Origin of the sequence: Stanieria cyanosphaera PCC 7437, from assembly GCF_000317575.1 — a bacterium.
GTDB classification, from domain to species: Bacteria; Cyanobacteriota; Cyanobacteriia; order Cyanobacteriales; family Xenococcaceae; genus Stanieria; species Stanieria cyanosphaera.
Genome location: NC_019748.1, coordinates 2,005,258 through 2,062,928 on the forward strand (window position 1 = coordinate 2,005,258; position 57,671 = coordinate 2,062,928).

Annotated in this window: 42 protein-coding genes (1 of these 42 running past the window's edge); 18 read left to right on the top strand and 24 right to left on the bottom strand. The window is 36.3% G+C overall.

Going from position 1 to position 57,671, the window contains the following annotated elements:
* The 5 genes from STA7437_RS08745 to STA7437_RS08760 form a co-directional block, all read left to right on the top strand.
* Positions 1-404: the 3' end of a pentapeptide repeat-containing protein gene (locus STA7437_RS08745; RefSeq protein ID WP_015193022.1), read on the top strand. 1,579 nt of this gene lie to the left of the window's left edge; the window shows 404 of its 1,983 coding nt (coding positions 1,580-1,983); its start codon lies beyond the left edge, outside the window; the stop codon is at positions 402-404.
* 170 nt (positions 405-574) lie between these two features.
* Complete coding sequence (ftsH4, locus tag STA7437_RS08750; protein WP_015193023.1) at positions 575-2,455, top strand: ATP-dependent zinc metalloprotease FtsH4; 1,881 nt, start codon at positions 575-577, stop codon at positions 2,453-2,455.
* Positions 2,456-2,671: 216 nt separating this feature from the next.
* Positions 2,672-3,028: a RidA family protein gene (locus tag STA7437_RS08755; protein ID WP_051036041.1), complete on the top strand. Its 357-nt coding sequence runs from the start codon at positions 2,672-2,674 to the stop codon at positions 3,026-3,028.
* A gap of 290 nt (positions 3,029-3,318) precedes the next feature.
* Positions 3,319-3,489, top strand: coding sequence for a hypothetical protein (locus STA7437_RS26535; RefSeq protein WP_015193025.1), 171 nt, complete (start codon positions 3,319-3,321; stop codon positions 3,487-3,489).
* Positions 3,479-3,829 (top strand): type II toxin-antitoxin system PemK/MazF family toxin, encoded by a 351-nt coding sequence (locus STA7437_RS08760; protein ID WP_015193026.1) that lies wholly within the window; start codon positions 3,479-3,481, stop codon positions 3,827-3,829. The genes STA7437_RS26535 and STA7437_RS08760 overlap by 11 nt, the downstream gene beginning before the upstream one ends.
* A gap of 492 nt (positions 3,830-4,321) precedes the next feature.
* Here the strand turns inward: STA7437_RS08760 and STA7437_RS08765 are convergent, their stop codons facing one another.
* The 6 genes from STA7437_RS08765 to STA7437_RS08790 all read right to left on the bottom strand — a co-directional run bounded on the left by STA7437_RS08765 (position 4,322) and on the right by STA7437_RS08790 (position 15,117).
* A complete protein-coding gene (locus STA7437_RS08765; protein ID WP_015193027.1) occupies positions 4,322-7,045 on the bottom strand; it encodes a CHAT domain-containing protein in 2,724 nt (907 codons plus the stop codon).
* Positions 7,046-7,075: 30 nt separating this feature from the next.
* Entirely contained in the window at positions 7,076-8,857 is a 1,782-nt protein-coding gene (locus tag STA7437_RS08770) for a ShlB/FhaC/HecB family hemolysin secretion/activation protein (RefSeq protein WP_015193028.1), read from the bottom strand.
* 505 nt (positions 8,858-9,362) lie between these two features.
* Positions 9,363-11,657 carry a 1,4-alpha-glucan branching enzyme gene (glgB, locus tag STA7437_RS08775; RefSeq protein ID WP_015193029.1) on the bottom strand — a complete coding sequence of 765 codons (2,295 nt, stop codon included), beginning with the start codon at positions 11,655-11,657 and terminating at the stop codon, positions 9,363-9,365.
* 181 nt (positions 11,658-11,838) lie between these two features.
* A complete protein-coding gene (locus tag STA7437_RS08780; protein WP_015193030.1) occupies positions 11,839-12,129 on the bottom strand; it encodes a hypothetical protein in 291 nt (96 codons plus the stop codon).
* A 432-nt stretch (positions 12,130-12,561) separates the two neighbouring features.
* The gene (gene chrA / locus STA7437_RS08785; protein ID WP_015193031.1) at positions 12,562-13,791 is read right to left on the bottom strand and encodes a chromate efflux transporter; all 1,230 of its coding nucleotides are present in this window, start codon (positions 13,789-13,791) and stop codon (positions 12,562-12,564) included.
* Between the two features lie 315 nt (positions 13,792-14,106).
* Positions 14,107-15,117: a sulfotransferase family protein gene (locus STA7437_RS08790; RefSeq protein ID WP_015193032.1), complete on the bottom strand. Its 1,011-nt coding sequence runs from the start codon at positions 15,115-15,117 to the stop codon at positions 14,107-14,109.
* 660 nt (positions 15,118-15,777) lie between these two features.
* Here STA7437_RS08790 and STA7437_RS08795 point away from each other — a divergent pair.
* Positions 15,778-19,350, top strand: a complete 3,573-nt coding sequence (locus STA7437_RS08795) for a WD40 repeat domain-containing protein (protein WP_015193033.1) — start codon at positions 15,778-15,780, stop codon at positions 19,348-19,350.
* A 71-nt stretch (positions 19,351-19,421) separates the two neighbouring features.
* Here STA7437_RS08795 and STA7437_RS08800 read toward each other — a convergent pair whose 3' ends face one another.
* The 3 genes from STA7437_RS08800 to STA7437_RS08815 form a co-directional block, all read right to left on the bottom strand.
* A complete protein-coding gene (locus tag STA7437_RS08800) occupies positions 19,422-20,180 on the bottom strand; it encodes an aspartyl/asparaginyl beta-hydroxylase domain-containing protein (RefSeq protein ID WP_015193034.1) in 759 nt (252 codons plus the stop codon).
* Between the two features lie 24 nt (positions 20,181-20,204).
* Positions 20,205-20,699, bottom strand: coding sequence for a hypothetical protein (locus tag STA7437_RS08805; protein WP_015193035.1), 495 nt, complete (start codon positions 20,697-20,699; stop codon positions 20,205-20,207).
* Positions 20,700-21,020: 321 nt separating this feature from the next.
* Positions 21,021-21,569 carry a YqeG family HAD IIIA-type phosphatase gene (locus STA7437_RS08815; protein ID WP_015193036.1) on the bottom strand — a complete coding sequence of 183 codons (549 nt, stop codon included), beginning with the start codon at positions 21,567-21,569 and terminating at the stop codon, positions 21,021-21,023.
* 292 nt (positions 21,570-21,861) lie between these two features.
* Between STA7437_RS08815 and hemH the strand changes: the two genes are divergently transcribed.
* Positions 21,862-23,025, top strand: a complete 1,164-nt coding sequence (hemH, locus tag STA7437_RS08820; protein WP_015193037.1) for a ferrochelatase — start codon at positions 21,862-21,864, stop codon at positions 23,023-23,025.
* Between the two features lie 61 nt (positions 23,026-23,086).
* Here hemH and STA7437_RS08825 read toward each other — a convergent pair whose 3' ends face one another.
* A complete protein-coding gene (locus STA7437_RS08825; RefSeq protein ID WP_015193038.1) occupies positions 23,087-23,659 on the bottom strand; it encodes a DUF4126 domain-containing protein in 573 nt (190 codons plus the stop codon).
* 164 nt (positions 23,660-23,823) lie between these two features.
* Between STA7437_RS08825 and grxC the strand changes: the two genes are divergently transcribed.
* Positions 23,824-24,138 carry a glutaredoxin 3 gene (gene grxC / locus STA7437_RS08830; RefSeq protein WP_015193039.1) on the top strand — a complete coding sequence of 105 codons (315 nt, stop codon included), beginning with the start codon at positions 23,824-23,826 and terminating at the stop codon, positions 24,136-24,138.
* Between the two features lie 36 nt (positions 24,139-24,174).
* On the opposite strand, the gene nagA is transcribed toward grxC, so the two are convergent.
* Positions 24,175-25,338, bottom strand: coding sequence for an N-acetylglucosamine-6-phosphate deacetylase (gene nagA, locus STA7437_RS08835; protein WP_015193040.1), 1,164 nt, complete (start codon positions 25,336-25,338; stop codon positions 24,175-24,177).
* Between the two features lie 299 nt (positions 25,339-25,637).
* On the opposite strand from nagA, the gene purE reads away from it, so the two are divergent.
* On the top strand, positions 25,638-26,129 hold the full coding sequence (gene purE, locus STA7437_RS08840) for a 5-(carboxyamino)imidazole ribonucleotide mutase (protein ID WP_041619897.1): 492 nt from the start codon (positions 25,638-25,640) through the stop codon (positions 26,127-26,129).
* A gap of 262 nt (positions 26,130-26,391) precedes the next feature.
* On the opposite strand, the gene STA7437_RS08845 is transcribed toward purE, so the two are convergent.
* Positions 26,392-27,699 carry a tetratricopeptide repeat protein gene (locus STA7437_RS08845; RefSeq protein ID WP_015193042.1) on the bottom strand — a complete coding sequence of 436 codons (1,308 nt, stop codon included), beginning with the start codon at positions 27,697-27,699 and terminating at the stop codon, positions 26,392-26,394.
* 359 nt (positions 27,700-28,058) lie between these two features.
* Between STA7437_RS08845 and murJ the strand changes: the two genes are divergently transcribed.
* The 3 genes from murJ to STA7437_RS08860 all read left to right on the top strand — a co-directional run bounded on the left by murJ (position 28,059) and on the right by STA7437_RS08860 (position 31,455).
* The gene (gene murJ, locus STA7437_RS08850) at positions 28,059-29,657 is read left to right on the top strand and encodes a murein biosynthesis integral membrane protein MurJ (RefSeq protein ID WP_015193043.1); all 1,599 of its coding nucleotides are present in this window, start codon (positions 28,059-28,061) and stop codon (positions 29,655-29,657) included.
* 177 nt (positions 29,658-29,834) lie between these two features.
* Complete coding sequence (locus STA7437_RS08855) at positions 29,835-30,629, top strand: DUF3598 family protein (RefSeq protein ID WP_015193044.1); 795 nt, start codon at positions 29,835-29,837, stop codon at positions 30,627-30,629.
* Positions 30,630-30,792: 163 nt separating this feature from the next.
* Positions 30,793-31,455: an HAD family hydrolase gene (locus STA7437_RS08860; RefSeq protein WP_015193045.1), complete on the top strand. Its 663-nt coding sequence runs from the start codon at positions 30,793-30,795 to the stop codon at positions 31,453-31,455.
* A gap of 285 nt (positions 31,456-31,740) precedes the next feature.
* Here the strand turns inward: STA7437_RS08860 and STA7437_RS08865 are convergent, their stop codons facing one another.
* The 5 genes from STA7437_RS08865 to STA7437_RS08880 all read right to left on the bottom strand — a co-directional run bounded on the left by STA7437_RS08865 (position 31,741) and on the right by STA7437_RS08880 (position 35,974).
* The gene (locus tag STA7437_RS08865; protein ID WP_015193046.1) at positions 31,741-32,802 is read right to left on the bottom strand and encodes a GspE/PulE/PilB domain-containing protein; all 1,062 of its coding nucleotides are present in this window, start codon (positions 32,800-32,802) and stop codon (positions 31,741-31,743) included.
* Between the two features lie 112 nt (positions 32,803-32,914).
* Entirely contained in the window at positions 32,915-34,663 is a 1,749-nt protein-coding gene (locus STA7437_RS08870) for an ABC transporter ATP-binding protein (protein WP_015193047.1), read from the bottom strand.
* 226 nt (positions 34,664-34,889) lie between these two features.
* On the bottom strand, positions 34,890-35,036 hold the full coding sequence (locus STA7437_RS26540; protein ID WP_171815448.1) for a hypothetical protein: 147 nt from the start codon (positions 35,034-35,036) through the stop codon (positions 34,890-34,892).
* A 57-nt stretch (positions 35,037-35,093) separates the two neighbouring features.
* A complete protein-coding gene (locus STA7437_RS08875; RefSeq protein ID WP_015193048.1) occupies positions 35,094-35,510 on the bottom strand; it encodes a DUF29 domain-containing protein in 417 nt (138 codons plus the stop codon).
* A gap of 197 nt (positions 35,511-35,707) precedes the next feature.
* A complete protein-coding gene (locus STA7437_RS08880; protein ID WP_015193049.1) occupies positions 35,708-35,974 on the bottom strand; it encodes a helix-turn-helix domain-containing protein in 267 nt (88 codons plus the stop codon).
* A gap of 391 nt (positions 35,975-36,365) precedes the next feature.
* Here STA7437_RS08880 and leuS point away from each other — a divergent pair, with 391 nt between their 5' ends.
* Both leuS and STA7437_RS08890 read left to right on the top strand, forming a co-directional pair.
* A complete protein-coding gene (gene leuS / locus STA7437_RS08885; RefSeq protein ID WP_015193050.1) occupies positions 36,366-38,924 on the top strand; it encodes a leucine--tRNA ligase in 2,559 nt (852 codons plus the stop codon).
* Between the two features lie 396 nt (positions 38,925-39,320).
* Complete coding sequence (locus STA7437_RS08890; protein WP_015193051.1) at positions 39,321-40,388, top strand: hypothetical protein; 1,068 nt, start codon at positions 39,321-39,323, stop codon at positions 40,386-40,388.
* A 63-nt stretch (positions 40,389-40,451) separates the two neighbouring features.
* Here the strand turns inward: STA7437_RS08890 and thrB are convergent, their stop codons facing one another.
* Positions 40,452-41,360 (bottom strand): homoserine kinase, encoded by a 909-nt coding sequence (thrB, locus tag STA7437_RS08895; protein ID WP_015193052.1) that lies wholly within the window; start codon positions 41,358-41,360, stop codon positions 40,452-40,454.
* A gap of 383 nt (positions 41,361-41,743) precedes the next feature.
* Here thrB and glpX point away from each other — a divergent pair, with 383 nt between their 5' ends.
* From glpX to STA7437_RS08910, 3 genes are all read left to right on the top strand, one after another.
* Entirely contained in the window at positions 41,744-42,784 is a 1,041-nt protein-coding gene (glpX, locus tag STA7437_RS08900) for a class II fructose-bisphosphatase (protein WP_015193053.1), read from the top strand.
* A gap of 166 nt (positions 42,785-42,950) precedes the next feature.
* Positions 42,951-44,237: a glutamyl-tRNA reductase gene (locus tag STA7437_RS08905; RefSeq protein WP_015193054.1), complete on the top strand. Its 1,287-nt coding sequence runs from the start codon at positions 42,951-42,953 to the stop codon at positions 44,235-44,237.
* A 173-nt stretch (positions 44,238-44,410) separates the two neighbouring features.
* Positions 44,411-45,634, top strand: coding sequence for a pyridoxal phosphate-dependent aminotransferase (locus tag STA7437_RS08910; protein WP_015193055.1), 1,224 nt, complete (start codon positions 44,411-44,413; stop codon positions 45,632-45,634).
* On the opposite strand, the gene STA7437_RS08915 is transcribed toward STA7437_RS08910, so the two are convergent.
* From STA7437_RS08915 to STA7437_RS08930, 4 genes are all read right to left on the bottom strand, one after another.
* The gene (locus tag STA7437_RS08915; RefSeq protein ID WP_015193056.1) at positions 45,635-47,488 is read right to left on the bottom strand and encodes a peptidoglycan D,D-transpeptidase FtsI family protein; all 1,854 of its coding nucleotides are present in this window, start codon (positions 47,486-47,488) and stop codon (positions 45,635-45,637) included. It lies immediately after the preceding gene.
* Positions 47,489-47,737: 249 nt separating this feature from the next.
* Positions 47,738-48,268 (bottom strand): hypothetical protein, encoded by a 531-nt coding sequence (locus STA7437_RS24810; RefSeq protein ID WP_015193057.1) that lies wholly within the window; start codon positions 48,266-48,268, stop codon positions 47,738-47,740.
* A gap of 162 nt (positions 48,269-48,430) precedes the next feature.
* Positions 48,431-50,098 (bottom strand): bifunctional 3,4-dihydroxy-2-butanone-4-phosphate synthase/GTP cyclohydrolase II, encoded by a 1,668-nt coding sequence (gene ribBA / locus STA7437_RS08925; RefSeq protein ID WP_015193058.1) that lies wholly within the window; start codon positions 50,096-50,098, stop codon positions 48,431-48,433.
* A 230-nt stretch (positions 50,099-50,328) separates the two neighbouring features.
* The gene (locus tag STA7437_RS08930; RefSeq protein WP_015193059.1) at positions 50,329-51,519 is read right to left on the bottom strand and encodes an RNA-guided endonuclease InsQ/TnpB family protein; all 1,191 of its coding nucleotides are present in this window, start codon (positions 51,517-51,519) and stop codon (positions 50,329-50,331) included.
* A 193-nt stretch (positions 51,520-51,712) separates the two neighbouring features.
* Between STA7437_RS08930 and STA7437_RS24815 the strand changes: the two genes are divergently transcribed.
* The gene (locus tag STA7437_RS24815) at positions 51,713-56,161 is read left to right on the top strand and encodes a beta strand repeat-containing protein (protein WP_015193060.1); all 4,449 of its coding nucleotides are present in this window, start codon (positions 51,713-51,715) and stop codon (positions 56,159-56,161) included.
* A gap of 618 nt (positions 56,162-56,779) precedes the next feature.
* Here the strand turns inward: STA7437_RS24815 and STA7437_RS26545 are convergent.
* Both STA7437_RS26545 and psaK read right to left on the bottom strand, forming a co-directional pair.
* Positions 56,780-56,938, bottom strand: coding sequence for a hypothetical protein (locus STA7437_RS26545; protein WP_015193061.1), 159 nt, complete (start codon positions 56,936-56,938; stop codon positions 56,780-56,782).
* 111 nt (positions 56,939-57,049) lie between these two features.
* Complete coding sequence (gene psaK / locus STA7437_RS08940) at positions 57,050-57,316, bottom strand: photosystem I reaction center subunit PsaK (protein WP_015193062.1); 267 nt, start codon at positions 57,314-57,316, stop codon at positions 57,050-57,052.
* Positions 57,317-57,671 lie beyond the last annotated feature (355 nt).

Consider the following 57,671-nt stretch of genomic DNA (forward strand, 5'->3'; position numbering starts at 1 on the left):
TAATTCTATTACCAATTCCTGCTCTTTTATTAATTCGTCTTTATTCTCAAGGACGCTATCACAATCTACTTGACCTTACTTATTTTGTCGAAGACGGTTCAATGCGTCAATTTCGGTTAATGTTGGGACGTTTACCAATCATACCAAGATTTCCCTTTTTTCGCGATCGCTATGAACCTATTTTATGGGAGAGAAAATGGAATTGGCTTAATTATTACGATTTGAGTTTAAATAATTTATTAAAATTTGGTTTTAATGATATTCGCTTACGCGATCGCGATTTGCCAGGTATTGTTGCGACTTTAGTATGGTATCAGTGGGCGTTAGGAGTACTGTATATCATTTTGTTGTTGTGGACTCTTTCACGAACCATTCCAGGATTAAATTTATTAATTTATTTTTAATAGTCATTGATCATTGGCGTAGAGACGTAACATGTTACGTCTCTACGGGTTGTAATTACCGAACGCATCTATACGGTAACCCTTGCCTCTTAGTCTATCTAGAGTAGTATTAAGTAATTTTACAATTATGAAAAGATACAAATAACTTTGAATATATAAATCGTCTAAAAATGAGTGTTAAAAATAAACCTCCCGGCTCGCGGTCGCGCTTAATTTCTAATATTCTGTTTTTAATAGCAGGGTTATTTTTATTTGTTAATCTCTTTTTTCCGCAACTGTTTGGTAATCAGATTCCTCAAGTTCCCTATAGCTTGTTTATCGATCAAGTAAACGACGGCAATGTAGCAAGGGTATCGGTTGGACAGAATGAGATTATCTACGAAGTCAAAGGAGAAAATGACCAACAACCCCAAATTTTCCGCACTAACCCAATCTTTGATTTAGAACTACCACAACGTTTAGAGAGTAAAGGAGTAGAATTTGCTGCTGCACCTCCACCGAAGAATAATTGGTTAGGTAGTATTTTAAGTTGGGTAATTCCTCCCATTATTTTTGTAGCTATCTGGCAATTTTTCCTTAGTCGTAGTGCTGGTGGTGGCGCACAAGGCGCACTATCTTTTACTAAAAGTCGGGCAAAAGTCTATGTTGAAGGCGACTCAACCAAAGTTACTTTTGACGATGTAGCTGGCGTAGAAGAAGCTAAAGTTGAATTAACCGAAATTGTCGAATTTCTCAAAACACCAGAACGTTATAAAGCTATTGGCGCAAGAATTCCTAAAGGGGTGTTGTTAGTAGGGCCTCCAGGAACAGGTAAAACTCTACTTGCTAAAGCTGTTGCAGGAGAAGCTGGCGTACCTTTCTTTAGTATTTCTGGTTCAGAATTTGTCGAATTATTTGTCGGTGCTGGTGCAGCTAGAGTTAGAGATTTATTTGAACAGGCAAAACAAAAAGCTCCCTGTATTATCTTTATAGATGAGTTAGATGCGATCGGTAAATCTCGTGCTGGTAGTGGTGGTTTTGTTGGTGGTAATGATGAAAGGGAACAAACCCTCAACCAACTTCTAAGCGAAATGGATGGTTTTGCTGCTGGAGATGCCACAGTGATTGTTTTAGCTGCCACTAACCGTCCCGAAACTCTCGATCCTGCTTTGTTACGTCCAGGAAGATTTGACCGTCAAGTTTTGGTAGATCGTCCTGATTTAGCTGGTCGTCAGAAGATCTTAGAAATTTATGCAGCTAAAATTAGATTAGATGTCGATGTCGATCTTCGTCAAATTGCTACTCGTACTCCTGGTTTTGCTGGTGCAGACTTAGCTAACTTAGTTAATGAAGCTGCTTTACTTGCTGCCAGAAATAAACGAGAAACAGTAACTCAGGCAGACTTTAACGAAGCAATTGAAAGAGTAGTTGCTGGTTTAGAAAAGAAAAGCCGAGTTCTTAATGAGAAAGAGAAGAAAATCGTTGCTTATCATGAAGTTGGTCACGCCTTAGTTGGTGCAGTTATGCCTGGTGGTGGTAAAGTCGCTAAAATCTCCATCGTTCCCCGTGGGATGGCAGCTTTGGGTTATACCTTACAAATGCCTACCGAAGACCGTTTCTTAATGTCTGAATCAGAATTACGCGATCAAATTGCAACCCTTCTCGGTGGACGAGCAGCAGAAGAGGTCGTTTTTGGTAGCATTACCACAGGTGCATCAAACGATTTGCAAAGAGCTACTGATTTAGCCGAAAGAATGGTTACTACTTACGGCATGAGTAAGATTTTAGGGCCTCTAGCTTATGAAAAAGGACAGCAAAACAACTTCCTCGGTGATGGTATGATGAATCCACGTCGCATGGTAAGTGATGACACTGCCAAAGCGATCGATGAAGAAGTTAAAGAAATAGTCGAAACTGCTCATCAACAAGCTTTAGACATTCTTAACCAAAATCGTAATTTACTTGAACAAATTGCTCAACAAATCCTGGAAGTGGAAGTGATTGAAGGAGAAAAACTACAAAGTTTACTTCAACAAGCACAATTACCAGAAAAACAAATGGCTCAAGTTTAATTTTTTTGTTAAAAGTTAAGGGAGTAGAGGCACTAAATCCTTGCTCCCTTTATGCTTATCTTACTTTGATCTAATCCTATTGCCATAAATGATTATAGAACCTGTATGCCTCTTTGAAAGGGTATCTTAGAAAATCTGTAGCGCGAGGAGCATTTTTTGAAGAAGTACTATCTTACCCCTGCAACTTTGCCAAATTGGAGTAACTACTTCTCTCAAGTGGCTGTAGTTGAAAAGAATGGTATCAAAATGATTTACATAGCTGGACAAGTTGGAGTTGACAATCAAAAGAATCTAGTTGGCAACGGTAAATTACGAGACCAAGTGGAACAAACATTTAGAAATCTTCAAACAGCGTTAGAAAGTGTTGAGGCGACAATCGCAGATATTATTAAAATGAATATTTATGTGGTTAATTATCAGCCTGAAGATGCAGAGATAATTGGTGAGGTGCTACAGCAATACTTCAGTATGGGTCAACTTCCAGCAATGTCTCTGATTGGCGTACAAGCCCTAGCTGAGGAGAAATTTCTCGTAGAAGTCGATGCTGAAGCTGTGGTAAACGGTGATGGATAGATGTAGGAAGTTTTAAACATGTTTGTAGAGGCAGCAGGCTAACAAGTGCGTTGCAGCGGAATGATGTCTTTTGTGCTTGGTTCAATGCTAATTGCATCCCCTGAACGCAGTCGTTAAGAAAAAAATGTAACTAAATGTACCCATATCAAGCAATTTGTCAAAGTCTTGCTAGAAAGCGATCGCCAAAAATTTTTCAACCAGTTCAAAAGCGCGATCGCATTGTTCATATCCCTTGATCAATTTGAGACAATAATAATCAAGATGACTAAATCAGTATCAGTTTTGAAATTATGCCAACATTAGAAGAAATTAAACAAATGATCTTTCAGTTACCGATACAAGAACAAATAATACTAATGGAAGATTTAGAAGAAAAACTAGAAACTCTACAAATAATGCAACTAGCCGAAACTGGTTTTACAGAATGGAATGACGAGGAAGAAGATATCTATGATGTCTAAGCCTCAACCTGGAGAAATATGGTTAGTCCGATTTCCATTTAGCGATCTAACTTCTGCTAAACTAAGACCCGCACTTATCCTCGCAGTTCATCGAGAAGAAGTAATTATTTTGGGTATATTTTCTAAAATTCCTGCTGGTGTTTTGCACAATAGCTGGGTATTGATTCAAGATAGCGATGCTCAATTTTTACAAACAGGCTTAAAGAAAACATCGTTGATTAGAGCCGATAAAATAGCTACAGTCAGTATATCGGTATTTAAAAGAAAATTAGGCTACTTATCAATAGACTTATTAGTTAAAGTGCAAAAAGCTTTAAAAAATGTCTTGAATCTTGCTTAAGAGTTCTTTTAATAATCTTTGATATGTAGCTTGTAAAGTAGATACATAGTGCGATCGCATTTATCAATTAATGTTCTTATTCTTCCTCAAGTAAATCGGCTCGCAGATCGTCTAAAGTTCCTCGTTTAGCTTGTCCTGTTTCAATTGCTTTCAAAGTTTGAGTCGCATTGTAAGCAATTTCTGTTCTTTTCTTCTCAATCCGTCGTTAAGTTGTTGAATAGATACAGTCTCACTCATAAATAATAGTTTTTATGCCTAAGTATAGAAGCTCGATTTTTATTGTAGTGCGATTAAAGCTCTAATCATTGGAATCGTATTTTAAACAAAACAGTCTTGATCGCATAAAGTTTGTCAAGATGTTAAAAGCGCGATCGCTGTTGTCTAAACAATTTAAATCAACCAAAACTTTAGCTTTTTTAGATGATGATAATTGATCTGACAAAAAAAAACTGAACCAGGTTTAGGGTGGGCCATGCCCACCTTAATTATTTTCTATAACCAATTTCCTACCAGGACAAAAGGAGCCCAATAGTAAGGATGACGATATTGAGAGTCGGGAGTTTGTAATAAAGTAAGTTGAGCTTGGCGTAATGCTTGAGCTTTATTAATTTGAGTGTTACTAGCTAAGTTTTGATAAAAGTAACCCATCAATTCGGATGTCGCATCGTCATTAGCACCCCAAAGAGTTGCTAAAGTACTCCGTGCGCCAGCGCGAACAGCCACACCAGCTAATCCCAACACCGCTTGATTATCACCTTCTGCTGTATTACAAGCACTAAGAACCAGTAATTCAATTGGTTTAGTTCTTCTCAGGCTACCTACTTTGAGTAAATTATCTAATTGTTTGACATTGATTAGTTTATTGCCTGTAGGATCGCCACTGACGATAAAAGTTTGGTCAGAAGTAGAACTAAATTGACCATGAGTAGCAAGGTGAACTACGGGAAAATCCGATTGTTGTAGTCTTTGTTGAAGACTAGCTTGAGTAAATTGATTATTCAGGAGAATTTCTGAGTCTTTGAAGATAGTTTTAATGACTTTTAACTCTTCTTCTACTTTAGGAATAGGAGGAAGTTCTAGTTCTGGTAATCCTTGAGTTACCCCAGCAGCTAAGACTTTAATCGGTTGTCTGGCAAGGGGTTGAGGATTAGTTAGCTGTAAGCCGGAACTAAGAGCAACATTGTAATCTTTTTCAATCAGATAGGTTTTTTGTTCTCTGTCATAAAGCATTGCCATCGGAATGTTCCGCAAAGAACCATCTAAAACAAATACTAAGGTTTTAACTTTGTGTTTGGTTAAATCTGGCTCGATGGGTCGAATTAACCAATCATAGATTGTTTCAGCTAGAGGTAAAATATCTTGATTGAGGGATGTTTGTAGGTTTGTTTCAATCTGTTGTAATTGTCCTCTTTGTTCTGTTGTTCCTCTGGTACTTCTGACTTGTTCAGCAACTCCTGGATCTCGAAAAGCATTGTTGCGTAATTGCTTGATTGTTCTTTGAACTTCTTGTTTGGAAATATCGGTATAGTAACGTCGTAAATCTTGTCCAGGAATTGTAGCAATTACTTCTAAACGTTGATCCAAAATAATTGGATAAATAACGGCTGCTTGCTGGTCAACCTGATCGATAATAACTGGTTCTTCAGCAACTTCAGAACAAGGATCACGGAAGAAGTTATCTAGTTCTACAATTTGAAGTGATTCTAAGACATCCCGAGCTTTGTTGAGTTCTGCTTGCGTAGGTTCTTCTTTTAACAAAATACTCACAAATTCACGAAAAATAGGCTCTACAGGAGTAGTAGCTAAATCAGTCCGCAAAGCTTTAATTGTATTAAAGGAGGCTTCGTAAGCTGCGATCGCACCTGGACGATCATTTTCTTGGTTAAGAATTCTACCTAGTTGTCTTTGCCAACGATAGGCAATTTCGGGATAATCTGTGGTAGGAACGAGTTGAATGGCTTGTTCAGTTAATCTTTTGGCTTCCGAGTATTGTTGCTGTTTTTCGTAAAGTTGACCTAAATAACCCAACGCTTCTGCTTCTGCGGAGTTGTTCTTAATTTGACGTGCATCTTTAGCTGCTACAGCAAGTATTTGAGCCGTATTAGCATCAACTATTCCTTGGCGAATTAAACTTTGAGCGTAGTTAATTCGAGAAAAAATACCAATGCGACTGGCAGGTAAGTTACTAACTTTGGGTTGTAGTTGTTGACTTAAAGCAACAATCTGGGGTTGTAGTTGATTGGCTAACTGATATTGAAGTTGTACTGCACCAGTTCTAACTTGGTTTAAGAAACTGGCATCAGTAATACCTAATTCATCAAGATTATTTTGTAGTTCTGTGGTAGCTGTTTGCCAAAATTCCCAAGAATCGATTAGTAAACTCAAATGATTTAATTCGGCTCGAAGTCCATTGAAATCAGAATTTTCAACTGTAGCTGCTTGTTGATAATAATTGAGTGCTGGTTGATAAGGCTTTAGTGCAGCAGTAGCCGAACCTCCCTGGTTAGATACTACATCAAGCGCAACAGTTTGGGGAGGAAAGCGATTTTGGTTTTGTTCAGCGATCGCTCTAGCTGTGTTGCCTAAACTTAGTAAAGCAGCAGTGGTTTCTACAGGGGAATCAACCGCTTTGGCAGTATCTAAACTAAAATTAAGAACTGATTCTGCTACATGACCATAACCAGTTTCACGTAAATAGTCACCTAAACGCAATAATCCTGTCGCTTTATTGAGAGAATCGGGTTGTTCAATAATTGGTTTCAGGATGGTTTTAACTTGTTGTTGGGGTTGGGAGTCTTGCTCGACGTTGGCTACTAAATTCTGTTCGATTGATTGAGCCTTTTGTTGCAATTGAAGACAATTAAACTGCTCTACAGCAAAAGCCTCTAAAACAGTCTGACAAGATTGGGGATAAAGTCCTAAAGCTTGTTGAGCAGTAGCAGTATTAATCAAACTTTCTGTTTTACCTTCCAGATTTCCAGCAGTAGCATAAAGCTCGGCAGCTTCCTGCCAATTTGCGATCGCTTGATCTAATTTTCCTGCTTCATAAAAGGTTCTGCCTTGTTGAGCCAGATTTGCTGGTTGAGCAGCAATAACTTTTCCTTCTAGAGAAAGGACAGGTAGACACAAAGTAGTAATCAGTCCCAAACCTGCTAATAAAATAATTCTTAGGTGTCGCTTTAAAACACGAGACAGTATCTCTATACGAATCTTCATTGTCTTGCCCTAATTGAATGGGTAAATTGATTAAAAAGGTAAATATTCTAAAGAAAAATAAATTCCGTCTTCCTGTAAGGTTCGGTCTTGATCTTCCACTTCTACTAAAGGAATACCCCAATCTAAACGAGCATTCAAGCGATCGCTCAGGGATAGTTGCAAACCTAAACCCAAAGAAAAGAGGGTATCTTCGTCTTGTTGGTTGTTATCATCTGATTTGTTCCAAGTTGTACCAAAATCCAGAAAAGGAATTACTGCAACCGAACTAGTATTTTCATTCCAGCGTAAAACGGGAATTCTAACTTCTGCGGAAGCAAAAATGCCACTATCTCCTAGTAAAGCATCCTGACGATAACCCCGTGCGCTTTCTGCACCACCCAAACTAAACTGTTCTAAAGGAACAAGTTGACTCGTTGAAAGTTGAAGATCCGAACGCAACAACAGATTAATATTAGATTCAGCATCGAGTTGACGTAACCATTGAGCTTGACCCCGCCAAGCAAAAAACTTGCTATCTGGTGCATTCTCATTAATCGTTGAATCAAACAAATCCAAACCCACACTAAATTGCGACCGCGCTGCTAAAACTTCTCTACGAGTACGTCTAGTCCAATCTTGGAAAAATCGCACTGCCGATACTGTCGTTTCCCCGTCGTCATTAGCTCCCACTGACAGAGGAAAAGGATCATTTAATAAAGTAGTTTTATTTGCTTGACGAGAAAGTTCTACTCCCACCGCTAACTCTTGAGTAGAATCAGCATTAGCAGTTAAAAGAATTGGTTGCCGAAAAGTCAATTGATATTGATCGGTTTCCGAATCAATATCAAGCTCATCAAAAGGTGGTTCAACAATCTCACTTTCAACAAAACGATAGCGAAAACCAACTGTACCGTTCAGAGAATTAATCGGAACTGTATACCCTGCTTCATAATCATCCGAACCATCAGTATTTTTATAAACAAAACTAGCGCGATCGCCTTCTCCAGCAAAGTTATTATGATTAAGGGCAATTCCCCGTTGAAAACTTCCGACACTAGGAGTACGACTATTATTAACAAATAATTCTGGTTTAAACGCAGGTGCTTGATTAACTTCTACTTCCAAATTCCAGCGATCGCGCCTTGCCCCGACAGATAGTTCTGCTGTTAAATTTTCTACTAAAGGATCTAACTGTAATAGTTGTAGTGACTCTTGCAGTTTATTAATATTTAAAGGAGTTTTTCCACCACGAGCAACTCGACTGCGAACATACTCTTCACTCAATCTACCGTTAACTTTAACCGCAATATCTTCCAGTCTTCCCTCAATAATTTGAACCTTAATGACACCATCTTGAATATCTTGTTGGGGAACAACTGCACCTGAATTGATATAACCTTGACTGTTATAAAATCTAGTTAAAATTGTTTCTACTTGAAGCAACTCAGCAAAAGTAATCGGACGATTAGTATATTGCTTAATTAATTCTTGTAACTCTTCCTCGTCAAAAACTGTACTTCCTTCAATTTGAAACTGTTTGACTTCAACTGTGCCTGATAAATCCCCTGGTTGTTGTCCTGGTGGAGTTGCTGGCGGTTGTTCTAACAGATCTTCTAAAGGTGGTAGCGGTTTTAACTGTGGTGATTCTGGTTGAGTTGGTTCAATCGGAGTAAAAGGTGGAATGTTTGGTCGAGGTGATGCATCAGGAGGTAATGATTGAGCCTCAACTGGTAGATTGCTTCCTAAGACTAACATTATTGGAAAAGCGACTACCGAAGGTAGCAGCGAAGCGATCGATGTTTTTTGAAATAAATAGTGCCAAAAGCTGTTCATTTTAAGTGATTATTATTAGATTGCTTTGCCTAGCTGGCTTTATTTGGTTAATTTTGTTTTTCCCAGAATAGGATAAGTACAAACTCTTAGACAAGTTACTCAAATTTTTTTCGTATAAATACAGTTATTTTGATTGGAATTAGCAATCCTTTGAACTAAACATCAGAAATATTGTGGTTAAATTATCTGTTATTACTTTCCAGATTTTCCGTATTTTTATGCAAAATAAAGCTATAAGCAACATTTCTTTATACATACTGTTAATTAGTTGTAATATTATCCATTTAACGCTCAAAACAATATTAATTAAGGCTTTTAAATTCAATACCAACCAAAAAAAATGGGCATTCCCATCATTGTTAGAGGAGAATACCCATTGAGCTACTAATCTTACTAGTCTAAGAGGTTGTCTGATCGATCTAATTTGCTACCTAAAAGTCCGCGCTCATCTCTCAAGTTGCGAAAACAAATAATAAAAGAGTCGATCAAACTTTTTAAATATCTTCTAAGCTTTGTTCACAGCAGCATTTGTTAGAGAGCGATCGATTTTGAAAATTAATACGCCTAAAGGTGGTAAACATAAATCAAGAGAATAAGGCAAATTGTGGAAAGACCATTCTTCAGTCCACTTACCGCCTAAATTTCCCATGTTGCTACCGCCGTATTTCTTGGCATCGCTGTTAAAGACTTCTGTATAAAAACCAGCCTCTGGTACACCAATGCGATAGTGACTATGAGGTTGAGGAGTAAAATTACACATCACTACTAAAAAGTCATTGGGGTCTTTACTACGACGAATAAAAGAAACCACACTATGACGATTATCGCTACAATCAATCCACTCAAAACCAGGTTCTTCAAAATCTCTGGTATAAAGGGCTGGTTGATCTTTATAAACTTGATTTAGTTCGCTAAAAAATTGTTTGAGTTGAACATGGCGGTCATATTGCAACAAATGCCATTCTAAATCTCCCCAAACATTCCACTCACTCCACTGGGCAAATTCCATACTCATAAACATGGTCTTTTTGCCTGGATGAGTAAACATAAAGGAAAATAAACAGCGAACGTTAGCAAATTTTTGCCATTCGTCCCCTGGCATTTTACCAATTATGTTGCTTTTACCGTGAACAACTTCATCGTGGGAAAGTGCCAACATATAGTTTTCGCTGTGGTGATACCACATACTAAAGGTAATGTTGTTTTGGTGGAATTGACGAAACCAAGGATCCATCGAAAAGTAATCCAACATATCGTGCATCCAACCCATATTCCACTTGAGGTTGAAGCCTAAACCACCCGTGTATGTCGGCCAAGAAACCATCGGCCAAGCAGTAGATTCTTCAGCAATGGAGAGAACTCCAGGGAAATAGCTAAAGAGTAGACTATTAACTTGACGTAGAAAGTCGGCTGCTTCAATATTTTCTCTGCCACCGTATTGATTGGTAACCCATTCCCCTTCTTTGCGACAGTAATCGAGATATAACATCGATGCTACAGCATCAACCCTGATGCCATCAATATGATATTTATCGAACCAGAAGAGGGCATTGGCAACCAGGAAATTTCTGACTTCGTTACGGCTGTAGTTGAAGACTAAGGTTCCCCATTCTTTGTGTTCGCCTTTACGGGGATCAGCGTGTTCGTAGAGATGAGTACCATCAAAGAAAGCTAAACCATGTCCGTCTTTGGGAAAGTGTCCAGGTACCCAATCGACAATTACCCCAATTCCGTTTTGGTGGCATTGATCGATAAAGTACATTAAATCTTCTGGATTTCCATAACGAGAAGTAGGGGCATAATAACCAGTTACTTGATAACCCCAAGAACCATCAAAGGGATGTTCGGCAATAGGTAATAACTCGATGTGAGTATAACCTAGTTCTTTAACATAGGGAATAAGTTGTTCTGCTAATTCGTAATAACTGAGAAATCTTGCGTCTGGTTTCCAGTCTGAAACTTGAACTGGTTCAACTTCTCCTGAAAGTAGTTTAGTTTTTTCTGAGGAAGAAGCGTGTAACCAAGAACCGATATGAAGTTCGTAGACAGAAACAGGTTGAGTGAGAGGATCGCTATGACGACGTTGATCCAGCCACTCATCATCATTCCATTGATAATTATTTAAATCGGCAACTACAGAAGCTGTTTTTGGTCTAACTTCTTGTTGGAAACCATAAGGGTCGGATTTTTCATAAATATGTCCTTCCCAGTTTTTAATTTCGTATTTATATGTAGTTCCTATTCCTAATTCGGGGATAAATAATTCCCAAATTCCATTGCCTCGTTTACGCATTTGGTGTTCTCTGCCATCCCATTTGTTAAAATCGCCAAGAACCGAGACGTTACGGGCATTAGGCGCCCAGACAACAAAAGAAACTCCTTTGACTCCATCAATAACGGCTGGATGCGCGCCCATTTTTTCGTAGATACGATGATGATTGCCTTCGGCAAACAAATGGATATCAAAATCAGTTATTTGGGGTGAACGAAAAGCGTAAGGATCGTAAATGACTCTTTCGCGATCGCCTTCTTTAATTTTTAATTGATAGTTAGTTAATTGAGCATTTTCAATCGTACAAATAAAAAAGTTGGGATGATGCAAACTATGCATCGGATATTGTGTCCTTTCTTCTGGAAAAATTACCCAGGCTGCACTAGCTTTGGGAAGATAGGCACGAATAACCCAACTGTTGATTTTGCCGTTTTGATCTAATGGATGACAACCTAAAATTTCAAAAGGGTCGTGATGCAGATTATGAACGATTTGATTGACTTGTTCAGGAGCTATAGTTGAAGACATTAAACTACCAGTTATCGAGCAACGTAAAATAGAGAACTTTGTCAGTTTTTTATTTTTGTTAAATATTTTTATATAACTTTAACTATTTTTTACACCTTAAATTCAATTAATCTTGATTTTTTGGCTTCAATTTTAGTTTTGGCAATATAGTTAATCGAGAACGGTAGTATTGTTTTGATGATTAGAAAGGAAAAAAAGTTTTAAACAATTTGCGGATTTGAAGTAAAAAAATTAGTTGGCGAAGCTCTGGGTTTAATTCTTGTGCAAAAGGGATTTGCGCTATTTCTATTTGCAGTTGAGCATATTCGGCAGCCGTTAATGGTTCACCTGTAATTGGCGATCGCGCTTCTAAGATTATTTCGGTTCGTAAAATTTCTTCGGGCAAATCTTCTGGTGGTGGTAAAGTCAAACCAGTTTGTGATACAAGAGTAATTAAAGCAGTTAAGCTGACATACCAAATTCGATTTTTCATCAAAGCCTTCTAGTTTCCAAAGTTGAAATTTTAAACTTAATCTCCTTTCACAATTGCATTTTGAGCTACCGTAAGAAATTATATCAGGTTCGCTTATAGTTCGGTTGCTATACTAACGCCTAAAAGTAACAAAAATTGCCATCAGAAATATTTTTGATGGCATCGATGCTAGTTTGGTAATTCAAGGTTGTGGTTAAGTGTAAATTTTTGCTATTACAATGTACGCTTTTTAGATGAATAGACTACAAAGTTAATTAAACTAAACTTTTCCCTATTCCCTCGAAGAATTAATCTGGTTTACTTAATTGAAAACTGCCGTAATTTGAAGCAAAAAAAGAAAACATAATTTTTATATGGGGGGAATTACAATTCCCCCTTATGATATGTATTGCCTACCTTTTTAGTAGGGGCAAATCGCTCCTACTTTTCTTTTTAATAAAAAACTAAACCCAAAATTCCTGCGATTGGAATAATGAAAACTACATCTACACGTAATCTCAAAATTGCTACAATTGCGCCTACAAAGATTGCTAAACTAAGCCAGTGAATTTGTGCCGTTTGTCCAACTACAAAAGCAGCAATGAAAATCATGCCAATTACGGCTGGACGAATTCCTTTTAAAGCAGCTTGAATCACTACAGAATTTTTGATCGTTTCTAATACATCCGAAAGAGTAACCATCAATAAAGCTGGTGGAAAAAAGATGCCTACGGTTGCCACAGTAGCTCCTAAAAATCCCTTGACTACATAACCAATAAAAGCTGCACTGATTAAAATCGGTCCCGGGGTAATTTGTCCCATTGCAATCGCATTACTAAATTCTGTTTGAGTTACCCATTGATAATTATTGACTACGATTTCTTGAATCATAGGAATAAAAACATAACCACCGCCAAAAAGCATCAAACTCATTCCAGAAAAAGTAATAAATAACTTGGCTAAACTTGTTTCTCCTAAAGGTAAAGGTATTAAAGATAATGCCAGCAGTCCTAATAAAATAATTAAAGGAATTGCTATTTTTTGCCAAGATAATTTTTGACTAGGAAAAATAATTGATTCTTGTGGTAATTTTTTCGCTACCTGACGACGAAAACAAAACCAGCCGATTAATCCTGAAGCCAAAACAACAACTAAAGTTATATAAAATCCGCCAATTATTTGTAATAATAAAGCTGCTACAACCGCGATCGCAATTTCTCGCCAACCTTTAATGGCTTTTTTACTCATGTTAATTGCAGCACACAAAATAATTGCTGTTACTGCGGGAATAAAACCAGCAAAAGCTTTATTGACTGCGGGAATTTCTCCTGCTTGTAAATAAACAATCGTTAAACCTAAAATTAAAACAAAGGAAGGTAATAAAACTGCGGTAGAAGCAATTAATGCACCTATACCACCTTTAATACGATACCCAACATAAGCAACTACATTAGCAGCGACAGGACCAGGAAGACAACTAGCTAAAGAAATTCCATCTAACATATCTTCATGGGTAAGAAGTTTATGTCTTCCCACAATAATATTTTCAACGACGGAAATTAAAGCCATCAAACCACCAAAGGCTGTACTTCCAATTTTGAGAAATGTCCAAAATAAATAAGAAGAAGATATAGATTCAGATTGCCTAGATTCGTAGTAGTTTAGATTTACTTTGTCAATCATTGTCTTGAGCTTTAATTGTTAAGATAAGATACTTCTCGTTAAATTTGCTCTGGTAATATTAGTTATAAATACTGGAAAATATAGCTTTTTTATAATTATAAAATACCGTCAATTTTGTTTTTTTGTTGATAATTAATTGTTGATTGATGAGCGGTAATTGTTTTATGGCTATTATGACAATTTAAGCCTTGCTATATTTTTTTTACTCATAAAAAACCAGAACTATAAAATTTGTTTTCAAGTGAAGAGAATTAGGTGATTCGTTCACCAAACCTTTTCCTAATTCTCAACTCTTAATGATGAAACAATTAGTAACTAAGCTGCTACTACATTACGAATCTGAATTTCTTGTAATAAATTGGCTTGTACATCTCTTCTTTTGAGATCTTCAGGATCTATTTGTTGAAGAATGTCTTCTTTCAAATTTTGGTTGATTTGATTGAAGTTTTTAATTGCTTGTTTAGTGAATTCAATTGCTTCTCCTTGAGCAATTTTGACTCGTTCATAACCTAAAGCATCCAGTACATCACCTGCGACTAATTCAAAAATCATTATTTCTTCATCAGTAGCGTGCTTGAGAAACTTTTTGGTGTTGTCTTTAATGACTGGTTTAGTTACATTACCCCACAAAGCACTAGAAGCAGCAGCATTGGAAGCTTCACTCGATTCGTGGAAATCAAGCATTGCGGGAGTATATTCTACTTGTAAAAAACCACACAACCCTTGAAGAGTAGTTTCAGGATCGCTAGTAAGATTTTCATAGCTAACACTATAAAACTGATCTGTACTCAAGCGATCGCGCATTTGAATCGCTAAACGTTGTGCTTTTGCCCAATTTTGAGCAATATTAAAAATATGTTTTTCTCCGACTACTGCTTTTTGAAAAGATAAAGCGACATCTCTGCCATCGCGATGCAAGTATATATACTTAGCATCAGGAAGATAAGCATTAATTTCTGGTAAATACATCACGTTAGCTAAACTTTTGCAACACCATTGCTTTGCACCCCAAGTTTCGGCTAGAATATCGTATACCGCACAAAAAACTGCTACTAAAGAACGCTCTCTACAGCGACGAGCTACATCTGCTCTATCTAAATGTACTCCCTCCCAAGGTACCGGGTTTAACTCTACCAAACGGCAAACATCATCTACTAACAATTGAAATGATTCAATGTGTTCTAAGTTTCCATACATAGAAAGTAGAGGCATCAGACGTTGTAAAATATGCGGAGGATGGGGGGCTGCAATCTCAGAAACTTGATTTAGCATTAAGCGTAGTAAGTTAGAACCAGATCTTTGAGTGCCAATCATTAAAAATCCCATAGTCTTTAAATACTCCTTCTCAAAAAATTAGTTGCGGAAAGTTAGGTACAACCTTTTTGGTGTTGCCCGTATCAGAGATTAAATAATCTTTTCTAAAACAATCAAACTGGTTCACGTTCTTGGTTTAATAGTTTTAGAGAAAGATATTGTTTCAATCAATATTTTTCTTGACAATAAAATGAATCCAACTAACCTATTGGTTTGATTTGGTTATATTCTGTTGAATAAGACAAGCTCTTTGGCGATCCTTGTCATAGTTTACTGTTGGCATTTGCATATTTCATCTAGGTGATAATACAGTGCCAAACTTTAAGGACAATCAGTGAAATTAGTTGTTTTTTGTGAAAGGTTTAATTGCTTTATGGGATACAGCTTACTATTGCCGAACAATTTTTAATAGTGATTTTAAGGAAGTTAAGCAAAAAGATATGCATAAATACAGAATAAATACTGGTTATTTTTTATATTTTGTCAAATTTATAACATTTATACTTAAGTAGAAGTCAGGCGTCTAAAAATTTTTATTGATCTTGAGAAATCTTTTTTTAAAGACTTTTAACTTAATTAATCAAGCAAACCATTGTTGAGTAATGATTCAAAAAAAAATAATAATTAGCAAAAATTTACCAAGAAAAATGAATAAACTCAGTATAACTACCGATGACCAAACTAAAACAAAAACGAAATCGTGGTGTTATTCTTACACCTGAAGGATTGTCCAAGCTTCAAGAAGCAAGAGTCCAGTTGGAATATCAGGAAAATTTTGGCGACAGGTACACCTATGAAAAAATCAGTGAGTTAACTTATTTAGACCTCAACACAATCAAGAAAATATTAGTTGGTAAAGAAGGAGTTGACAAGCGATCGCTTGAAAAATGTTTTTTAGCTTTTAAGTTAAAACTAACCGAAGGAGATTTTACCAAACCTAATCTTAATAAACGTCAAGATTGGAATGAGGCAGTTTCGGTTGAACATTTTTTTGGACGCACCTCTGAACTCGCTACCTTAGAAAACTGGTTGCTCAAAGACCGCTGCCGATTAATTGCCATCATAGGCATGGGCGGAATTGGAAAAACAACCTTATCAATCAAATGTGCCGAACAAATTGAGGGAAAATTTGATTGCGTGGTCTGGAAATCTCTTCGAGATGCTCCACCCGTTGAAGAAATTTTAGCAAACTTAATCGAATTTATCTCTGAAGGTCAGGAAACTAAAGTTAATTTACCCGAAAGAGTAGGTGAGAGGATCACAAGATTAATCGATTATTTTCGTTCGCTCCGCTGTCTGGTTCTACTCGATAATGCCGAATCAGTTATGGATAGTGGTAATCGAGTAGGAAAATATCGCTACGGATATGAAGGATATGGCGAACTTTTCAGAAGAGTAGCAGAAACAAATCATCTTAGCTGTTTGATGCTGACGACGCGAGAAAAGCCCAAAGAAGTAGCTATCTTGGCAGGAGAAAAACTGACAGTTCGTTCTTTACAATTAAAAGGTTTAAGCAAAGCAGAAGGGCAAGAAATTATTAAAGTCAAGGGACTTTCAGGTTCAGAATTAGAATTAAATCTTCTCAGCGATCGCTATGCAGGTAATCCTCTAGCGTTAAAAGTAGTAGCTACAACAATTCAAGACTTGTTTGATGGCAATATTGCTCAATTTTTAAGTCAAGAAAACACTGTTTTCGGCGATGTTCGCGATATTTTAGACCAACAGTTTGAGCGATTATCAGATTTAGAAAAAAAGATTCTTTACTGGCTCGCGATCGCACGTGAACCGGTCTCCTTAGCTCAATTGCAAGAAGATTTTGTCTTACAAGTATCACCAATCAAATTACTAGAAGCATTTGAGTCTTTATGGAGACGTTCTTTAATTGAAAAAAACACTGCTGGTTTTACACAGCAACCTGTAGTGATGGAATATGTAACTAGTCGATTGATTGAGGGAGTCTGTGAAGAAATAGTTATCAATAAACCTAGGCTGATGCTGGATCACGCCTTAATCAAAGCAACTGCGAAAGATTATATTAGAGAAAATCAAATTCGCCTGATTCTTCAGCCGATTATACACGAGCTTTTGGCTGTTTTTAGAAATAAAGGAGATATTGAAACGCAGTTAACCGAAATTTTGGTGACGCTGCGAGGAAAATCATCCTTAGAACAAGGGTATACAGCAGGAAATATTATTAATCTATTTTGTCAGATGGAGACTGACTTAACTGGTTATGATTTTTCTTTATTGTGTGTTTGGCAAGCAGATTTACGTCAGGCGCGATTACATCAGGTTAATTTTCAATCTGCAGATTTATCTAAGTCAGTTTTTGCCGAAAACTTTGGGGGAATTTGGTCAGTAGCTTTTAGTCCTGATGGACAGTATTTGGCTGCAGGAGATACAAAAGGAGATATTATCTTACGACGAATAACAGATGGTCAGCCGATTCTAAGTTTTAAAGGTCATCATAGTTGGGTCGTTTCTCTTGCTTTTAGCCCCGACGGTAATACTTTAGCTAGCGGAAGTTGTGATTGTACAGCAAAATTATGGGATGTTAATACTGGTGAATGTCTTCATACTCTAGACGAACACGAACAAGAAGTATGGTCGGTTGCCTTTGGTCCCGATGGTACAATCTTAGCTAGTGGTTGTGATGATCATCAAACAAGACTATGGAGTGTTAGTACAGGTAAATGTCTCAAAGTCTTTCAGGGTCATTTAGGTGAAGTACTCTCGGTAGCTTTTAGCTTAGATGGACAAATGCTCATCAGCGGTAGTCACGATAACACGATCAAACTGTGGGACATTAATACCCAGAAGTGCAAACAGGTTTTTCAAGGGCATGAAGATGGAGTGCGTTCTGTTAGTTTGAGTCCCGATGGTCAAATGCTTGCTAGTAGCAGTAATGACCGAACAGTAAGATTATGGGATCTTAATACAGGAGAATGCCTCAAAATTTTTCGAGGTCACGCTAATGCAGTGTTTGCTGTTACTTTTTGTCCGCAAGGAAATCTTCTTGCCAGTAGCAGTATTGGACAGAAAGTGAGGTTGTGGAATATTGAGACAGGAGAATGTCTTAAAGTTTTTCGGGGTCATTCTAATGTGGTCAATTCCGTTACTTTTAATCCTCAAGGTAATATTTTAGCTAGTGGCAGTTATGATCAAACAGTAAAGTTATGGGATATAAATACTTATCAATGCTTCAAAACTTGGCAGGGATATAGCAATCAAGCACTTTCAGTTACTTTTAGTCTAGATGGTCAAACCTTAGTCAGTGGTGGTCATGATCAAAGGATAAGGTTATGGGATATTAATACTGGAAAAGTTGTCAAAACCTTGCACGATCACACTAATTGGGTTTTTAGTGTTGCCTTCAGTCCCCTTGGTAAGAATAAAGAGATTTTGGCAAGTGGTAGTGCGGACAAAACCGTAAAACTCTGGGATCTCAGCACCGGAAAAGTAATCAAAACTTTGTACGGACACGAAGCTGCAATACGGTCAATTGCTTTTAGCCCGTTCACCTCTAAAAAGGGGAGCGAAGGATGGCTCTTAGCTAGTGGTAGTGAAGATCGAACCATTAGGCTATGGGATGTTAATAATGGTCAGATTTTGAAAACTTTACGCGGACATCAAGCGGAAATCTGGTCAATTGCTTTCAATCTCGACGGTCAAATCTTAGCTAGCGCTTCTTTTGATAAAACGGTTAAGTTATGGGATATCTATACTGGTGAGTGTCTGACAACCTTAAACGGACATGAGAGTTGGGTTTGGTCAATTGCTTTTAGCCCAGATAACAAAAGTTTAGCTACTACTAGCGCAGATCAAACCATAAGATTTTGGAATGTAGCATCTGGCGAATGCCAAAGAATTTGGCGACGAGATGAGATAGGAAATTCACAATTAGTTGCTTTTAGTCCTAATGGTCAAATCATAGCTAGTTGTAATCAAGACCACAAGATTAGATTGTGGCAGCTTAATACTGAAAAATGCTTTAAGGCTTTAGCTGGTCATACTGCTTTAATCAACTCAATTGCTTTTAGTCCTGATGGTCATACCCTAGTCAGTAGTAGCGAAGATGAAACAATTAAACTTTGGGATTTAAAAAGTGGTGAATGTCTTAAAACTTTAAAATCTAAAAATCCATACGAAGAAATGAATATTCAGGGGGTTACTGGTTTAAGCAAACTAGCTATTGAAACACTAAAAATTTTAGGAGCTACTAATAGTGAATTTGAGATAACCTGACACTTTAAATAAATTTTGATATACAGATTAAAAAAGCGATCGCTTTAATTGAGTTAGATAAGGTATTTAATCTATTTAACAAGTTGATTCCATTTTTCTAAATTTTTTTTTCCTTTTTGAACTAAAGGTGACCAGGCAATGAGTTGAATTAGAGATTTATTAATAATTGACCAAGGTAAACGCATCGGACGAACAAAATCTAAGAATAAAACAACTCGAATTTCATCGGTTTTATTCCACGCTTCGTGAGGAAAAGTATCATCAAAAATTAGACTTTTTCCTTCTGTCCAATGACGAATATCATTACCTACTCTAATCCCGCATTTTTCTTTTTGTTCAGGAACTTTTAAAGCTAGATGATAACGAATTACTCCTTTATAAGGTCCACAATGTTCGGGAATATGTTTATGAGGTAATAAAATTGAAAAAAAAGCTGTTTTCATTCCAGGAATTGTTTCAATTATTTTGGTTGTTTCTGGACATTGAATACAGTTATCCTCGACTTTGATGCCATAAGCGTACAAAAAATACGTCTTCCAAAGATTATCTTTGGTGATACTATATTGATCTTCTGAAATGTCTTGAAAGTTAGGTAATTGTTCGAGATTTTGTAAAAGTATATCTAGTTCTTGGCGAATTTTTAACCAACTATTTTCTACCTCTGCTACCCAGTCAAAATTTTCGCTTTCAAAAAAAGTGCGATCGCCAATTAAAGACGCTTTGCCTATTTGTTGTTCTAATTTCCTTAGTAATTTTTCACCTTGTTTAAGAATAATTTGTCGATATTTATTCTGCCAGTTGAAATAAATTTGATTAATATTCTGAGTCATCATTCTATCGAATAACTTTCTTTTTTATTGCAGAGGAATACTAGACCAAGTAGAATTTTTTTCTCGTTTTAATAATCGCCAAAGATCAGGAGTTTGCTCAACCTCCTCTTGCGATGTTACAGATAATTCTCGTTCATCTACTTGTCTTTGAAGATAAAGGTCAAACAAGTTGTTAGTTTGATTAGCTTGACGACGGGGTAGTTTTAATTTGAGGTTATATTTACCTTGCAGATGGTAAGTAGGAAGATTGGCAATATAAATTGGTTCTAATTGCTCGACACGAATATTAGTAATTTTTAAATCGGGAAGAGAAGTTTCTAGTTGTTGAGCTAAAGCTTGTTCTGTTTGAGCAATCTCAAAGGCAATCGCACTTTTGATAATCTGATTGTTTGGAGCTAACTCTTCTGGTGGAGTTCGATGACTACAACTAGAAAACAATACCGCGATCGCGCCTAGCAGTAAAATTTTTAAAACCCAGCTTAATAAGTTTTGTCGTTGATCGATCTGCAATTGATTCACGAGCTACTCAATTAACGTTCTTATAACACAATCTAGATTTTTTTTTCCGTCTTTTATTTTACTTCTTTTGAAAGAATTCACTAACTCTGGCTAATCTTGATAGTTCTGTTTTGAAGCTAATCGTCATAAAAGCTAGCAATTTTGAGCTAATAAAACTTAAGAGCGTCTCAGAAGTAAACAACTTCCAATAGACACTCTTTATACTGTTTTGTTTATTTTTAGGGTCTTTATATTGGCTGACCCCATTTGAATATATATATAGAATCTCAGACATTTGTGTTGCAGCCAAATTTCCTAATAATTTCTTTATATTTCAAATATTTACGATTTCTCTTCTTGTGTAAATTTATGTTGCGTAGTAGCTAAAGATACACCAATGAATTGTGACACCCATACTTCAAAATTACGAATTGAATAGGAAGGAGCTTCCATACTTGGTCCAAGCATTGGTTCAACTAAAATAGTAAACATACCCAAACGATTACCTGCCAACACATCGGTAAAAAGGCGATCGCCTACCATCGCGACTTGTTCGACTGGTAAATTCATTTGAGTTGCTGCTTGTCTGAGTTTTCGTCGTGAAGGTTTTTTAGCACCAGCAATATAAGGTAAATTTAAAGACTGAGCAATTCCACCGATGCGATTTTGACTTAAATTATTGCTAACCAACCAAATTGTCGCTACTTGTCTAATTTGAGCAATCCACTGTTGTAGCAATTCAGAAACCTCTCTTTCTCTAAAAGGAACTAAAGTTTCATCTACATCTAAGATCAGTCCTTTGATTTGATATTCACACAGAAGCTCAGGAGTGATCTTAGTTACTGTATCTCCTAAAATTAAATCCGGTTGTAATAAAGCTCGTTTAATCATTTTTTGTTCAGTAATTTGACCAAAGTTAAAATACCATTGCTAAATACTCAATTCTAGCTTTTGACAGCAACAGATATCCTTTTAAATACATTGCACAAGTTTGAGTACCTTCGACTACCAAGACAAAATTATTTTGGTCGAAATCGCTTATCCACAATAGATTAGTCAGAAATATTGCTAGTTGTAACTGTTTTTAGTAAAGTTCTGTATACTCTGACAAAGGAAGACCGAGCGGAAGATATATTGTTAAAATTAGTAAAGAAATTGATAAATTTTAGCAACTTGTAAAACTATGGGTCGTGTTGGGGTTTTATTACTCAATTTAGGCGGACCAGAAAAAATCGAAGATGTCCGTCCTTTTTTATATAATTTGTTTTCTGATCCAGAAATCATTAGGCTTCCTTGGCAAGGATTACAAAAACCTTTGGCTTGGTTAATCTCCACTTTGAGGGCAAAAAAATCTCAAGCAAACTATTTACAAATTGGTGGCGGTTCTCCCCTGTTACAGATCACTGAAGCTCAAGCTGAAGCATTGACAGCTAAATTATCCGAGCTTGGTCAAAATGTCAAAGTTTATATTGGAATGCGTTATTGGCATCCTTTCACCGAAGAAGCGATCGCACAAATTGAAAAAGATCGGCTCGAAAAAGTGGTAATTCTACCGCTTTATCCCCAATTTTCTATTAGTACCAGTGGTTCTAGTTTCCGTGTTTTAGAAGAGATGTGGAAAACAGACCCCCATCTTCAACAAATCAAATATACTTTGATTCCTTCTTGGTATGACGCGCCTGGTTATCTTGAAGCAATGGCAGATTTGATTACTCAAGAGTTAAATCAATTTGAACATCCCGAACAAGTTCGCATCTTTTTCAGCGCACATGGTGTTCCTGTCAGCTATGTTGAAGAAGCAGGCGATCCCTATCAAAAAGAGATTGAAGAATGTACTCGTCTGATTATGCAGACTCTCAAGCGACCTAATCAATATACTTTGGCTTATCAAAGTCGAGTAGGTCCAGTAGAATGGCTTAAACCTTACACTGAAGATGCGCTTCAAGAGTTAGGAGAACAACAAGTCAAAGATTTATTGGTAGTTCCGATTAGTTTTGTTTCCGAACACATTGAAACCTTACAAGAAATCGATATTGAATATCGTGAAGTAGCTGAAGAAGCAGGAATAGAAAATTTCCGTAGAGTACCAGCATTAAATACTCATCCTCGTTTTATCGAATCTCTAGCTCAATTAGTGATTGACTCAGTAGATTCTAGTCCTCGCACTTTTGCTCAAGTTACTCATCCCAAAGAAAACATGAAAATGTACCCTCAAGAAAGATGGCAATGGGGTATGACGACTGCAGCAGAAGTGTGGAATGGTCGTTTAGCAATGCTTGGGTTTCTAGCTTTATTAATAGAATTGATTAGTGGTAACGGACCTCTACATTTAGTCGGTCTATTGTAATGGGAAAAGGTGAATGTATCAAAGGTAAAAGGTAAAAATTTCACTAATTTTCCTTTTCCTTTTAATTTTTTTGAGGGGAACACTGTTTTTTGTGATGATACCAATCTCGCCAAGCTTTAGAACTACGAATAGCAAGCCACAATAGTAATAAAGCAATCAAACCTCCCTGTTGAGGCGCAGAAAAAGCTAACAATACCAAGCTTAGACAAAGAATATCTTCAAGTATTACGATGAAGATTGGTATCCCGCGTAAGCGAAAAAACCAACCCACTTGCACTAAAGTCAAAACTAACGCAAATACTGCTCCAACTACAGCAATAATCCAAGTAGGAGTAAAATCAATCTCTGCAATTTCTACGACAGTTACAGCAGTTAAAGCTCCTACTAACGGACTAAAGATTAATTGAAATATTTGTAAAATTCTTTGTCCGAGTAATTTTTTTGAAGCAAATAATTCAAACAACGACCACGAAATTAAAATTGCTAAAATCACTCGCGGATTAATTTTGGCTACAAACGGTAGTTTTGACCATAATTTGTCTTCGTCAAACAAGCTAATTACCAGTAAAGGTAAAGCAATTCTCATGCCTGCTGCTGCTGAAGCTGATAAAACTGCCAAAATTAAAGTAAACATGGTCTAAAATCTAACTGGCTTGAAAGCAACTCCAAGATAGCTGAAAAATTTTAAGGTTTGGGATCGATAGTCTTTACTTGAGCCGATTTAAACTACAAAATACTAATATTTTTGGTAACAAATAACTACTCGCTATAATTCAAACAATTACGTTGGATTTTTTTATGCTCGATTTTCTTAATCCTCTTTTTGGTCGCAATCCAGAAAAAATTAAAGCTAATGTAGAAATATACACTTGGGCAACTTGTCCATTTTGTATAAGAGCAAAGATGCTACTGTGGTGGAAAGGGGTTGAATTTACTGAATACAAAATAGATGGTGATGAAGTAGCTAGAAATCAAATGGCTCAAAGAGCTAATGGGAAAAGAACAGTCCCACAAATTTTTATTAACAATCAACATATTGGTGGTTGCGATAATCTCTACGAATTAGATAGTCAAGGAAAATTAAATTCTTTATTATTTGAAGCAACTAGTTAATAATTGAATTTTATTTTTTTCCTGGTTTAAATTCAGCTAAATATCTAATCTTTGCCAGGTTAAATTTTGTTCGGTTTCGTCCCAATGCCAACGCAATAAATTAGCAGGTTGTCCCACCGCTATTCCTGATAAACCAATTGCTTGACGAGGCGATTGGGTTGCCATTGCGATCGCTTTTTCAAGGCTACAAATTTCCCATTCAACTAAATTATTTACTCCTGCTAATAAGGGTAGGGTTGTTCCTGCTAACGTTCCATCAGCAAGTTTAGCTGTTCCAGATTTAATTTCTATTTCTCGACTGTCCCAAGGATAGATTCCATCGGGCAATCCTAGAGGTGCTAAAGCATCACTAACTAAAAAGATTCCTTGTTCATAATTACTAGCTGCTAACAAAATTTTCATCATGCTAGAACAGACATGGTTGCCATCAGCAATTAAGCCACAAAATACTGAAGAATTAATGATTGCTTCTCCTAACAAACCAGCTTGACGATGATGTAAACTGGGCATGGCATTAAAGGCATGAGTTACCATTGATGCTCCTAATTTAAAGGCAGTTTTTGCTTGTTCGTCTGTTGCGGTTGAGTGTCCCAAGCTAATAACTATTCCTTGAGAATGTAAATGAGCAATTGTTGTTCCACTTGAGTCTAATTCGGGAGCTAAAGTAATAACTTTGACAAGATTTTGATAACTTCCTAGAACTTGTTGTAAATTTTCAATTGTTAAGGGTAATAAGTATTCGGCTGGATGCGCTCCTCTTTTTTCATAATTTAGAAAAGGGCCTTCTAAATGAACTCCGATAATTTGGGCTGTTTTTTTACTATGAGTTTGACTATTAATAAACTTATCTATTGTTGCCAACGAGTTTTGAATTTTTTCGACTGAAGTGGTCACAATTGTGGGTAAAAATCCGTCTACTCCCTGCGACCAAAGAAAATCACAAATTTTTGAGAGTTTAGGTAAGTCTTCTGGTTGTAAATCGGGAAAGGCTAAGCCCAGCGCACCATTAATTTGTAAATCTATTCCTCCTAAAGATAGCCAATCTCCTTGTAAATCAATAACTTGTTTATCAGCGATCGCTATGGTATGATTACTGCTAGGTTTAATTTGATTAATTATTCCACACTCATTAATTTCTACTTGTTGCAACTCCTCAAAACCAGGCAAACAAGCATTAATAATTATTTTTCCATTTCCCATTATTTTTTTTCAAAGCTAAAAAGAAACGCGCTTTTTTTTGATTAGTCAATGATAGTTTTTGCTTGACTTTATGTTATTATTTTAGATAATGGGAATAGTGACGTTTATTGATAAGTGCCAATATTTCCATTATGAAACTATCTTGTTTAAATAATACCAAAAAACAAACTCATTACCTCTCGATCTTTGAGCAAATTTTCTAAAAAAAATCTTAAAAAAAGTCATTAACAAGTTAAAATAGTTGCTTCAAGAATTAATCAAGAATCGTGAGTCAAACCAAGCCAGTTGTAGGGATTATTATGGGCAGTGATTCCGATTTGCCCACCATGTCAAGCGCGATCGCAGTATGTGAAGAATTTGAGATAGAATGCGAAGTTGCGATCGTTTCTGCCCATCGCACACCAGAAAGAATGGTTCATTATGCTCAAACTGCCCATCAACGAGGAATCAAAGTAATTATTGCGGGGGCAGGTGGTGCAGCACATTTACCAGGAATGGTAGCTTCTCTAACTCCTTTACCAGTAATTGGCGTACCCGTTGCCACTAAAAATTTACAAGGAGTTGATTCTCTTTATTCAATTGTCCAAATGCCAGCAGGAATTCCTGTCGCTACAGTAGCCATTGGCAACGCAAAAAATGCTGGTTTATTAGCCATTCAAATTCTCGCGACTAGCGATCCAGAATTATTAACCAAAGTACAACAATATCGTCAAAGTTTAACTGAAATGGTGATGGAGAAACAAGCTAAATTAGAAGAAGTAGGTTATCAAGATTATTTAAAAATCCTGTAAAATTCGCCTTCTATAGAGACGTAATCTAAGCTGTTGTGCATTGTCCCGACTGCATATTATAGCACTACTTTATAGGGTTAAGACACAAAAATATTGTACGCCCCCCCGTCCCCTACGATCAATAATAATGTCCTAATGTTTTTTTGTACTGCTATATTAAATTAGAAATAGGCAATGAAAGCTTCTCCGTTTCTCCGCATCCCTATGTCACTCATAGCCAGCAATTTAAATGATTAACAGCTTATTACATCTCTACTTTTAATTATTGATTTTTTTCGCTACAAATCTGATTCAGATTGTATTGAATATCTGCCCATTGTTGAGGAAATTTATCTTTGGTATAAACTACTGAAGCTTGTTTCAAAAAAAAGATTGCCTGATCAATATTTTCTGACTTATTGCCTTTAATACGATGACGATAAGCACCAGCTAAATTATTCTGAATCATTGCCCAATTGTATGGAAATTGCTTTAAAGTATGAACTGATAAAGCTTTTTGATAGCAACTAATTGCCTCTTCAATATTTTTTTCCCGTTCGCCTGTAGTTATACTTTGAAAAGCATTGCCCAAATTATTTTGTACCATTGCCCATTGATGAGGAAAATCTTGAGGCGTATAAATTTTTAAAGCTTCTTGAAGATGATGAATTGCTGTTAATAAATTTTCTTGTCGATTTCCATACAAACGACTGAGATAAGCATCCCCCAAATTATTATGACTAGCAGCCCAATCTTGAGGAAAATCATCAAAATTATGAACTAATAATGCTTGTTGATAATGTGCGATCGCATTGTCAATGTTTTCAGCCCTGTCGTCTTTGAAACGATAGAGATAAGCAATACCCAAATTACGTTGAATATTTGCCCATCGGTAAGCATATTTCTCTTTAGTAAAAACTGTTAAAGCAAAATGATAAAACGCGATCGCATTCTCGATATTTTCTATTTTATTTCCCTTGATTCTATCGCGATAAGCATTAGCTAAATTGCCATGAATAATCGCCCAATTTTCAGGAAATTGAAGTTTTTTATAGGGTTTTAAAGCAGTTTGATAACCAATAATTGCTACTTCTAAATTGTTAGCTTTGTTTCCTTTAGGAAAATCACTTAATAAATTACAAAAATTTACAATGTCATTGGCAACACTACGAGCTTGTTCTGGTTTAACTGAATTAAAAGTTTCTGTAGCCCAATATTGTAGAATTGTTCCTAAATTATCATCAATTTTGTCAATATTTTGTTCTAAAATCGAATAGATTAATTGAGGTGTAGCTTGTTGAGATACTTTGTGTAAAACTGCCATTAAAAATTTTAAATATTCTTGGCGATTAACTGTAGCTGAGTTAGTTTTTTCTAATTGAAGTAATTTACTAGCTAAACTAATTAATCTTTCTGCTTGGTCTAGATATTGTTTTTTTCTAAGATTTTCTCCTACAGTAATTAAGTGACTAATTAAATTTTGATTGACTAAATTTTTATGAGCGTTAAGAATTTCCATTTCTAATGCTCGTGGACTATTAAGCAGAGTTTCAATTAGTTTTAAATATAATTGTGTCTGTGGTTGAGTCATCAGGCTGTCTGGAGATTAAGTGATGGTTAAGTATTATATTTTTTGACTATTATTTGGTATTTATAAATACTTTTAAGGAAAATATAATTTTTACAGTTTAATTGACTACATTTAATAACAGTAAATTAGAACTACTACCCAAATTCTTACTCTAATTAGATAATAACTGATGTTTGAAGCTCGGAGTAAAATCGAAAAAAATAAATTTGATTGGTTGTGTTTATGTTATTAATTAAGCTTAAATATTGATTTTATTAATATTTTTATGTACAGCTTGTTAAAAATTGAATTAGCTCTAGACGAATCTTTGTCAAGAAAGATAAACTCAACAGTCATTGTCTCCTTTATCTAAATATCCTGTGTCTGTAACTAAAAAATCATCTCGTTCTTTAGCTAGTATTGCTAGTATTGTTGCTATTGCTACTCTAATTAGCAAAATTGTTGGTTTAGTCCGCGAACAAATTGTTGCTGCTGCTTTTGGAGTAGGTGAAGTTGTCAATGCTTATGCCTATGCTTATGTGATACCTGGATTTCTTTTAATTTTATTAGGTGGTATCAATGGTCCTTTTCACAGTGCGTTAGTTAGTGTTTTAGCCAAAAGAGATAAATCAGAAGCTGCGCCTTTAGTAGAAACAGTTACTACCTTAGTGACGGCAATGCTGTTAATTGTCACCGTAATTTTAGTAGTTTTTGCAGGTACTTTTATTGATTTATTAGCACCAGGGTTAGAATCAGAAGTTAGGGAAATAGCCATTTTTCAATTACGGATTATGGCACCAGTTGCGATGCTAGCAGGATTAATCGGAATTGGTTTTGGTACTCTTAACGCTGCGGATCAATATTGGCTTCCTAGTATCAGTCCCCTGTTTTCTAGCATTACAATTGTAATTGGTGTAGGGATTTTACTTTGGCAAGTAGGAGAACAACTCAACACACCTGAATATTTCCAAATAGGTTCGTTGATCTTAGCAGGCGGAACAGTAGCTGGAGCTATTTTACAATGGTTAGCACAATTAATTGCTCAATGGCGATCGGGATTGGGTTCGTTGCGGTTGCGATTTGACTGGCGAATTCCTGGAGTAATGGATGTGTTGAAAGTAATGGCACCAGCTACTCTCTCTTCAGGAATGTTACAAATTAATGTTTATACCGACTTATATTTTGTTTCTTATCTTAGCGGTGCTGCTGCTGCGATGCGTTATGCCAACTTTATTGTTTTAACTCCTGTTGGCATTATTTCTAATATGATTTTAGTACCATTTTTACCAGTCTTTTCTCGGCTGGCTGCACCTGAAAATTGGCAAGAATTAAAAGTCAGAATTCGTCAGGGATTATTTTTAACTGCTTTAACGATGTTGCCTTTAACCGCAGTATTTTTATCCCTTGCTTTACCAATTGTAAGATTAATTTATCAACGCTACCAATTTAATGAAGAAGCAGCACAATTAGTTGCACCTTTATTAATGGTTTATGGTTTGGGAATGTTTTTTTATTTAGGAAGAGATGTTTTAGTGAGGGTTTTTTATGCTTTAGGAGATGGCGAAACACCTTTTCGAGTCAGTATTCTTAATATTTTTCTCAATGTAATTTTAGATTATTTTTTGGTAAAAAGTTTTGCTGCTCCTGGTGTAGTGATGGCAACTATTAGCGTAAATGTTTTTTCGATGGTTATATTTCTCTCAATTTTGCATCGTCGTTTACATGGTTTACCTTTAGTTGAATGGGGATTAACTTGGTTAGGTTTAGTGTTTGCTAGTGTCTTAGCTAGTTTAGGTAGTTGGGGAGTTAGTTGGGGATTTGAGAGAGTTTTAGGAAATAATAATTTCTTGTTATTGTTATTAGAATTGGGACTCGCTACAGCATCGGCGTTAATTATTTTTATTTTGATTGCCATGCAGTTTAAATTACCAGAATTAGAACTATTAACATCTCGAATTCGTCAGAAAATTAGACGTTAAAGTTGATTTTTTTAATCTTTGTTTGAGCTTGATGACTTATATCAAGTAAATTAACCGCAATAAAAAAAACTACAAATCTCAATTTAGCAAAACCTATACTGTAGTTGTTTAACCAGACCTGATATTAGTATTACAATTTAAGAGGATTATGATGATGTTTAAAAAAAAATTTTCAATATGATTGCCCAAGAAACAAACTGGTTTAATCTTTTTGGACAATATGTACCAGAAAAGACTACATGGCACGCTTTAACTACAGTCTATTCTATAGAATTAGAAGTAATTCGTTCTTATAAATTTACACGAACATTTAGCACTAATGCTGATAAAAGTATAATTTATCATCACAATATTTATTATTTACCTGATAACCAGATCAAGGAACAAAGTTGGAAATTAGAGCGACAAAAATGTAATCAACCCGATGGCGTTTTCCATCCAGAAGCTGAAAACATGAGAGCAATTGGTTTTGGCAATGAAACAAGCATTTGGATATCTAAAACATTTAGCCATAACCATAATTTTGGCTCGGAAGTTTTTTTTCAACAACAAGATTGGCGATACAGTGTTATTCCAGTGTATGAAGGGGGTAATTTATCTCGGATCGTTACGATTAAAGAAAATAAGCAACATTTTCCCACTCAAATTAATGAAGAGAAAATTACTAATTTATCAGGAAAATGGCAATTAAAACAAATAAAAATGAAACCCGATTTAAAAACATCTAATCAAGAATTTGCTTCTCAAGAGATTCAAAATAGTGTATTTATCAAAACTAATCAAAACTATTTTCTGCCTGAAAAAATTATTCTTAATGTGCCTTCAATCATTCCTATGAATCAAACATTTGAAATGCTTGTGGGTAAACAAATTACAGACAATTTATATAAACAGATTAAAGTTCAATACAATTCAAGCGGAAAATTAAGTGAATTAACTTCAGAAGTTTATCAACTAGACGCATCAAGATAATTGGAGTTAGCTATAGCATTTTTAAATATTTAATGATAATTAATAACTAGTAACCAAAGTGTAAGTAAAAAGAGCGGACTACTACTAACTTGTTTTGAAATATATAGAAATGTTTCTTTAAAAATGTTAATAGTAAAGAGTACTAACAACTAGAAACTCAGGAATGCTCTCTGCAATTTTGTTTGATCTCGATGGCACTTTAGCTAATACAGATCCGATTCATTTTTCGATCTGGCAAGAGCTATTAGCCCAATACAATATACACTGTGACCGTACTTTTTATCAAACCTATATTTCTGGTAGAACTAATGCAGAGATAATTCAAGATTTACTGCCTCAATTATCATCACAAGAAGCGATCCAACTAGCCGATTTAAAAGAAGAACGTTATCGTCACTCAGCCTCAACTTTAACACCAATGCCAGGGTTAAATCAAATTTTAGAATGGATGGAGCAACAACAACTCAAACAAGCAGTTGTTACTAATGCACCTCGTGAGAATGCTTATCATATGTTAACTGCACTAAATTTAACCGAGGTGTTTCCTATTGTAATTTTGGCAGAAGATGCACCACCAGGAAAACCCGATCCTGCACCTTATAATTTAGCTTTGAGTCGTTTAGGAGTTCAAGCAACTGAAGCAATTGCCTTTGAAGATTCTCCTTCGGGAATTCGTGCTGCTGTGGCTGCTGGTATTGTTACAATTGGGGTTGCTTCTACTCATGCTTCTGAACATCTAATTGAAGCAGGAGCAGTTATGACAATTGAAGACTTTACAAACCAACAACTTTGGCAAATATTAACTCACAAAATCAAATATTTGTAACTTTCTAAGCTTTCACGCATTTAATTTACTGGTTGAGAAGAGGCAAAAGGCAGAAGGAAAAGGAAAATATGCAGGTAGGACAATCCACATCAGCTTATGAGGTACATCCTGAGATAGTATAGTGGTTGAGCGTTGATAGTGGATTGTTGATTGTTAATTGGTAACTGACAACTGGACACTGTTAATGGTTAATTGTTCGTCCCTAATAATTAGTAATTAGTAATTAGTAACTGGTCACTGATAACTGGCGTACCTTACCAATATGAGAAACGCTATACCTGATTTTTAGGTTAATAAATCTAGTTGTCGCTTAATTTGTAATTGAATTTGCTGCAAAGAAGCTAAATTATCTCCAGAAAGAGGATTATTTTGTTTAAATTCTCTAATTTGTTGCAATTTTTGTTCCAATTTTTTAGCTAAATCTAAAGCTTGTTCTTCCCATTCTTTGATTTGTCTGCGTTGATACAACTCTAAAGCCTTGCCACGCAAAATTTGAATAGTTGCTTCTTCACCATATTCTCCTTGATGAATTCGCCAACGTATGAGCAACTTTTCTTCTTGATAATAATGTTCTAGCTCTCCCTGCTGTACTGTTGCTACTGGTATAGTAGGCAGCCCTGCAAATTTTTTAAATTCAACTAAAACCCCTTGAAATATTTTTAAATCTAGAGAATCAAAAGATAGTTTTAAAGCTCCATTTTGACTCCACAATACTCTGCCAGAATTAGCTAATCTTTCAAAATAAAGTCTGCCAATTCCTTGCTCTAAAACTCTTCCTAACAACTCCTGCCACAATACTTGTGGAGGTAAAGCAGCTAAAAATTCTACAGGAGCAGATAAGTAACGTGCTTTTATTTCTAGCGTTTGAATATTCTTGACGTGAGTAGCTGGCAATTTTGTCCGAGCAGCGTCAACTTGTTCGGTTATTTTGGGTAATTGTTCTGGAGCATCGATAAGTAAAGTTGGTCTTTCTTGAATTGGTTGTTTAGGAATAGCAACACGAGATCTCTTTTGACGAGAATGCTGAATATATGCCGAAAGAATTAATTGATGAGTATGAGCTTCAATTGGTTGCAAATGAAAACTCTCAATTTGATGACCACAAATCGAGCGAATCCCTTCTAAAAGGTTATGTTGCTCTGGATTTACCATGCCCAAAGTAAGACATTTTTGACTTAACTCAAGGGGAACAACCTTATGAGACAAACAGTAACGAACAGGTAATAAAGTATTAATTAGCTCGAAAATCCGAGCAGGATTAGTTTTAGTTGGTTGAAATTTTTGCTTAAGTCTCTGGCTCTTGGGTGGTTGCGAATTAGACTGAGCTAAGTCTTGAATGTAGGACATGGCTTGCTCGAACTTGCGTATATTAACTTTGATTATATTTAAGGAAATTTACTTAATCAATAGTACTGAGATCAAAGTTGGGCTAACTTTACTGAATCATTAAATTTAGTGCTTACTGCAAAATTTCTTTTAATTGATGTTGTTGCCATAAAGATTGATATAAACCTGGTTGTGTTAATAAATCTTGATGAGTGCCTTGTTGTACTAATTGTCCTCGATCCATAACTAAAATTCGATCTGCGGTAGCTGCTGCGGATAATTGATGAGAAATAAAAATTACAGTTTTTTTTCTACCTTCATGAGCTAAATTGTTCAAAATTTGAGTGGCTGTTTCATTATCCACACTTGAAAGAGCGTCATCTAAAATTAAAATTGGTGCATTGACTAACAAAGCTCTAGCTAAAGAAGTACGCTGACGTTGACCTCCAGAAAGAGTAATTCCTCTTTCTCCGACTAAAGTTTCGTATTGTTGCGGAAAATTCAAAATTTCTGGATGTATTTGCGCACTTTTGGCAGCATATTCTACTTCAGACGTTTCGCTTAAAGGTTCACCGTAACGAATATTATTTTTGATGGTGGTACTAAAGAGAAAACTTTCTTGGGGAACATAAGCGATCGCTCTACGTAAATCTTCTAGTTTTAGTTTGGTAAGATCGTAACCATCTAAAAAGAGTTGTTCTGATTCAACATTGAGTAAACGAGCAATCAAATTAGCTAGGGTAGATTTACCCGAACCAATTGAACCAACTACTGCAACAGTTTCTCCTGGTTTAATCACAAAACTGACATCCGTTACCGCAGGAATTTTACTGTCTGGATAAGTATAAGTGAGATGATTGGCTTGAATTTGTCCCTGAATCTCTTCAGGAGCGATCGCAATCGGTTGTGGAGCATTAGTAATCTGAGGTTGAGCAGTTACAATAGCTTCAATGCGGTCGATACTTACTTCTCCTCGTTGATAAGCTGTAATGGTAAATCCAAGTAAAGCGGTGGGAAATACCAATCTTTCTACAAATAAAATTAAAGCAACCAAATCACCTACTGTAATGATTCCCTGAGCGATCGCTCTAGTTCCCAGCCATAATAAAATCAATAAACTTATATAGGCAATACTTTCGACCAAAGGAAAGAGTAAATTTCTAGTTCTAGCCAATTTTAAATTAGCTCGTAGCAGTTTCTGATTATTGCGCCGAAAAGCTAATCTTTCTGGTTCTTCTTGAGCATAAATTTTAATTAGAGAAATACCACTAATATCTTCTTGAATTAATTCACTGAGAGAAGAAAGTTGTTCTTGTACTTCTTGCTGCTGTCCCCTCAAGCGATCGCTAAATAATTGTACCGTAATAATCATCAGGGGATAAACCCCAATTGCCAACAAACTTAGACGCACATCAATTGCCAACATTGCTGGTAACGTCAACCCATAGGCAAACACAATATTGATCAAACTCAACACAGCAAACCCTAGCAAACGACGAATATTATCCACGTCGCTAGTAGCACGGTTCATTAAATCACCAGAAGTATTGGTAGCAAAATAAGCTGGTTCTAGTTTAAGTAAATGTTGAAAAATTCTTTGTTTAAGATCGAACTCGACTTGTCTGCCTACTCCAAAAATCAAAATGCGGGATAGTAGCCGAATTATCCACATCAAAGAAGAAAGAACCAAAATGATCAGCACATAACGCCAAAGCTCGGCAAAATCAAATTCTCCCCTCAAGCGATCGATAATATCTCTAATCAGTAAAGGAATATAAACCCCCACTGCATTAACGATCAAAAGTGTGACAACCCCCAAAGACACCATACGCCAGTGAGGACGCAAATAAGCCCCTAATTTCCTAAGCCTTGAGTTTGCCATTAACTACATAAAATTATCTGTACCAACAATACATAATTATCGATGGTTCGGTGATTTTTAGCTTCTCTCTAAAGTAAGCTCTTGTTCAGTTACCAGTTACCAGAGAATAGCGCGTGGATGACGCGGAGGAAACCTCCGCAAGTCAAACCACGTAAGACGGGAACAAAAAAATGATGAATTAGGAATGATGAATGCAGAAATTATTTAATTCATAATTCATCCCTCATCATTCATAATTAGTTTTTTGTCTTCTGACTGCGGTATAGATTGCCGATAAGCGATCGCATAAATATTTTCTTAAATTAGTCGTTAATTTATTACTGAGTTGAAACTGAAAACTATTAATTTTTACTGGCCAATATCGGCGATTCAATTCTGATTCTTCTTGCCGATAACAATTTAAAACAAGGCAATAAAAAAGATGATAGGGCTAGCGATTGTATTTCAAAGCTGCATCTAAAGTTAGATCTAATTTAGGTAATTTACGTTTAATTAGTTTTTCAATTGCAAATTTAGCTGCTTCCAGAGTATCTTGATATTCAGCTTGTAAATGTACTTTTAAACTAGGAGAATTTTTAATTATTCTTTCAATCTGGTGCTGGAAGTTAGCAATTTCACTTTCCCAATGATTACCACATCTTTCTTTTTCTTCTAGCCAGTATTCCAATTTATAAATATGTTCGATTAGTCGTAAGAGTAAAGATTCAACCGCTCTTTTTTCACTACGACTCATATCTTCAATTTCATCAATTAAATTTTCCCAATCAACTGCTGAATACATTTTTTTTCTTAATAATTCCACTGTTTCTTCTATCCATTCTATGTAATCAGTATCGTAAGTTGTCATTTCTATCTCTTTATTTATAAATTTTCTATTTCTATATTAAAAATTTCATCACATTCAAAACTTAGTTTCAATTCCTGAAAGGTTTTTAAGTAAGTTGTAACTTGACCTGTCCGAAGGATAAGATAAAAAAGTCTAGGTCAACACCTAGACATTGCTTTTAATCAATTAAGAGTAGTCGCGGAATAAGCCTCTGCGACTTAACTCTCATTACTAAGATTTTTAACAAATCTCTGCACTAATTCAAAGCGATCAAGTAGAGAGCAACCAAAAATAGCTTCTAATTCGAGCAATCTTTCAATTGGTATTGTGTTACGCCCTTCTCTATCGCATTCCCATTCGGAAATTCTTCCGCCAGTTAACCCTAGTTTTTCACCCAATTCTTTTTGGGACAAACCTAGAGCTTCTCTAGATTTCCGAATTTTTTCTCCAAGACCAGTAACTTGTAAAGTAAAAACCGTTATCATCGAAATCTCCCTTAGCTATTTCGATTTTTATTTTATCAGTATTAACTGTAAAGTACAAATTAAAAGAAATAAATATTCAAAATTATGAAAATTATCGATAATATTGGGTTTTTAATTTTAAATTACTGATAATGCAGCAAATAAAGTTTGACACCGCCCTACTCGCTTTGCTCGTTGTCGAGCGCGAAATTTAATCAAGCATATTTAGTAGGATTGCCAGCAGGTATTTGGGATACTGCGATTTAAAAAATGAATTAATCGAGAAAAAGTTAGCGATCGCGACGGTTGTTTAAATCAACCAAAACTCCTACAGAGAACCCAGGTTACATTACAATAAAAGCCTAAACCAACAAGATTTTATTGCTAGTCCAGTTAGGAGAAAATCATCGCCGTGGAATCCCGATACAACGCAACAGAAATAGAACCAAAGTGGCAAAAAACCTGGGCTGAATCTGAAACAGATAGGACTCCAGAAACCCCCAATAAATCGAAATATTATGCACTTTCGATGTTCCCCTATCCTTCGGGAAGCCTCCACATGGGACACGTGCGTAATTATGTGATTACCGATGTAATTGCTCGCTTAAAAAGAATGCAAGGTTATCGGGTACTGCATCCGATGGGTTGGGATGCCTTTGGTTTACCCGCAGAAAATGCTGCCATAGATCGTGGTGTTCCACCAGCGCAATGGACTTACCAAAATATCGCTCAGATGCGATCGCAACTACAACAGTTAGGATTATCGATAGATTGGGAGCGAGAAGTGGCTACTTGTTCCCCCGATTATTATCATTGGACACAGTGGTTGTTTTTGCAGTTTTTTCAAGCAGGATTAGCTTATCAAAGGGAAGCTGCGGTTAATTGGGATCCCATCGATCAAACGGTACTCGCTAACGAACAGGTAGATAGTGAAGGGCGTTCCTGGCGTTCTGGTGCGAAAGTCGAACGGAAATTATTAAAGCAGTGGTTTTTTAAAATTACCGATTATGCCGAACAATTACTTAACGATTTAGATAAGTTAACTGGGTGGCCCGATCGCGTAAAATTAATGCAGGCTAACTGGATTGGTAAATCAGTTGGGGCTTATTTGGAATTTCCGATTATTGGAATGGATGAAAAAATTGGGGTGTTTACGACTCGTCCCGATACTGTTTATGGTGTAACTTATGTCGTCCTCGCCCCCGAACATCCTTTAACTCCTCAAGTTACTACGAGCGATCGCAAAGAGGCTGTCGAAGCTTTTATTAAAGAAGTGAAGAATGAGAGTGAAATTGAAAGAACGGCAGAGGATAAACCAAAACGAGGTATCTTAACGGGTGGAAAGGCGATTAATCCTTTTAATGGGTCAGAAATTCCGATTTTAATTGCAGATTACGTACTTTATGAATACGGTACGGGCGCAGTCATGGGTGTACCTGCCCACGATACGAGGGATTTTAAATTTGCTAAGGAAAATAATTTACCGATTCAGGTTGTCATTGTTCCCGAAAAAACCAACGATCCTGGGGAATTACAAAATGCTTATATCGAACCAGGAATAATGGTTAATTCTGGACAATTCGACGGTACATCTTCAGAAACAGGCAAAACTAAAATCATTGAATATGCGGAAGCGAAGGGTTATGGTAAAGCGCGCATTCAATATCGTTTGAGAGATTGGTTGATTTCTCGTCAAAGATATTGGGGTTGTCCTATTCCTGTAATTCACTGTCCTAGTTGTGGTACAGTTCCCGTACCCGATGCTGATTTACCAGTTCAATTACCAGAACAAGTAGAATTTAGTGGTAGAGGACCTTCTCCTTTAGCGAAGTTATCAGACTGGGTAAATGTACCTTGTCCTAGTTGTGGCGAACCTGCCAAACGGGAAACTGATACGATGGATACTTTTATCGATTCTTCTTGGTATTTCCTTCGTTACAGCGATGCGAAAAATCCAGACTCAGCTTTTGCTAAAGATAAAGTCAATGACTGGATGCCAGTCGATCAATACGTAGGTGGAATTGAACACGCCATCCTTCATTTACTCTATTCTCGCTTTTTTACTAAAGTTTTGCGCGATCGCGGTTTACTAGATTTTGATGAACCTTTCCAACGTCTGTTAACTCAAGGCATGGTACAAGGCATCACTTATAAAAATCCTACTACAGGTAAATATATCCCCTCGGCAGAAGTTAATCCTGAAGATCCGAAAGATCCAGAAACGAGTGAAGCGTTATCTGTCTTTTACGAGAAGATGTCTAAATCTAAATACAATGGTGTTGATCCTCAACAAGTATTAGCAAAATATGGGGCAGATACCGCAAGGATGTTTATTTTGTTTAAAGCACCACCAGAAAAAGATTTAGAATGGGATGATGCCGATGTAGAAGGACAATTCCGTTTCTTAAATCGAGTTTGGACACAGGTAACTGAATATAATTCTTCTCAAACTACTTCATCTGAGAACAAAGAACTTACTAAAGCTGAAAAAGATTTACGCAGGGCAATTCATACTGCCATCAAAGAAGTTTCTGAAGATTTGGAAGGAGAATATCAGTTTAATACGGCGGTTTCTGAATTGATGAAACTAAGTAACGCCCTTAAGGAAGCATCCTGTAAAGATTCTCCTGTCTATCATGAAGGCATTGAAGCATTAGTAATTTTACTTGCACCTTTTGCTCCTCATCTGGCAGAAGAATTATGGCAACAATTAGGACATACTGATTCAGTACATCATCAAAGTTGGTTGAAAGTCGATTCTAATGCTTTAGTAGTTGATGAAATTACTTTAGTAATCCAAATTATGGGTAAAACTCGCGGAACAATTCAAGTTCCTGCTAACTTAAATAAGGCTGAGTTAGAAACGTATGCTCTTCAATCAGAAATGGCTCAACGATATTTAGAAGGAAAAGAAGTTAAAAAAGTAATTGTTGTACCGAATAAATTAGTTAATTTTGTCGTAGCTAAATAAATTAAATATTTTTAAAAACCAATAATTTTACTACACTAAAAAACTTTTTATTTGGTTGGGGTTTGGCATAGCTAAACCTCTATTTTTTTTGTTTGATTGATAGTTTTAATTATCCCGATTTTCAGTTGAATAGAAAATATATCAGTTATCAGTTACCAATTATTAGTTACCTTTTGCCTCCTGCCTCCTGTTTTTTACTTTGCTCTTCGTTTCACGTTTCTGATGCCGAAGTGCTTTTTGCCTTTGCTGTGGTCTACCAAGTAGGAAAAATACTGTAAAATTGCTTTGCAAAAAAAACACAAAATGTTAACCTTTTTTTAATCTCCTAAATCTTTTCTTAATCTAATTTAAGTTTAAGAAATAGAACGAGATTAAACTGCTGTTAATAATGGTTATATGTTTACATTGCCAAAGCTTGTACACCAACCCATTGTTTGGTTTAGCATTTTAATTTTAACTGCGATCGCTATAGAAATTATCTCTAAACCATTTTATTTAAGTGATAGTCCACCACAATTAGAATTTCCGTTTCTAATCAAAACTTTAATTTTATTAATCTGGAGTTTTTGCTTAGTAGCTACTGTTAGAAAAAATGTTTTTAAAACATTGGGTTACGCTCCGCCGAAATTTAAAGCTTATCAATTAGGATTAATTGGATTTACGGCAATAATTAGTTGGTTTTTTTTGGGACTATTTTTAATTAATCCTCAACAATTTTCTTTATTAGCATTAGAAGATCAAATTATTGAAAATGCTTCAGCTTTCTTGTGTTTTGCATCGGCATTTATTTTAGCGATCGCTCTAGTAAACATTTTTAGTTTACCACCAAGTCGTTCTCGTTTTTTTAAGTTAATTATGCTTGGAATTTTATCTTTAGTAATATTTGTAATTGGGATGGAAGAAGTTTCTTGGTTTCAAAGAATGTTAGCCATTAAAACTCCAGCTTCATTTTCTAATAACCTGCAACAGGAAATGAATTTACACAACTTTGCTACTAATAAGTTTGAATATATTTATTATTTAGGAACTTTTAGTCTGTTTAGCATCGTTCCACTAATCAAACCACTTTTTCAGAAATATCAATGGTATAGTTCAATCAACCTATTGTTACCAGGTAGTTTTACTTTTCACGTTGGTGCAATTGCAGCAGCTTACAATTATGATATGTGGGATTTTCCACTAATCCAAGTTGCCTTTGGAATTGCTTTTTTTGGCATGGTTTTTTATGCCTTTGAGAAGGCTAATACAACACTCAAAATATTGCAAATTATTGTAATTGTAGTTATGGCAATGAGCCAAATTATGTTTATTTTTAAGGGAAACGCTTTCTTAAGATTATATGATGTAACTGAATATAAAGAGTTTTTTATTGCTTTAACAATGTTTGTTTATGCCATAGAAGTGTTAGCAAACGTCAGAAAACTTAATCTGAAAAAAAACGAAAATTTATGGTTTTTGAATTAACAATTTTTTGAATGTTTTAAATGTTAACTTTGCCAACCTTGAAACTTAATGCCATCAAAAACCTTAGATAACTTTTGCGCCAGTGGTATCGAGTTGCAAAATCATTACTTTGGAATTAATACCTTGCTCTTGCCAAGCTTCCATCATTGCACTAACAACACTTCTTGCTTGTTGAGGATTAGTTAAAGCAAGCAACGTAGGACCAGCACCACTAATCACCATACCATAAGCACCAGAAGCGATCGCAGCAGCTTGAACTTGTTGATAACCGTGAATTAAACTTTGACGATAGGGTTGATGTAATTTATCTGCTAAAGCTGCGCTTAACCAATCACTACGATTTGTTTCCAAACCTCTCAATAACAAACCGAGACGAGAAATATTAAAAATAGCGTCGCTGCGACTAATTGTAGTTGGTAACACCAAACGAGCTTCTTCGGTAGACAATTCAAAATCAGGTATCGCCACTACAGGAACAATCTCTTGATGCCAAGGAATTTCACAAATTTGCCAGTTACCAGTTTCCCCTACAGATAATTGACAATTACCCAATAAAGCAGGAACGACATTATCAGGATGTCCTTCCATTTCTATCGCTAATTCCATTACTTCTGTAGTAGATAAAGGATTACCAGCCAATTGATTTGCTCCTACTAAACCGCCTACTATCGCTGTAGCTGAACTACCTAAACCCCTAGCCAAAGGCACACCCAACTTAATTTCTATTTCTACTTTGGGGATAGGGCGATCAATTTTTTGATACAACTTAGTAAAAGATTGATAGAGTAAATTATCTTGATCTTGACTGACTCTTGCTGCTTCCTCTCCAGTGACAACAATTTTTAAATCTGTATTTGTCTCAACTGAAGTGAAAGTAAATTGGTTGTAAACAGTTAAAGCAGCACCAATACAATCAAAACCAGCACCAAGATTCGCAGTAGTAGCAGGAACAATAACAGTAACTTGCTTCATTCGACTAGGAATAACAGCGATTGATTAACAGCAATTTTTAATCCTAACACGGTCACTGTGATGGTTTAGCCTCTCGTGGTCTTTATACTAGTTACCAAAGATTAACTAAAAATTACCAATCAACTATCAGCTATCAACAATTAACTATTAACTATTAACTATCAACAAAAAACCAGAAATAATCACTGAGCAGTAGCTAATAATCGCCCTTTAAAGATTTATAATGACAAATAGGATAATTAAGAGTTATAAGCTCTACTTATCATAAATGACTTATTAAAACTTAATAAAAATCAAAGGAGATGCCTCTCTCTGATAGACTTTTGACTTGAGTAGGCATACCTTGATTGTAAGGAAAACATAATCGAGTAGGGAGGAAAGTCTTGCTAGAAAATACCCTTGGGCTAGAAATTATTGAGGTAGTTGAACAAGCTGCGATCGCGTCAGCCAAATGGATGGGTAAAGGTGAAAAAAACACCGCCGATCAAGTGGCAGTAGAAGCAATGCGCGAACGGATGAACAAAATCCATATGAGAGGTCGCATTGTTATCGGTGAAGGCGAACGGGATGATGCTCCCATGCTTTACATCGGCGAAGAAGTAGGTATTTGTACTCGCGAAGATGCTAAAAATTTCTGTAACCCAGATGAATTAATTGAAATTGACATTGCAGTCGATCCTTGTGAAGGAACTAACTTAGTTGCCTATGGACAACCAGGTTCGATGGCAGTATTAGCAATTTCCGAAAAAGGTGGGTTATTTGCTGCACCAGACTTTTACATGAAAAAGCTAGCTGCACCACCTGTAGCCAAGGGTCATGTTGATATTAACAAATCAGCTACCGAAAACTTGAAAATCATTTCTGATTGTATGGGAAGAGCGATTGAAGAGTTGGTTGTAGTAGTGATGGATCGTCCTCGTCACAAAGAATTAATCCAAGAAATTCGCTCTGCTGGTGCGAGAGTAAGATTGATTAGCGATGGTGACGTTTCTGCTGCTATTTCTTGCGCTTTTTCTGGTACAAATATCCACGCTTTAATGGGAATTGGTGCTGCACCTGAAGGGGTGATTTCGGCTGCTGCGATGCGCTGTTTAGGCGGTCACTTCCAAGGACAGTTGATTTACGATCCTGAAGTAGTAAAAACAGGTTTAATTGGCGAAAGTAAAGAAGGCAATCTTGCTAGATTAAATGAAATGGGTATTAATAACCCAGACAAAATTTACAATGCTGAAGAATTAGCTAGTGGCGAAACAGTGTTGTTTGCTGCCTCTGGTATTACTCCAGGAACTTTGATGGAAGGAGTCCGTTTCTTCAAAGGTGGAGCAAGAACTCAGAGTTTGGTTATTTCTTCTCAATCTAAAACAGCCCGTTTTGTTGATACGGTGCATATGTTTGAACAACCAAAAAATTTACAATTAAAATAAGGTTGTTGTAAGTCACTAAAGGTGAAAAGTAGAAGGTAATATCTCTTTACTTATTACTTTTTCCCTTTCTCTTGGTTTAAGTTTTAAGATATTTTGTTGGCATAAATTAAATAATTAATAATCAAAAACAGCCAAAAAACATAACCAAAAACTCTTGAGAGAACACATGAATATTGTAGTTGTTGGTCTAAGTCATAAAACCGCAGCCGTAGAAATTCGCGAAAAATTGAGTATTCCAGAAGCGCAAATGCAAGAAGCGATCGCGCATTTATCAAGCTACCCTCATATCGACGAAGTAGCGATTATTAGTACTTGTAATCGTCTGGAAATTTACGGCATTGTCAAAGAAACCGAGCAAGGTGTTAAAGAAATTACCCAATTCTTAGCAGAAAAAGGTCAAATTAGCCTGCTAGAATTACGCAGACACCTATTTACTCTATTACACGAAGATGCTTTACGCCATCTGATGCGAGTTGCATCGGGTTTAGAAAGTTTGGTATTAGGGGAAGGACAAATTCTTGCTCAAGTCAAAAATACTCACAAATTAGCTCAAAAATATCAGGGATTAGGACGATTATTAGACCGATTGTTTAAACAAGCTATCTCTACTGGTAAAAGAGTTCGTAGTGAAACTAGCATTGGTACAGGTGCAGTTTCGATTAGTTCGGCTGCGGTAGAATTAGCACAAATCAAAGTAGAAAACATGGCACCGCTAAAAGTAGCAATTATTGGTGCTGGAAAAATGGCCTGTCTACTAGTCAAACACCTGATAGCTAAAGGTGCAACGGAGATTGCTATTGTGAATCGTTCTCATCGTAGAGCGCAAGAGTTGGCGGATAAGTTTCCTGAAGCTAGTTTAAAACTTTACCCACTCTCAGAAATGATGAGTACGATCGCATCTTCCGATCTAGTGTTTACTAGTACTGGTGCTACCGAACCAATTTTAGACCAAGCAAAATTAACACAACATTTACCAATCGAAAAGTCTTTAATGTTGATTGATATCTCCGTACCTCGCAACGTCGCTGCGGATGTCAATCAGATTGAACAAATTCAAGCTTATAACGTAGACGATCTTAAAGCAGTAGTCGCAGCTAATCAAGAAAGTCGTCGTAAATTAGCTCAAGAAGCAGAAGGAATCATTGAAGAAGAAGTTGAAAACTATCTACTTTGGTGGCGATCGCTAGAAACTGTTCCAACCATTAGTTGTTTACGTAGTAAAGTAGAAACAATTCGCGAACAAGAATTAGAAAAAGCTTTATCTCGTCTAGGAACGGAATTTGCCGAAAAACATCAAGAAGTAATTGAAGCTTTAACGAGAGGAATTGTTAATAAAATTCTTCATGAACCGATGGTACAGTTAAGAGCGCAGCAAGATATCGAAGCTCGTCGTCGCTGTCTACAATCGCTTCAGATGCTGTTTAATTTAGAGACAGAAGAACAATTTAGTTGAATTTTGTTTAATAAAATATTTTTTTAACAGGTAAACACGGAACTACAGCGAGCATGATCCGTGTTTATTTTATTATTTGTCCGTTGTCTTTTATTCTTTGTATTGATTACTAATCAATGACTAATGACTAGTTACCAATTAACTATCAACTCTCAAAAATTAATCAATAATTAATGACTAATCATCAACAACTTTCGCGCATGGAAACGGTACAATCTCCGTTAATTCCAGTGATTGGGGAACTAATTCGTCAACATCCAGGGACAATATCTTTAGGACAAGGGGTAGTTGCTTATCCTCCTCCTCAAGCAGCAATTGCAGCTATAACAAAATTTCTAAATAATCCAGATAATCATAAATATCAAGCAGTAGAAGGAATACCACCTTTAATTAAAGCGATCGCACATAAATTAGCTACGGAAAATCAGATCGAAATTGGACAAAATAACTGTGTTGTAGTCACTGCGGGGAGTAATATGGCATTTCTGAATGCTATTCTCGCGATTACTGTAGCTGGTGACGAGATTATTCTGAATGCGCCTTATTATTTTAATCATGAAATGGCGATTAGAGTAGCCAATTGTATTCCTGTAATTATACCAACAGATGTTAATTATCAATTACAACCAGAATTAATCGCTCAAGCAATTACGAGTAAAACAAAAGCAGTCGTTACAATTTCTCCTAATAATCCCACAGGTGTAGTGTATTCTGCGGACAGTTTAGCTCAAGTAAATCAACTTTGTCGCGAGGGGTTCGCTCCTGGCAGTCGCGATCGCGGTATTTATCATATTAGCGATGAAGCTTATGAATATTTTACTTATGATGGAGTTAAACATATTTCACCAGCTTCTTTTGCTGATAGTAGTAACCATACTATTTCTCTCTACAGTTTATCTAAAGCTTATGGTTTTGCTTCCTGGCGCATTGGTTATATGGTGATTCCGAAGCATTTATTAATGTCGGTCAAAAAAGTTCAAGATACTAATTTAATTTGTCCGCCTGTTATTTCTCAGTATGCAGCTTTAGGAGCTTTAGAAGTTGGTTATAGTTATTGTCAACCTTTTATTCAAGAAATTGCTAAAGTTAGAGAGATATTTTGGAATAAATTGCAAACTTTAAATCATATTTGTACGGTTACTCAGGCAGATGGTGCTTTTTATTTTTTTCTAAAAATTAATTCAGAAATTAATGATTTTGAATTGGTTAAAAAATTGATTTCAGATTATCAAGTTGCAGCAATTCCTGGAAGTACTTTTGGGATGGAGAGTGGTTGTTATTTAAGAATTGCTTATGGTGCTTTACAACTCGATACTGCTAACGAAGGAATTAACAGATTAATTAAAGGATTAAATAACAGTAGAGACGTTCCATGGAAAGTCTCTACTGGTAACTGATTATTGAGCGGGTGGGATTCCTTCAATCGCGATAATAGCTTCCATGACTGATTTAACAATCGGTGCTGCTACGGTAGAACCAAAAGTATATGCACCTTTAGGCTCGTCTACAACAGCTAAGATCGCATAACGGGGAGCTTCAACGGGAAACATGGCAACAAAGCTCGTAATTTTAGCTTTTTTGTCGTATCCTCCCTCATTAACAGCTTTTTGTGCAGTTCCTGTTTTACCAGCAATGCGATAACCTGGAAGAGAAGCAACGTAACCACTACCTTCTTTTTCTCTAACTACACTTTCCATCATCGCTAAGACAGCTTTGGTAGTTTCTGGTTTAAATACTTGTTGACTAGGATAAGTAGGTTGCCAATGCAGATAGCCTTTAACATCTGATAAGCCACGAACAAAATGAGGTGTAACTAAATTTCCCCCATTAGCGATCGCACAATGAAGTTGAATCAATTTTAAGGGTGTTAAGGAAAAACCTTGTCCAAAAGAAGTAGTAGCAGCTTCAATAGCTTTAACTTTAAATTCAATTTGGTTTTTGAGATGTCCAGGAGTATAACCAGGAATATCTAACGCTAGTTTATCTTCAATTCCTAACGCAAGAAGATGATGATAATAATCCTCTCGATTAAGACGATTCATCATCTGAATCATACCTACATTACTTGAATGCTGAAGAATTTGGGGAATTGTCAAAATTCCTCGCGCACCATCGTCTTCATAATCGTGGTTGCGGATTACCCAGCCATCAACCTTGATTTTTCCTGTATCTTTAAAGGTATCATTGGGAGTAATGACTCCTGCATCTAAAGCGATCGCTACATTAATCGGTTTAAAAGTTGAACCAGGTTCATACAAGTCGGTAATTGCCCAATTTTTAAACAATTCCACATTGTATTCATAATAAAGATTAGGATTATAAGTAGGCTCAGAAACCAAAGCAGCGATCGCACCATCGCGGACATCCATGACAATTACCGTTCCGCGTTTAGCTTTATATTTAAGCATTTGCTGTTTTAAAGCATTACGTGCTGCTTGTTGAATCTTGAGATCGAGCGTTAATTGCAAACGTAAATCGTCGAATTTTAATAATTCTTCTTGAGGATTTAAATCACCTACATAAAAGATCGAGCGATCGCCGATAAAACTTCGTTTAACAGATTTAGTAATTTCAGGACGTTGTAAAAGTTGTTGTTGAGTATATTCTATTCCTGCTTGGGGTAACGGCAAGCGATCGCGATTCATATAACCTACTACTTCCGCTACCATTTCTTCATAGGGATAAAAACGAGAATAGCGTTTTTGCAAATCTAAACCATCAATTTTTAATTTACTAATTTTTTCTTTAACCGATTCGGGAAGATCGCTTGCTAATTTAATTCCTGTTTTTCTTTGATTAAAAATTTGAACTAATTTTTCTGTAGTGTAATTAGGAAGAATTGGAGCTATTTCTTGTGCTACTTGTTCAGGAGAAATATCTTTAGAATAAACAGTAAATAAAGAAGGATGAGCGTAAAGATCGTAAGTAATTCGATCTGTCGCTAAAACATTTTGTTGGCGATCAACTATTTGACGGCGAGGATTATAAAAACGTAATAAAGTATGCTGTTGATCGTTGGCTATTTGTTTTAAAGTTTTGCCTTTAAATGCAGGTGCTTGTTCATTAACAATAGTAGGATTTAAAATTTGTAAATAAAAAAGTCTGACCGTTAATCCCAAAGCAGCAGAAACTAAAACTAGCCAAACTAATAAAAGTCTAATTGGCTGAAATTTTCTTTTAGATTTAACAGAAGAAACTTGAGAAGCTCTTTTTGGTTGTTGAGGTATGCTTTTAATTTTTGATTTAGTCATTGTACCTCCGATACTCAATAAATTTTAGACAAAAAGATTTATTATAAAAATTTTTTCAAGTTTTTTTAATAGAGAATGCTTAGTCTAGCTAATTTTATAAAAAAAATAATTAGTAGAAACGTAAACTCTTACGCTTCTACTTGATAATTACAGATTTCTTTCCAGCTAAAATTTAATGTGTGCTAAGATTAAGCTCATTTTTTTTAGCTTTAATTCTTATGGATTAATTAAATTATTAACTGGTAACTGTTAATACCCTGAATTAATTTCTAATGATAAATCTTTTGCTTGAACTTGTTCGATAGGATTAGATTTAACTGAAGAAGAGATAGAAGCTGGACGAACAAAAACAGCATTATCTACTGACAACGAAACAAATTGATTATTTTTTTCTTGAGCTTGTTGAGCAATTTCATGTTTGAGAGATTCATTAATTGCAACTAGCTGACGTTCTTGACGTTGTAAAGTTTCTAAATTGTTATATTGTTTACTCCAAAGTTGAGGAATACGAACATTACTAACATAAACTGCAATGCTACTAGCTATTAATACTAATGCCAAACCAAAAGAACTTTTTTGTAAGAATAACAAAATTTGTAATTGAACTGGCAAGATTTTTTTATTAGTTAATTTGGCAACCGAGGAATTACTGACTTGATTAGTTTTATGATGAGAAGAAGAAGGTTGTGAACGATACTTTTTACGTTGACGAGAACGTCCAGAATTAGATTGTAGGGAATAATTTTGAACTGGAAAGGTGGGTTTAGGAAGAGCGGACATAATATTATTTACGATCCAGTAATAATTGCTTTCGGGCGAAATTATAACTTTACTTTTCCTTAAATGGCAGCAATTAATTTGATTTATTAAGATTTTATTTTTTTGCTTAATAATTTTTTTATCTTCTTTGCTATTGAGTCAGGTTATTGAAGGAAAATCTCTTTAACTAAAACTATAAATAATTTGACTTTCCCACTTTCCACAAAGTTGAGAAGGTGGTTGAGTTAAAGGAAAATTTTGTCTATCTAACTTCACTTGTAAACCCATCATGGGATCTTCCCCACTTGCAATTAAAAATTCTAAACTCTGAACTTCTTGCCAACTAGCAAGATAATCTAGAATTTTGCCGATTCCTTCTAAATAAGGATGATTGCAATCGCGATACCAGTCAGATTTAGCAAGGTTGGATTGATCGAAACCGAGATGAAAAATTAAAGAGGGATTACTAAATAATGCGATCGCGACTGGTCGAGCTTCTTCTTGTAAGAGTAGATCAAAAGATTGAGCAAGGTGTCGAATTTTATCTAATTTTTCGTATCTAGCTGTAGCGGAGGCAATTTCTTGTTTCCAGGTAATTGCTACAGTAATGAGATAGGTTTGTAGCAACAAATGTCCTAATTTTTTGGCTTTAGTGGCTAAATACTCAGAATTATAATCATTAGCTTCAATTAACAAAGGAACTCGGTCAACTATTTCCAAACCATATCCTTTTAAGCCAGCAATCTTACGAGGATTGTTTGTAATCAGACGAATTTTTTTGACACCCAAATCGTTGAGCATTTGCGCTCCCATGCCATAATCTCGTAAATCGGCTGGAAAACCTAATCTTTCATTCGCTTCTACCGTATCTAAGCCTAAATCCTGTAAAGTATAAGCTTTTAACTTATTAACTAAGCCAATTCCTCTTCCTTCCTGACGTAGATAAATCACGACTCCTAATTCTGCTGCTTCAATCATTTTTAAGGCAGCTTGTAGCTGCATCCGACAGTCACAACGCAGCGAACCTAAAGCATCACCAGTCAAACATTCTGAATGCACCCTCACCATGACTGGTTGTCGATCAAACTGAGCAGGGTTACCTTTAACTATGGCTAAATGTTCGGTTTCATCAAGGACATTACGATAAGCATAGATTTGAAAATCTCCAAATTGACTGGGAAATTTACAAACCGTTTCCCGATAAACAAAACGGTCGTGTTTGAGACGATAACTAATCAGATCTGCAATACTAATTAATTTAAGGTTGTGCTTGCGGGCATATTCTACTAACTGAGGTAACCGCGCCATCGAACCATCCGCATTTTGGATTTCACAAATTACCCCTGCTGGATAAAGTCCTGCTAATCTAGATAAGTCTACCGCAGCTTCCGTATGTCCAGCCCGTTTTAAAACTCCCCCTGTTTTTGCTCTCAGAGGGAAAATATGACCAGGACGAGCTAAATCCTCTGGTTTACTAGCTGGATTAATAGCTATTTGAATCGTACGCGCTCTGTCTTCAGCAGAAATTCCCGTACTTCCTCCCAGATGCTTAGCTGCATCGATACTGACAGTAAAAGCAGTTTGGTTGCTATCAGTATTTTTAGTCACCATCAAAGGTAAATCGAGTTCATCCAATCTTTGTCCCGTCATTGCCAAACAAATCAAACCCCTAGCTTCTACTGCCATGAAGTTGATCATATCTGGAGTAGCAAACTGTGCTGCACAAATGACATCACCTTCGTTTTCGCGATTTTCATCGTCAACTACCACAATGGCACGACCGGCTTTAATATCGGCTAAAGCTGCGTCAATGGAATCAAACGTAAAGAAATTGTTTTGAGGCGTTTCCACTCTAAAAACTTGAACCGTAAGATTGTTACTTTATCTGTTCTGATTTTAGCGTGTTTGTCTCCTCTACTTCGGATTGGTATAAATATTACTTGAGAGCGGTCTGCCTTTGATCGCACAACGAGCGATCGCTATAACTAATAAACTTACAAACGGTAAACTTTACTTTGACACTCCCATCGCTCCTTGGCGAGGGATTCTTGCTTCAGTAACTCTTAACTAGACTAACTAAATTAGCCCCCGCTACTAACGTCTCCACAAGCATTTTGATTCACGGGCTGTCCGACCGCTACTAGTCCTTTATTTCTTATTACTTGGGCTGCGGCTACATCTCTGTTGGTGGTGTATCCACAAGCAGGACAATTATGAGTTCTTTCACTTAGAAGTTTCTTACCTCCCTTAGTTTCACAGTTAGGGCATATTTGAGATGTATAATTCTTATCTACTTCGAGGAAGTAGGTATCGGTTTTCCAAGCTACATATTGTAGTATTTGGAAGAACTGACCAAAGCTAGCATCTAAAGTATGTTTACGTAACATTCCTTTAGCCCAACTTTTAAAGTCAATATCTTCGACAAATATCATTCCTGCTTGTTCACATAACTTATGTGCAAGTTTAAAGTGGAAGTCTTTACGAGTAGCAGCTATTTTCTCATGTATTTTAGCTATTCTTCTGTTTAGTCTAAATCTGTTATTAGACCTTTTCTGCTTGTTTCTTAATCTTCTTTGTAGCAATTTCAGCTTACGATGAAGACTATTAAAAAACTTAGGTCTATTAATAAGTTCCCCATCAGAAGTAGCTAAATACTTATCTAACCCAATATCAATGCCTAACGCATGACCATGAGGTATTGGATTAACAACATTAACATCTAGTTGTATTGAGAGCATTAAGTAATAACCTGTTGCTCTTCTAACAACTCGTGCTTGTTTAACTTGGAAACCTTCAGGTATTTCCCTAGACTTACGAAACTTAACCCACCCTAATTGAGGTAGTTTAATTTTATTGCCTTTTACAGGATTAGATTTAAACTGTGGAAATATAAAAGAGCGCATTCTCACAGCGTTCTTAAATCGAGGAAACCCAAAGTTTCTTTTCCTAATATCTTCCCAAGCTCTATCTAAAGTTCTTAACACCTGTTGAAGTAATTGTGCATTAACACTTTTAAGCTCAGAATTATTCGCTCTCGCTTTTGTTAATGCTTTTGCTTGCACATGGTAATTAGGAAACTTAGTATCAGCAGGGATTATATATTCTTTTTCTAGACTGCACGCATTAACTAAACACTTACGAAAATTAACCCAATCTTTTCTCTCAGCTAAAGCGTAATTCCAAACACTTTTACAAATGCCTAGTGTTCTTTCTATCTCAGCTATTTGAGATTTAGTCGGTATTAATTTGTACTCATAAGTGAAGTTAAGCATTAGTTTCGACCTTGTAATTATTAATATTATAACTTATTTCTACACAATCAACAATACCATGTAGAATCTTAATGTTCGCTTTCACCTAGAGAGCGGAGCAGAGAGTCCTCCCACTCACAGAAGATAGAAAATAATTGCAAAAACTAAAATTTTTGATATTCTCTAAGTAATATCACGGTTTAAAAGTGTCGCAATGAGTATACAAAAACTTTACAAATTTTGGCTCAGAACTAGTTTAGCCTTGACAAGCTTTTATTGCCTGACTGGTACAGATTTAGCTCAAGCACAATCGATTACTCCAGATGCGACACTTCCTACACCCACAGAAGTAACTCCAACAGCTACAGGAGTAGAAATCACTGGCGGAACAGCAAGAGATATTAATTTATTCCATAGTTTTCAGGAATTTTCTCTACTTAATGGTAACGAAGCTTTCTTTAACAATGCTAGTACCATTTCTAATATTATTACCAGAGTCACTGGTGGTCAAATTTCGACCATTGATGGTTTAATTAGAGCTAATAACGCTAATTTATTCTTTCTCAATCCTGCTGGTATTCTCTTCGGCCCTAATGCTAGCTTGAATATCGGTGGTTCTTTTTATGGTAGTACGGCTGATAGTTTGATCTTTCCTGAAGGAGAATTTAGCGCAACCAATCCCCAAGCTCCTCCAATTTTAACGATTAATGCGCCAATTGGGTTAGGTTTTCGGGATAATCCTGGTGAGATTAATGTCAATGGAAGTTCTCTGAGTGTAGATACAGGTGAAACCCTAGCTTTACTTGGTGGTAATGTCAATGCAGAAGGAGGAATCATCGCTGCACCTGGAGGAAGAATCGAGTTAGGGGGATTATCAACAGAAGGAACGGTAAATATTAGTGAGGATAGTGGTTTTACTTTTTCTGATGGAATAGCAAGAGCAGATGTATCTCTTTCCAATGATGCTTTAGTCAACGTAGCTAATCAAGGAGGAGGGTTTATTAATGTTAATGCTGGTAATCTAAATTTATCAGAAAGAAGTCAATTTCGTGGCGGAATAGCAGCAGGGTTAGATGCGACAGGTAATCCAGCAGGAAATATTAATATAAATGCGACTGGAGCAATTACCCTAAGCGGAGACAGTAGTGTACAAAATTTTATCGACGAAGATGCTATAGGAAATAGTGGTGATATTAACGTCACAGCAGATTCTTTAAGCTTAATTGAAGAGAGTTCTTTTGATGCTAGTATTTTTGGAACTGGAAATGCAGGAGCAGTAAATATTCAAGCCAATGACATTCTGCTAGATAATAGTACAATTTTCAACCAAGTAACCTCAACAGGAAATGGTAATGGTGGTGGAGTTGAGATTGATACAGCCAATTTGTTTTTGATTAATGGTGGTGCGGTTACTGCCACTACGTTTGGAAAGGGAGATGCAGGAATAATTACTATCAATGCCGACGATACTATTTTAATTGATGGTAGAACTCCCGATGGTGAGTTTATTAGTACGATTGAAAACAATGTCAGACAGGGAGCAGAAGGAGATGGCGGTTCAATTGAAATTGTCGCCAACAAATTATTTATCGCTAACGAAGCTGAAATAGATTCAAGTACAAAAGGACAAGGAAACGCAGGAGTAGTAAATATTCAAGCCAATGACATTCTGCTAGATAATGGTGGAATTTTTAACCAAGTGGCGGAAGGTGGAGAAGGCAATGGTGGTGGAGTCGAGATTGGGACAACTAATTTGTCTTTGATTAATGGCGGTATAATTAGTGCTAGTACTTTTGGACAAGGCAATGCAGGAGCAGTAAATGTTCAAGCCAATGACATTCTGCTAGATAATGGTGGAATTTTTAACCGAGTAGCTGAAGGTGCAGTAGGCAATGGCGGAGGAGTAGAGATTAAGACAACCAATCTGTCTTTGATTAATGGCGGTATAATTAGTGCTAGTACTTTTGGACAGGGAGATGCAGGAGTAGTAAATATTCAAGCCAATGACATTCTGCTAGATAATGGTGAAATTCTCAACCGAGTAGAAGAAAATGCAGTAGGCAATGGTGGTGGAGTCGAGATTGGGACAACCAATTTGTCTTTGACTAATGGCGGTAGAATTAGTGCTAGTACTTTTGGACAAGGCAATGCAGGAGCGGTAAATATTCAAGCCAATGACATTTTGCTAGATAATAGTACAATTTTCAACCAAGTAATCTCAACAGCAAAAGGTAATGGTGGTGGAGTCGAGATTGGGACAACCAATTTGTCTTTGACTAATGGCGGTAGAATTAGTGCTAGTACATTCGGACAGGGAGATGCAGGAGAGGTAAATGTTCAAGCCAATGACATTCTGCTAGATGATGGTGGAATTTTCAACCGAGTAGCTGAAGGTGCAGTAGGCAATGGCGGAGGAGTAGAGATTAAGACAACCAATCTGTCTTTGATTAATGATGGTGAAATAGATGCTAGTACTTCTGGACAGGGAGATGCAGGAGTAATTACTATTAACGCTATCGATACTATTTCTATATCTAACAGTAGTATTTTTAATGGAGTTGAAACTGGTGCAATTGGCAATGCGGGTGGGATTGATATTACTACGGTTAATTTAAATTTAACTAATGGCGGTGAAATAGATGCTAGTACATTCGGACAGGGAGATGCCGGAGCAGTAAATATTCAAGCCAATGACATTCTGCTAAATAATGGTCGAATTCTCAACCGAGTAGAAGAAAATGCAATAGGCAATGGTGGTGGAGTCGAGATTGGGACAACCAATTTGTCTTTGATTAATGGCGGTAGAATAGATGCCAGTACGCTTGGGAAGGGAGATGCAGGAGCAATCACAATTCAAGCCAATGACATTTTGCTAGATAGTAGTACAATTTTCAACCAAGTAACCTCAACAGGAAATGGTAATGGTGGTGGAGTTGAGATTGATACAACCAATCTGTTTTTGATTAATGGTGGTGCAGTTACTGCCACTACGTTTGGAAAGGGAGATGCAGGAATAATTACTATCAATGCCGACGATACTATTTTAATTGATGGTAGAACTCCCGATGGTAAGTTTATTAGTACGATTGAAAACAATGTCAGACAGGGAGCAGAAGGAGATGGCGGTTCAATTGAAATTGTCGCCAACAAATTATTTATCGCTAACGAAGCTGAGATAGATTCAAGTACAAAAGGACAAGGAAACGCAGGAGTAGTAAATATTCAAGCCAATGACATTCTGCTAGATAATGGTGGAATTTTGAACCAAGTAGACGAAGGTGGAGAAGGCAATGGTGGTGGAGTCGAGATTGGGACAACCAATTTGTCTTTGATTAATGGCGGTAGAATTAGTGCTAGTACTTTTGGACAAGGCAATGCAGGTTTAATCACTATTAATGATAGCGATACTATTTTTATTGATGGAGAAAATAGTCAGGGCGATTCTAGTGGTATTTTTAATGGAGTTGGCACTAATGCAGTTGGCGATGCAGGTGGAATTAATATTACTACGGCTAATTTAAATTTAACTAATGGTGGTGTTGTTAATGCTAGTACATTTGAACGAGGCAATGCAGGTTTAATCACTATTAATGCTAGCGATACTATTTTTATTGATGGAGAAAATAGTCAGGGCGATTCTAGTGGTATTTTTAATGGAGTTGACACTGATGCAGTTGGTAATGCAGGAGGCATCAACATTACTACGGCTAATTTAAATTTAACAAATGGCGGTGTTATTAATGTTAGTTCTTTTGGACAAGGAAATGCTGGTAGTATAGTTGTTGAAGCAAATTCTTTGACTCTTGATGCTGGAAAGATTTTTGCTGCTAACGCTCCATCACAACCTATTACAAACAATCAAACAGGTGGTAATATTAAGCTAACAGTAGCAGATAATTTAATCTTGCGAAACAATAGTCTGATTTCTGCTAGTGCATCTGAGAATGCTACAGGTGGTAACGTAACGATTGATGCGGGGTTTGTAGTTGCCTTTCCTAGCAATGAAAATGGTAATGATATTGTTGCTAACGCAGTACAAGGACAAGGAGGACAAGTTACCATTAATGCACAACAAATCTTTAATTTAGAAGAAAGAAAAGCAGAACCAGGAAATGGTACTAACGATATTGATGTTAGTTCAGAAGGTGGTTTAGCTGGTCAAGTTAATATTACAATCTTTAAAGATGATGTTCTTCGCAATGCTAGCGAATTGCCTAGAAATCCTGTTGAACCAGAGCAAACTGTTGCTCAAGCTTGTTCTTCTCAAGGTATAGCAGAAGGAGGAAATAGCTTTACTGTCACAGGAAAAGGTGGTGTACCTCCCGTACCTACTGAACCAATGTCTAGCGATACAATTTTACTAGGATCAGGTGAAGCTCCGGTGCAGGGAAGTCGAGGTGCAGAGGAGAGTTTATCAACTAATTCCTCTCATCATCAAAATCAGCAACCCAAGGGAATTTTAACTTCTCAGGGTTATATTGTTCCTGCACAGGGGATAGTTAAAACAGAAGATGGCAAGGTGATGTTAGTTGGTTATCCTGTCAATAATCTTAATCAACGGACTCCTGTTCAATCTCCTAATTGTGTTGACACTCCGCGCAATAAATTGACGCGGATTCTTGGTTCACTGACAGAGCTTACCACTAACAACTTTCGTTCTTAGTACCAGAGGCTCTCATCTCCCCAAGCTTTACTTGCTTGCACAAGCTGTTCGGGTATGCCCTACCCTACAGTTTCCTGAAAATGGAAAATTCTATTACCTCTGGTTTAATCCTTAAAGATTTTACCTATTAGAGGTTTACCCAATAGAACCCTATATCTTTAGTTTTCGTGGTGCAAGTGATATCGATTAGATATCTAGGTTTTTAAAGAGGTTGATTACCTTTGCCTCTAAAACAATATTATAAAAGCCAGGAACTTTATTTTATGAAGATTTGGTGTCGAAAATGTATAGTTCACTGCCAATTTTAATTGGCAACGACCAGAGCAATCCGTGCTTTAAAAAGACACGGTTTTACGGTCAACAAGGATAAATCTTAGGTAGAGAACAAAGTAAAAAGCCAATTAGAAACAAAGCCAGAATGATCTTACTTTTCCGACCGAATTATACAGCAGCGATCTCCGCTTCGCCGAGGCGCATTGCGATCGCAGTCTAGGGGCGGGAGTTCAATTTACTTTGTGCGGAACTTTGTTAGGGGGTCATATTTGGCACGCTTTAAAATCGAAATCTGTTGGCGAAGTTTTCAGCAATTATGGCTGGATTTATTGTGTTAGCTGATTCTTAATTGACTTTTCGGATCGATCCTCCATGTTGTTTTGCCATAATTTCAGCCATTGGTTCAGAAGGAAATTTTCTTGCTTTTTCTAGAACAGGTTGAAAGTTACCTGAAGAATCTAAATAGTGAGTAAATAAACCAACTTGTTTGTAAACTATCCACATTATTGACTGATTTAGCGATCGCAAAAAAAAAAATTGGGGCGAGAATGAACTCGCCCTTGAGCAGATCAAAAAGATAAACTTGTTAAAAATTGGGCAATTGCTATGGTTAATTTAGAGAGCGCCTGCATTTGCTAGTCCAAGGATGACTCCTGCGCCCAAAACATGACCAAAACTAGTGGTAGCGAGTAAAGCTGGTACTCCCAAACCACCGAATAATTCAGGAGAAGGTAAACTTGGACCTGAATTAGGTTTTTGAATCGTAAATTTACCAATAGCGATCGCAATAATATTACAAACAATCATCACAATAGCTACTTTGGGATTCCAAGCTACTGTAGAAGGTACGTATGCTGCTGCTAATAAAGTTGAATAAACCAAATTGATTTCTCCTGTATAGCTTTATTTTTTATGTCAAATCGAAGATAATTTTAGTCCTTTACTAGACCCTGATATTAATCCGTGTTGCAATATTTAGTAATTAAGTAAAGTTTCTTAGCAATTATTTATATAATCAGATGCGTTTTAACAAAAATCCTTGCCAAAACCAACTTCGGTTTTAAATTTGATGGTAGTTTATGATTTAATTAAATACGAATAAGGGGCTGTGGCTCAGTAGGATAGAGCAAGCGCCTCCTGAATTATCGGGCATCATGAGGGAAACTTCATGAATGAATGTGGTCAAATTCAAGGAAACCTAAGTCTAGTTAAGATAAGGTAATCTTGAGCCAAGCAC

Coding starts and splice junctions, on each gene's coding strand:
- STA7437_RS08760 (WP_015193026.1), top strand. CDS start 3,479: ATGATGTCTAAGCCTCAACCTGGAGAAATATGGTTAGTCCGATTTCCA.
- purE (WP_041619897.1), top strand. CDS start 25,638: ATGGGCAGTGATTCCGATTTGCCCACCATGTCAAGCGCGATCGCAGTA.
- STA7437_RS08770 (WP_015193028.1), bottom strand. CDS start 8,857: ATGAACAGCTTTTGGCACTATTTATTTCAAAAAACATCGATCGCTTCG.
- STA7437_RS26535 (WP_015193025.1), top strand. CDS start 3,319: ATGCCAACATTAGAAGAAATTAAACAAATGATCTTTCAGTTACCGATA.
- grxC (WP_015193039.1), top strand. CDS start 23,824: ATGCTCGATTTTCTTAATCCTCTTTTTGGTCGCAATCCAGAAAAAATT.
- STA7437_RS08870 (WP_015193047.1), bottom strand. CDS start 34,663: ATGGCAAACTCAAGGCTTAGGAAATTAGGGGCTTATTTGCGTCCTCAC.
- STA7437_RS08845 (WP_015193042.1), bottom strand. CDS start 27,699: ATGACTCAACCACAGACACAATTATATTTAAAACTAATTGAAACTCTG.
- STA7437_RS08915 (WP_015193056.1), bottom strand. CDS start 47,488: ATGACTAAATCAAAAATTAAAAGCATACCTCAACAACCAAAAAGAGCT.
- STA7437_RS08790 (WP_015193032.1), bottom strand. CDS start 15,117: ATGGGATTTTTAATGATTGGCACTCAAAGATCTGGTTCTAACTTACTA.
- STA7437_RS08800 (WP_015193034.1), bottom strand. CDS start 20,180: ATGACTCAGAATATTAATCAAATTTATTTCAACTGGCAGAATAAATAT.
- STA7437_RS08910 (WP_015193055.1), top strand. CDS start 44,411: ATGACTAATCATCAACAACTTTCGCGCATGGAAACGGTACAATCTCCG.
- STA7437_RS26545 (WP_015193061.1), bottom strand. CDS start 56,938: ATGTGGATAGTTTACAAACAAGTTGGTTTATTTACTCACTATTTAGAT.
- STA7437_RS08875 (WP_015193048.1), bottom strand. CDS start 35,510: ATGACAACTTACGATACTGATTACATAGAATGGATAGAAGAAACAGTG.
- STA7437_RS08930 (WP_015193059.1), bottom strand. CDS start 51,519: ATGCTTAACTTCACTTATGAGTACAAATTAATACCGACTAAATCTCAA.
- STA7437_RS08855 (WP_015193044.1), top strand. CDS start 29,835: ATGATTGCCCAAGAAACAAACTGGTTTAATCTTTTTGGACAATATGTA.
- STA7437_RS08880 (WP_015193049.1), bottom strand. CDS start 35,974: ATGATAACGGTTTTTACTTTACAAGTTACTGGTCTTGGAGAAAAAATT.
- nagA (WP_015193040.1), bottom strand. CDS start 25,338: ATGGGAAATGGAAAAATAATTATTAATGCTTGTTTGCCTGGTTTTGAG.
- chrA (WP_015193031.1), bottom strand. CDS start 13,791: ATGATTGACAAAGTAAATCTAAACTACTACGAATCTAGGCAATCTGAA.
- STA7437_RS08905 (WP_015193054.1), top strand. CDS start 42,951: ATGAATATTGTAGTTGTTGGTCTAAGTCATAAAACCGCAGCCGTAGAA.
- STA7437_RS24810 (WP_015193057.1), bottom strand. CDS start 48,268: ATGTCCGCTCTTCCTAAACCCACCTTTCCAGTTCAAAATTATTCCCTA.
- STA7437_RS08795 (WP_015193033.1), top strand. CDS start 15,778: ATGACCAAACTAAAACAAAAACGAAATCGTGGTGTTATTCTTACACCT.
- STA7437_RS08815 (WP_015193036.1), bottom strand. CDS start 21,569: ATGATTAAACGAGCTTTATTACAACCGGATTTAATTTTAGGAGATACA.
- STA7437_RS08780 (WP_015193030.1), bottom strand. CDS start 12,129: ATGAAAAATCGAATTTGGTATGTCAGCTTAACTGCTTTAATTACTCTT.
- STA7437_RS08765 (WP_015193027.1), bottom strand. CDS start 7,045: ATGAAGATTCGTATAGAGATACTGTCTCGTGTTTTAAAGCGACACCTA.
- STA7437_RS08865 (WP_015193046.1), bottom strand. CDS start 32,802: ATGTCCTACATTCAAGACTTAGCTCAGTCTAATTCGCAACCACCCAAG.
- ftsH4 (WP_015193023.1), top strand. CDS start 575: ATGAGTGTTAAAAATAAACCTCCCGGCTCGCGGTCGCGCTTAATTTCT.
- STA7437_RS24815 (WP_015193060.1), top strand. CDS start 51,713: ATGAGTATACAAAAACTTTACAAATTTTGGCTCAGAACTAGTTTAGCC.
- STA7437_RS08890 (WP_015193051.1), top strand. CDS start 39,321: ATGTTTACATTGCCAAAGCTTGTACACCAACCCATTGTTTGGTTTAGC.
- STA7437_RS08860 (WP_015193045.1), top strand. CDS start 30,793: ATGCTCTCTGCAATTTTGTTTGATCTCGATGGCACTTTAGCTAATACA.
- hemH (WP_015193037.1), top strand. CDS start 21,862: ATGGGTCGTGTTGGGGTTTTATTACTCAATTTAGGCGGACCAGAAAAA.
- thrB (WP_015193052.1), bottom strand. CDS start 41,360: ATGAAGCAAGTTACTGTTATTGTTCCTGCTACTACTGCGAATCTTGGT.
- STA7437_RS08825 (WP_015193038.1), bottom strand. CDS start 23,659: ATGTTTACTTTAATTTTGGCAGTTTTATCAGCTTCAGCAGCAGCAGGC.
- glgB (WP_015193029.1), bottom strand. CDS start 11,657: ATGTCTTCAACTATAGCTCCTGAACAAGTCAATCAAATCGTTCATAAT.